Below are 55,803 nucleotides of genomic sequence, written 5' to 3'. Positions count from 1 at the left end.
CGCGAGGCGAAGCTGCCCATGCAGTGCGGGCCGGTGTCGCTGTCGGCGGTGTCGACATAGACATCCTCCACCGGCACCCCGAGGGTCTCCGCCGCGATCTGCCGGGTGACCGACTTCATGCCCTGCCCGAGATCGATCGAGGACAGGCTCACCATGAACTTGCCGTCCGGGTTGGAATGCACCAGCGCCTGGCTCGGATCGCCGCCGAGATTCATGCCGATGGGATAGTTGATGGCGGCAAAGCCGCGCCCCTTGTGCCGGGCCATCTCAGCGCCTCCGCGTGCCGGAAAGGGAGGAGAACCGGTGCGCGCCCGGCTTCTTCACGCCGCGGGTGAAGGGCTCCTGCGGCTGGTAGGGCTTCTGCGCCGGCCGTTCCTGCGGGCGCTCGGCCGGAGCCGCCGCCGGGGCGGGGGCCGAGACAGGAGGCGCGACAGGGGGCGCGGCGGGCGGCGTGGCCGGAGGCGCCGCCGGGCGCGTCGCAGGTGCCGCGGGCCGCGCCGACGTGCTTGCCGTTGCGGGAGCCGGCGCAGGCGCAGGCGCCGCCGGCCGGGGCGCCGGGCGCGCCGCCGGGGTGCCGTCGACCCGGCCCTCCTCGTCGGTCACGGTTTCCGGGATCGCGGCACGGTCGCCGCCGCCGCCGGTCAGGCTCGACATCGCGGCGAATTCCGGCCGGATCGGCCAGCCCGCCTTCTCCGCCGCCACCTGGCAGCACTCGATCAGCGCGGTGTTCTTGGCGAGCCGGCGATGCGCCTTCATGTCGCCGTCGCGATAGGCGTTTAGGATGCGCAGCTCGATGGGATCGAGCCCGACCCGCTCGGCCACCTTGTCCATGTGGCACTCGATGGCGAAATCGACGCCGGTGATGCCGAAACCGCGCATCGCGGTGGCCGGCGTGCGGTTGGTGAACACGCAGTAGACGTCCGAGGAGACGTTCTCGATGGTGTAGGGGCCCGGCAGGTGCCCGGTCGCCTTCTGCACGGCATAGGAGGAGAGCCGGGTATAGGCGCCGCAGTCGAAATAGCCGCGGAAACGCCGCGCCACGATGCGCCCGTCGCGGGTGACGGCATCCTTGAGATACCAGCGTTCCGCCCCGCGCGGCGCGCCGACCTGCATCTCCTCGGCCCGGTCCCAGATGTATTTCACCGGCGCGCCGGTCAGGATCGCGCCGAGCACCGCGAGCGGCTCGTGCAGGCTGTCGACCTTGCCGCCGAAACCGCCGCCCACCGTGCCGCCGATGAAGTGCAGCCGGCTCGAGGGCATGTCGAGCAGCTTCGCCGTGGTGCCGAGGGAGAAGAACAGCGCCTGGGTCGAGGTGTGGCAGACATAGCGGCCGTTGGTCTCCGGCGCCGCGATGGCGCCGCAGGTCTCGGTCGGCGCCTGCTCGATCGGCGACATCTGGTAGCGGCCCTCGACGATCTCGACATCCGGGCGCGCGAAGGCCCGCTCGACATCGCCGAAGCGCAGCTTCTGGTGGGTGTACTTGTCGTGATACTCGAAGACGTTGCGCGGCCAGGTCTCGTTGACGATCGGGGCGCCGGGGGCCAGCGCCTCCTCCGGGTCGAGCACGTGCGGCAGCACCTCCCAGTCGACCCGCACGGCGGCCACCGCGTCGCGCGCCTGGCGCTCGGTCTCGGCGATCACCGCGGCCACCGCCTCGCCGACATAGGAAACCTTCCCGGTCGCCAGCAGCGGCTCGTCGTCCCGCCCGAAATCGATCAGCGAGAGCAGCGTGTTGAGGTTGTGCGGCACGTCGCGGCCGAGGATGATCCGCCGCACGCCGGGCATCCGCTCCGCCGCGGCGATGTCGATGCGCCGGATCCTCGCGTGGTGATGCGGGCTGCGCACGCAGCGCATGTGCAGCAGGCCGTCGAACTGGTGATCGTCGAAGAACGGCGAGCGCCCGGTGACATGGCCGAGGATGTCCTGCCGCGCGGTGGGCCGGCCGATCTCGTTGAGGTTGTCGTCGCGCTCGTCGGCGAAGAGGTCCTTGCGCAGCTCCACGCGGGTCTGGCTCGACATCGGATGCCTTCCTTCAGCTAGCGCGGCGCCGGCGCCGCTGGGCGGCGTCGAGGATCGCGGCGATGATCGGCTCGTAGCCGGTGCAGCGGCAGATATTGCCGGAGATCGCCTCCACGACCTCCTCGCGGCTCGGATCGGGCCGGCGCTCGAGCAGCGCCGCCGCGGCCATCAGCATGCCCGGGGTGCAGTAGCCGCACTGCGCCGCGAAGTTCTCCATGAAGGCGTCCTGCAGCGGGTGGAGTTCGGCGCCGTCGGGCAGGCCCGCCACGGTGCGCACCTCGCGGCCCGCCACCGTCTCGGCGAGGGTCAGGCAGGCGAGCTGCGGCCGCCCGTCCACCAGCACCGTGCAGGTGCCGCAGGTGCCCTGGCCGCAGCCGTATTTCGGGGTCATGTCGCCGAGGCCGCGGCGCAGCACGTCGAGCAGGTTGGCCCCGCCCTCGACGAAGACCGCCTTCTCGGCGCCGTTCAGGCGAAACTCGACAGGTGTGCGGGCCATCAGCCGTCCTCCTCCAAGAGCAGCCGGCGCAGATGCACCGGTGCGACCGCGCGGCGATACCAGGCCGAGGCGATCGCATCCTCTGGCGGATCGAGCCCCTCCGCCGCCGCGGCGACGGCGGCCTGCACGCCGGCGGCATCGAGCGTGCGGCCCTCCAGCGCCTGCTCGACCCGCGGCACGCGGCGCGGCGTCGGGCCCATCGCGCCATAGGCCACCCGGGCGCCGGCGATGCGCCCGCCGGAGCGCGGCAGCCAGGCCGCGATCGACATCACCGAGACACCCTTTGGCTTCACCCGGCTTACCTTTCGGAAGCGGAAGGCGCCGCGCTCCGGGCGCGCGATGGTCACCGCCGTCACCAGCGGCTGCTGGCCGCGGCCGCGCGCCGCGAAGAGCTCGTCGAGCGCCTGCTCGCGCCCGTCCGCCAGCACCGCCCGGCCATCGAGCGCCAGCAGCGCCGCCGCGAGGTCGCCATAGGGATGCGCCGCGAAGAGATTGCCGCCGACGGTCGCCATGCTGCGGATCGCCGGCCCGCCCACCGCCCGAGCGGCGGGGGCGAGAAACCCGAGCTCGCGGCTCTCGGTGATCTCCGCCATGGTCACGCCGGCGCCGACCGAGATCCGCCCGCCCTGCGCGGCGATGCGGCCGAGCGCCGGGTCGGTGGCGCGCAGGATCCGGCGGAACGACTGGTCGCCGTAGTTCACCGCCCGCATCACCAGCGTGCCGCCGCCGAGATAGCGGGCGTCCTGCGCAGCGGCGAGCGCCCGGGCCGCCTCCGCCGCGCTCGCATAGGTCTCGACCGTCAGGCCCATCGCCCGCCCCTCCTCATGCCTCAAGCCCCATATGCGCGCGGATCGCGGCGAAACCGGCCTCGTAGATGCCGGTGCCGACCAGCGCCGACATCGCGCCCTCCTCGCCCTTGCGGGTATCGAACCGGCTCTCCCACTGCCAGAAGGTGCGGTCGCCGTCGGTCACCGGGATCAGCCGCACATGGGCGACGTAGTTGAACAGCGGTACCGGGGTGTCGAGCAGGCAGTAGGAAAAGCTCTGCTCGAGATCGGAGAGGGTCAGCAGCCGCTCGCGCAGCTCCTCCCCGGTCTCCAGCCGGAAGCGCCGCACCGCGCCGATCCGGTCCGCGCTCTCGCCGCGCTCGATCTCGCTGGTGGCCACCGCCGGGTGCCAGCGGTCGTGCCCGTTGAAATCGCGCAGCACCTCCCAGACCGCATCCGCGGGAGCGTCGAGGATCGTGCTGCGGAGGACCTTCACCATCGCCGATCAGCCCGCGAACTGCCGCTTGAGCGCGTCGAAGCCGGCCTGGAAGACGTTCTGCCCGATGCCGCTCACCAGATCCTCCTCGTTCTCCGGGGCGCAGTCGAACTCCGCCGACCACTCGATGAAGGTCCGCCCGCCATCGGTGACCGGGGTGAGCCTGAGCGTCGCCACGTAGCCGGTCAGCGGCATCGGGCTCTCGAGGATCGAATAGGTGCAGAACATGTCGTAGTCCGACAGCCCGAGCAGCTGCTCGCGCAGCCCGTCGCCGTTCTGCAGGTGGAAGTTGCGCACGCAGCCCACGCGGTCGGCGGGCTCGGCGTTCTCGATCCGGCTGTCGCGGATCCGCGGATGCCAGTTGGGCAGCCCGTTGAAGTCGCGCAGCTTGGCCCAGACCTTGTCGGCCGGCGCGTCGAGAACGCTCGAGACATAGACCCGCGCCATGGTTCAGCCTTTCTCCGGGGCGCTGTCGCCCTTGCCGCCCTTGCCCTCGCCAGGGCCGCCCGAGCCGCCCGAGCCGCCTCCGGAGGAACCGCCATCGCCCTCGCCCTTGGGCGGGCGCGGGGCGTTCTCGCGGGCGATCCGGGTCATGTCGCTGGCCTCGCGGATCAGCCCGCCCTGCCTGGCGATGTTGGCGCCGTCGATGCCGATATCCTTGAGCAGGCTGTCGATCATCGGTGCCTGCACGCGGTAGCGCAGCGCGCTGTCGATCACTTCCTCGGTGGGATTGCGGTGGCCGTCGCCGCCATCGCCGCCGAAGCCGCCGCCGAGCTGCATGATGCGGATGTCGGAGATCTGCTCCATCGGCTTGACCGAGGCCGCCACGATGCCCTCGACATGGTCGAGCAGCTTGATGCGGAAGCGCGAATGCCGGGCCTCGTCGGTCAGCACGTTCTCGGCCTCGTTGATCAGGCGCTGCGCCTCGGCCTCCACGGCCGAGCGGATCTTCTCCGCATCCGCGGCGATGCGGGCCTCGGCGGCGGCCTTCTCGGCCAGCACCACGTCGACGGTCTGGCGCCGCCTGGCCTCCTCGGTCTCGCGCGCGGTCTTGACCTGTTCCTCGGCCTCCGCCGCACGGGCGCGGGCGATCTGCGCCTCGGCCTGGGCCGCGCTCTCCTCCAGCGACTGGCGGTAGAGCTCGATCGCCTTGGCCATCTGCGCCAGCTCGACCTCGCGCTCGCGGTCGACCTCGAGCTTGCGCCGGTCGCGCTCGCGGGCGATGCGGGCCTCGTCGAGCCCGCGTTCCATGGCCAGCTCGGTGCGCTCGATCTGCTCCTTCGCGGCGATCTCGGCCTCGCGCAGCGCCTGCATCCGGGCGACCTCGAGCTCCTCGGTGGCCTTGCGCCGGGCCAGCCGGGCCGCGTCGATCGCCTGCTCGCGGGCGATGTCCTCGGTCTCGGTGACCTTGCGCGCCGAGATCCGGGCGGCCTCGACGGCCTTCTCCGACTCGGCCTCGCGCAGGCTGACCTCCTCGCGCCGGGCGATGCGCTCGGCATCGAGCCGGGCCTGCTGGCCGATCTTCGCAGTCTCGACGATCTCGCGGGCGGTGACCTCCGCCTCGTCGACCGCGCGGGCCCGGGCGATCTCGCGCTCGCGCACGTCCTGCTCGTAGGCGACCCGCTCGGCGGCGAGCTTCTTGTCCCGGGCGATCCGTGCCGCCTCGGTGGCCTCGGCGGAGGCGATCTGCGCCGCCTCGATGGCTTCGGCCTTGGCGATCTCGCGGGCGGCGGTGGCCTCCTCGCGGTCCAGCCGCTCGACATCGAGCTTGCGCTCGCGCGCGATGCGGGCCAGTTCCACCGCCTCACGGGCCGCGACCTCGGCCTCGTCGAGCGCCCGGTTGCGGGCGATCTCGCGGGCGCGCACGGCCTCCTCGTAGCCGATGCGCTCGGCGGCGATCTTCTGCTCCTGCGCGATCCGGGCGGCCTCGGTCGCCTCCTTGGCGGCGATGCTGGCGGCCTCGACGACGCGGCTGCGGGCGATCTTGCGCTCCTCGGTCTCCTCCGAGCTCGCGATGCGCTCGACCTCGATCTTGGTCTCCTGCGCGATGCGGGCGGCCTCCACCGCCTCGCGGGCGGCGATCTCCGCCTCGTCGATGGCGCGGTTGCGGGCGATCTCGCGGGCGCGGATGCGCTCCTCCTGCTCGATGCGGGTGGCCTCGGTCTCCTCGGTGGCGCGCAGCCGGTCGGTCTCGATCGCCCTCTGCCGCTCGATCTCGAGGATGCGGGTCTCCTGCTCGGAGAGGATGCGCTCGGCCGCCAGCGTCTTCTCGCGGGCGATGCTGGCCTTCTCCACCGCCTCGCGCGCGGCGATCTCGGCTGCCTCGAGGGCACGACTGCGCTCGATCTCCAGCTCGCGGGTCTGGCGATCGGAGGCGATGCGCTCGGCATTGACCTCGCGCTCCTGGGCGATGCGCATCTTCTCGGTGGTCTCGCGCCCGGTGATCTCGGCCTCGTCGATGGCGATGTTGCGCGCGATCTCGCGGCGGCGGGTCTCCTCCTCCTGGGCGATCCGCGCCTCGGTGACGGCACGCTCCTGCGCGATCCGGGCGGTCTCGGTGGCCTCCTGCGCCGCGATCTGGGCGGCGTCGAGGCTCTTCTGGCGGGCGATCTCGCGGGCCTGCAGGGCCTCCTCCTTGGCGATCCGCGCCTCTTCCACGGCGCGCTCCTGGGCGATCCGGGCCTGCTCGATCTGCTCGCGGGTGGAGATCTCCGCCGCATCGGTCTCGGCCTGGTCGCGGATGCGTTGCTCGGACACCGCGCGCTCCTGCGCGATGCGGGCCCGCTCCACCGCCTCGCGGGTGGCGATCTCCGCCTCCTCGACGATGCGCTGGCGCTCGAGCTCGCGGGCGCGGACCTCGCGCTCGCTCTCGATGCGGGCCTCGGAGACGAGGCGGTCATTGGCGATGCGCGCGGTCTCGATGCGCTCGCGGGCCTCGATCTGGGCGCGCTCGGCCTCGGTCTCGCGCTCGGCCCGCTCGCGGGCTACCTCGGCACGCTGCTGGGCGCGGCGGAACTCGATCTCGCGCTCCTGCGCCAGCCGGGCCTCCTCGCTCTCGCGGTCGATCTCGAGGGCTTCCTTCTCGGCCTCGAGATTGCGCGCGCGGATCCGGATCATCGAGCTCTGCTCGATGTCGTTGCGCAGCTTGCGCCGCTCCTCGATCTCGCTGATGACCGTGGTCAGGCCCTGCGCATCGAAGCGGTTGGAGGGGTTGAAGAACTCGATATCGGTCTGGTCGAGATCCTCGATCGCCACGCCCTCGAGCTCGAGCCCGTTCTTGTCGAGCCCGCTCTGCGCCAGCGCCCGCACCCGCTCGACATAGTCGTGCCGGTTCTCGTGCAGCTCCTCGATGGTCATCTCCGACGCGACGGAGCGCAGCGCCGAGACGAACTTGCCGACCAGCAGCGCGTGCAGCCGCTCGGGCTCCAGGGTGCGCCGGCCGAGCGTCGAGGCGGCCAGCGAGACCGCCTCGCGCGTCGGCGCGACACGGACATAGAACTCCGCCTCGACGTCGATGCGCATCCGGTCCTTGGTGATCAGCGCGTTCTCGCGGTTGCGCACGACCTCCAGCGCCAGCGTGTTCATGTTGACCGGCGTGATGTCGTGGATGATCGGCCAGACGAAGGCGCCGCCGTCGATCACCACGTTCTCGCCGAGGAAGCCGGTCCGGACGAAGGCCACCTCCTTGGTCGAGCGCCGGTAGAGCCAGTGCATCACCCAGTAGAGAATGAAGATGACGATGACGGCGACGATGAGCCAAAGGATCAGCTCGCCGATCAGTTGCCCGGTCATGGTCCAGTCCTCCCCTTGCCCAGCACGTCAGGGCCGGCCGATCTGCTTGAATTTCCGCGTCTGCTCGGTGAGCGCCACCTCGGTCGGCAGCCGCTCCATCGACGACGCGCCGTAGAACCCGTGGCAGTGCTCGGTATTGGCCAGCACGAAGGCGGCGTCCTCGGGCTGCGCCACCGGCCCGCCATGCACCAGCACGAGGATCTCCGGGTTCACCGCCAGCGCCGCCGCCGCCCAGCTGTCGGTCAGCTTCGGCACATCCGCCAGCGAGACCGCGGTCTCCGCCCCGATGCTGCCGCCGGTGGTGAGCCCGAGATGCACCACCACGATATCCGCCCCGGCCTTCGCCATCGCCGCCGCATCCGCTTCGCAGAAGACATAGGGCGTGGTCAGCAGGTCCTTCGCCCGCGCCAGCCGGATCATCTCCACCTCATGGGCATAGCCCATGCCGGTCTCCTCGAGATTGGCGCGGAAGCTGCCATCGATGAGACCGACGGTGGGGAAGTTCTGCACCCCGGCGAACCCGGCCGCCTTCACCTCGTCGAGGAAGCGGTCCATGATCCGGAACGGGTCGGTGGCGCAGACCCCGGCCAGCACCGGCGTGTGCTTCACCACGGGCAGCACCTCGGCGGCCATCTCCATCACCACCGCATTGGCGTCGCCATAGGGCATCAGCCCGGCCAGCGAGCCGCGCCCGGCCATCCGGTAGCGCCCGGAATTGTAGATCACGATCAGGTCGATCCCGCCGGCCTCCTCGCATTTCGCGCTGAGGCCGGTGCCGGCGCCGCCGCCGACGATCGGCTCGCCCCGGCGGATCTGGTCGCGCAGGCGGGAAAGGATCTCTTCGCGGCTCATCGGAACCTCCTCGAACCTATCGGGGTGACGCGCGCGGCGGGCCGCGCGGGGGATGCGTGCCGGGCGCTCATCCGGTGCGCCTCCGGCTCTGGGCGCCGCCATGCAGGCTGCGGAAGGTGGTCACCAGCGCCTCGGCGAAGGCCGGGTCGTTGACGTTGTGCGGCAGGCGCACCAGCTGGCGGCCCGCGGTCTGGCGCACGGTGCCCTCGAGCGCCTTGAAGAGCGCCGCGTTCGCCGCCGGGTCGTGGAAGGCCATGCCCGGCGCATCCAGCGCCGAGACCCCGCCCTCGGGCAGGAAGAAGCGCACCGGGCCGGACATCGCGTTCAGCCGCTCGCCGATCCAGCGGCCCATGCGGTCGTTCTCCTCGACCGTGGTGCGCATCAGCGTGATCTGCGGGTTGTGCTCGTAGAACAGCCGGTCGCGATAGCGCTCGGGCACCGTCTCGGGGGCGTTGAAGTTCACCATGTCGAGCGCCCCGCAGGCGCCGATATAGGGCATCCCCGCCCGGATCATCGCGCCGAAGCGGTCCTCGGTGGCCGGGAACACCCCGCCCGCGACCATGTCGCAGATCTCGGTGGTGGTGATGTCGATCACGCCGGCGAGCTTGCCGGAATCCACCAGCGCCTCCATCGCCCGCCCGCCGGTGCCGGTGGCGTGGAACACGAGGCAGTCGTAATCCTTCTCCAGCATCTTCACGACCTGCTGCACGCAGGGCGTGGTGACACCGAACATGGTGAGCCCGATCGCCGGCTTCTCGGCCGCCGGCGGGCCGCTGCGGCGGGCCTCCGCGCGGGTCCTCACCATCCCCGCCATGGCGCCGGCGGCATTGGCCAGCACCTCGCGGGTGATCGAGTTCAGCCCCTGCACGTCGGCGACCGAATGCATCATCGTGATGTCCGACGGTCCGACATACTGCCCGACATTGCCCGAGGCGATGGTCGAGACGATCAGCTTCGGGATGCCCACCGGCAGCCGCCGCATCGCCGGCGACACCAGCGCGGTGCCGCCCGAGCCGCCTGCCGAGAGCACCCCGGCCACCCCGGTCTGGCGCGTCATCCAGCGCTCGAAGGCCTCCGACATCGCCGCAACCGAGCGCCCCCGGTCGCCGGTGAACACCCCTGCCGCGCCGCGCGGGTGATGCGCCGCAACCTCGTGCGGCGGCACCTCGGCGCCCGAGGGTTTGCCGGAGGTCGAGAGGTCCACCAGCTTCACCCGCAGCCCCGCCGCCTTGACGATGTCGCGCATGTAGCGCAGCTCCGGCCCCTTGGTGTCGAGCGTGCCGGCGACCAGCACCACGGTCTCGGCGCTCGTCGCCATCGGACGCAGCGCCGCGGCCGCCGCCGAGCGGCCCGGCGCCACCGGCGTCGCGGTGCGCGCCGCGCCCTCGATCACATGCACCGGCACCGGGCGCGACCAGCGCGTCGGCGGCACCGGGTTGGAGACATAGATCCGCACCGGGCGCAGATCGCCGGCGGGGCGTGCCTCGGCCGGCCCCGCGTCCGCACCTTCGGCGTTGTCGGTCTCGTCGTGGCCGTGGCGCCCGACGCCGAGCAGGCGCTGCTGCAGTTCCCGGTCGGCGGCCAGGGTGCCGCTGTCCATCAGCCGGTTGACCCGGCCGTTGACCATGATCGCGACCTGTTCGGCGACGCTGGTGGCGACGCCGATGTTCTGCTCGATCAGCAGCACGTCGATCTCGCCGTCGCGGCCGAGGCCGATCAGCATCTCCGCCACCTGATCGACGATCACCGGCGCCAGCCCCTCGGTCGGCTCGTCCATCACCAGCAGCCGCGGGTTGAGCAGCAGCGCCCGGCTGATCGCCAGCATCTGCTGCTCGCCGCCGGAGAGCTGCGCCGCGCCGTTGCCCTTGCGTTCGGCCAGCCGCGGGAAGGTCGCGTAGATCCGCTCCACCGACCAGGCCCCGCCGCGCCGCGCCACCATGCGCAGATGCTCGTCCACCGTCAGCGAGGGCCAGAGCCGGCGTCCCTGCGGCACATAGCCGATGCCGAGCCGCGCGATCTCCGAGGCGCCGCGGCCCACCAGCCCCTCGCCGCGGAAGGCGATCGAGCCCGCCGCCGCCGGCTGCAGCCCCATGATCGCCTTGCAGAGCGTGGTCTTGCCCATGCCGTTGCGCCCGACCACCGAGAGCACGCCATGCCCGAGGGTCAGATCGACCCCCTGCAGCGCGTGGCTGTGGCCGTAATAGACGTGCAGGCCCCGGATCTCGAGGCTGGGCAGGCGCCGCTCAGCCATGGCCGCCTCCGAGATAGAGCGCCTGAACCTCGGCATCGCTCTCGATCTCCGCCGGCTTGCCTTCCTTGAAGATCCGGCCGTTGTGCATCATCGTCACGCTCTCGGCGACGCGCAGGGCCACGTCCATGTCGTGCTCGATGATGATGAAGCCCATATGGCTCGGCAGGTTGGTGAGGATCTCCACCAGCTCGCGCCGCTCGGTCGGGCTGAGGCCCGCCGCCGGCTCGTCGAACAGCACGAAGCGCGGCGCCCCGGCCAGCGCCAGCGCGACCTCGAGCTGGCGCTGCTGGCCATAGGAGAGATCGCCCACCAGCGTCTCCCGCGCATCGGAGAGGTGCACCGCCTCGATCAGCCCCTCGGCAGAGGCCATCAGCGCATCGTCGCGGCGCGGGCGCAGCAGCGAGAAGCGGTAGCGCGAGACCCCGCGGCAGGCGAGGTAGACATTGTCCCGCACCGAGAGCCCGGCGAAGAGCAGCGAGATCTGGTAGGTCCGCCGCAGGCCGCGCCGGATCCGCTCATGCGGCGGGAAATGGGTGACGTCCTCGCCGAACAGGCGGATGGTGCCGGCGGTGGGCGGGAAATCCCCGGTGATGCAGTTGAACAGCGTGGTCTTGCCGGCACCGTTGGAGCCCAGCACCGCGCGGCGCTCGCCCGGGCGGACGGTGAGGTTGATGTCGGTCAGCGCCGCCAATGCTCCGAACATCCGGGTCAGGCCGCGCAGCTCGAGCGCATTGGCGGTGCCGGTGGCGGAGATGCGGCTGGCGACGGTGGAGGCCCGGGCGGTCATGCGCCGCCCTCCCGGTTCCCGCCGCGGTCTTCCCCACGGTCCTCGCCGGTGAGCGGATCGCGCCGCCCGCTGGCCCGCCATTTCTCCCAGAGCCCGAGCACCCCGTCCGGCGAGAAGAACACGATCACCAGGAAGCCGAGCCCGATCAGCAGGCGGAAGCGCTCGCCGGCGAGCCCGAGCCCGGTGAGGATGTCGATCGCGAAGGTCGAGAGCACGACATAGATCAGCGCGCCGATGAACGGCCCGATCGGGTGGCGCAGCCCCCCGACCACGGCGATGATCAGGATGTCGATCACCGGGCCGACGCCCGCGGTGCCCGGCGAGATCTGCGCGCTCTGCCAGGTCAGCAGGATGCCGGCGATGGCGGCGATCACCGCGGCCAGGCTGTAGGCCGCGATCCGGTGCGCGGTGACGTTGAAGCCGAGCGCCCGCATCCGGCGGGGATTGTCGCGCACCCCCTGCAGCGCCAGGCCGAAGGGCGCGCGCCGGACATAGAGCACCGCGAGATAGGACAGCACCGCCCAGAACAGCGTGAGATAGTAGAACGGCACCGCCTGGCGCCAGTCCACCCCGAAGAGCTGCGGCGGCAGCACCCCGTTGAAACCCGAGAAGCCGTTGAAGATCACGTAGTTCTGCCGGGTGAAGTAGAAGAAGGCGGAGGCGATCGCCAGCGTGATCATGATCGTGTAGATGCCCTCGGTGCGCACCGCCAGCGCCCCGGCCACGGTGCCGAAGGCCACGGCGATGAGGATCGCCACGGGCACCGACAGATACCAGGGCCAGCCGAGCGAGATCGTCTCGATCGCCGAGCTGCCGAAGATCGCGACCATGTAGCCCGCCATCCCCGCCACCGACATCTGCACCAGGCTGACCATGCCGCCATAGCCGGCGAGGAACATCAGGCTGAGCCCGATCATGCCGAGAATGAAGGTCCACCCGAAGATCTGGTAGAGCACGAAGTCGTTCGCCAGCGCCGGCATCAGCAGCAGCACCGCGCCGAGCGCCCAGACCGCCGGGGGAATGCTCTCGATCCAGGTGCCGTGCGCGGGTGCTCGCCGGCCCTCCGCCCCCTGGCCCGTGCCGTGATCGGTCACCGCCATCTCACGCGCGCCCCAGGATGCCCTGCGGCCGGAAGGCCAGCACCAGCACCATGATCAGGAAGGTGAGCACCACCGCATAGGTCGGCATGTAGACCGAGCCGAACTGCTCCGCGAGGCCGATCAGCAGCGCCCCCAGCGCCGCGCCGGGGATCGAGCCCATGCCGCCGACGATCACCACCACGAGCGAGGCGAGCAGGAAGCGCGTGTCCTCGCCCGGCGCGATCGACTGGAAGGTGCCGCCGACCACGCCCGCCATCCCCGCGAGCCCCGCGCCGAAGGCGAAGACCGCGACGAAGACCAGCTGGATGTTCACCCCGGTCGCCGTCAGCATCTCGCGGTCATCGACCCCGGCGCGCACCAGCATGCCGATCCGCGTGCGGTTGAGCAGCAGCCACATGCCGACGCCGATCACGATGGCCGCGGCGAGGATCACCAGCCGCACCATCGGGTATTTCAGGAAGATCGGGTCCCCGGAGGAGCGCTTGACCCCGGTCACCAGGAAGGTCTCCACCGGGCCGGAGAGCCATTCCGGCGTCAGGATCTGGAAGAAGTCCCCGCCCCAGATCCAGAGCATGAGATCGGCCAGCACGATGGAGATGCCGATGGTCACCAGGGTCTGGCGCAGGTCCTGCCCCTGCATCCGGCGGAACACCGCGAGCTGCAGCGCCACGCCCAGCACCGCCACCACCAGGAAGGTCACCGGGAAGGCGAGCAGCCAGCTCCCCGACCAGTCGGCGATCTCGTAGCCGATATAGCCGCCGAAGAGGTAGAGCGAGCCATGCGCCAGGTTGACGTTGCGCATCAGCCCGAAGATCAGCGTGAAGCCGCTCGCCACGAGGAAATAGAGCGCGCCCAGCGTGATGCCGTTGAACAGCGCGTTGAGGAAGATCTTCTTGCGCCCGATGGCATCGACCAGCCAGTCCGGCCAGACCGCGAAGATCGACCAGACCAGCACCGCGACCGCGACGAGGATCACGATCGACCAGAACGGGTTGCGCTCGACGAAGCGCCTCATCGCCGCCCCTTCGCGACGACGCACGGCATGGTCCACAGGTACGGGCCTGCAAGCATGGTTCCTCCCCTGGCCGGCGAACGTCGTTCTTTGCTCGTGTCGCGCCGCCTGGCCGTTTCCCGACTCTAGGGCGGGCCGCCCCCGAGGAGCATACCCTCAAGTCTCGCGGCGTCGCCCAGCATCGCTAAATCGATTCAGTGTAGCGCGCGCAGCGCAACCCGGCGGTAGTCGCTGGGCGGGATCCCAACGTTGTATGTGAAGAACCGGGTGAAGCTCGACTGCGAGGCGAAGCCCAGCGCATGGCCGATATCGGTCACCGAGAGAGGGCTGCGCAGCAGGTCCTCGATCGCCGCCTCGGTGCGCAGCGTGTTCATGTAGAGATTCGGCGTGATGCCCATCTGCTTCTTGAACAGCTTGAAGAAATGCGGGCGCGAGAGCCCGGATTTCCGCGCGATCTGGTCCATGTCCACGGCGCCGCGGAAATCGTCGCGCATGATCGACTGCGCCTTGCGCACGCGGTAGTCGAGATAGCCGCCGAGGGCGAGGCGCATCGGGCTGGCCTCCGGCGCCCATTGCCAGGACTGGTCGAAGCAGTCCCGTGTCAGCTCGTAGAGATAGCCGTCGAACAGCTCGGTCGGGTCGCCCGCCATCAGCAGCGAGGAGAGCCGCACCACCCAGCTCTGGATGTAGCGCGTGACCTCCACCGCCGGCCGCCCGAAATTCAGCGCGAAGGAGGCGCTGCGGCTCGCCTCGAGGAACCAGACCGGCTTGAGATAGAGCACGAGGAAGAGCGCGCCCCGCCCGGCCTCGCCGGTGAGGAACTCGTGCGGCTCCCAGGGGCTCACCGCCGCCGCCGAGCCCGGCGCCACCGGCACGACGGCGTCATTGACCCGGACGGTGGCCGAGGGGCCCTCCACGAGAAAGATCAGATGGCCCTCGCGATGCGCATGAAGCGTGATCGGGCGGTCCAGATTATAGAGCGCCGCACGGCCGAACGACCCGTGCAGCACGGCGAGCGCATGGCTCATCCTCCCCTCCCGCCTTTGTGCGGTTGATCTTTTATAGCACCATCTGAGCGCGAAGCCGCCCCCTGTGCAAGCATTGCACCCGTCACGGCGGAAGCTGCCTACCGCTTGAGCAGACGCAAAGATATGATGCGATACTCTCCGTCATGCTCCGGGTTCCGCGTCAGGGGCGCAGATAGGCGGTCTTGACCTGGGTGTAGAACTCCCGCGCATAGGCGCCCTGCTCGCGCGGGCCGTGGCTCGAGCCCTTGCGCCCGCCGAAGGGCACATGCGGGTCCACGCCCGCGGTCGGCAGGTTGACCATCACCATCCCGGCCTCGGCATTGCGGCGGAAGTGATGCGCGTGTTTCAGGCTCTGCGTGCAGATCCCGGCGGACAGGCCGAAAGGCGTGTCGTTGGCCACCGCCAGTGCCTCCTCGTAGTCCCGCACCCGGATCACCGAGGCGACCGGGCCGAACACCTCCTCGCGGTTGATCCGCATCGCCGGCAGCGTGTCGGTGAACAGCGCCGGCGCGAGGTAGTGCCCGGGCGTCTCGCGGCGCAGCACCTCGCCGCCCCAGCGCAGGTTGCCGCCCTCGCGCCGGGCGATCTCGATATAGTCGAGATCCTGCGCGAGCTGGCGCTCGTCCACCACCGGGCCGATATCGGTGCCGTCCTTCAGCGCATGGCCCACGGTGAGGCCGCGCAGCCGCTCCGCCACCGCCTCGACGAAGCGGCCATGGATGCCCTCGGTCACGATCAGCCGCGAGGAGGCGGTGCAGCGCTGGCCGGTCGAGAAGAAGGCGCCCTGCACCGCGCAGTCCACCGCGATCCCGAGATCGGCGTCGTCGAGCACCACCAGCGGGTTCTTGCCGCCCATCTCGAGCTGGCAGCGTCGCATGTGCCGGGCGCAGGCCTCGGCGATGCGCGCACCGGTCGCCACCGAGCCGGTGAAGCTGATCGCATCCACCGCAGGATTCTCGAGCAGCGCCTGGCCGACCACGCGGCCCGGCCCCATCACCAGATTGAGCACGCCGCGCGGCAGCCCGGCGCGGTGCAGGATGTCGACCAGCGCCCAGGCGCAGCCCGGCACCAGCTCCGCCGGCTTCAGCACCACCGTGTTGCCATGGGCGAGCGCCGGCGCGAGCTTCCAGGCCGGGATCGCCGCGGGGAAGTTCCAGGGCGTGATCAGCCCGACCACGCCGACCGGCTCGCGGCTGATCTCGACCTCGACGCCGGGCCGCACCGAGGGCAGCGCCTCGCCCGCCAGCCGCAGCGTCTCGCCGGCGAAGAAGGCGAAGATCTGACCGGCGCGCACCGTCTCGGCGATGCCCTCGGCCCGGGTCTTGCCCTCCTCGCGGCTCAGCAGCTCGCCGAGTTCCGCGCGCCGGGCGAGGATCTCGTCCGCCGCGCTGCGCAATATGTCGTGGCGCTGCTGGATGCCGGAGCGCGCCCAGCCATGCGCCGCCGCGGCCGCCGCCGCCACCGCGCGCTCGGCCTCCGCCCGCCCCGCCTGGGCATAGCGGCCGACCACGTCGCGCGTGTCGGAGGGGTTGATGTTCTCCAGGGCGGTGGCGGTCTCGATCCAGTCGCCGTCGATCAGCAGCGGTTTCATCGGCATCCCCGTTCGGCCGGCTCAGAGCGCGGCATGCATCAGCTCGGCATAATCCCGCCCGCTGGCCCGGCGCGGGTTGGTCCCGTTGTGACGGTCGCGCTCGGCAAGCGGCGCGGCGGCCTCGACATGCGCCGCGGTCAGTCCCATCTCGCCGAGCCGGCCCGGCATCGCCACCTCCGCCGCGAGCCCGACCAGCGCCTCCGACACCACGGCATCCGGCGGCAGGCCGAGCGCGGCGCGGATCGCCCCCAGCCGGTCGCCGATCGCCGGCGCGTTGAAGGCCAGCACATGTGGCAGCATCACCGCGTTGACCGCGCCATGGGCCACCGCCACCCCCGGCAGCGCGCCCAGCGCATGGGCGATGGCATGGGCGGCACCGAGCCCCTTCTGCAGCGCCAGCGCACCGTTGAGCGCCGCCGCCATCATCTCGCGCCGCGCGGCGAGATCGTCGCCATGGGCGCAGGCCCGGCGCAGGTTGCCCGCCGCCCGCGCCAGCCCGTCGAGCGCGATGCCGTCGGCCGGCGGGTTGTAGCCCCGCGCGAGATAGGTCTCGATGCAGCGGCTGAGCGCATCCATCCCGGTCTCGGCGGTCTCGCGCGGCGCCATGGCGAGCGTCAGGGTAGGGTCGCAGATCGCGGCGGAGGGCACCAGATGACGGCTCGACAGCGTGAGCGCCCGCCCGTCCTGGCCGAGCACCGTGGCATCCGGCGCCACTTCCGAGCCCGAGCCGGCGGTGGTCGGCACCGCGATCATCGGCGCGAGCCCGCCGCAGCGGATGCGCCCGCCGCCGCCTTCGGAGACCGCATAGGCCGCGAGCCGCCCGCCCTGCCCGGCCAGCACCCGCAGCGCCTTGGCCAGATCCAGCGCCGGGCCGGTGCCGAAGCCGAGGATCCCGTCGCAGCCGCCGGCGCGGTAGCGCTCGAGCGCCGCCATCGCCGCCGCCTCGTCGGGCCGCGCCGGCAGCTCGGCCAGCGCCGGCGCCGTGTCCTCCGGCAGCGCCGCCAGCATCCGGGCGCGCAGCGCATCGCCGGGCGCCCGGTCGGTCACCACCAGCGGCCGCGCGATGCCGAGCGCCTCGAGCTCGGCCTTGAGCGCATCCTCGAGCACGCCGTCGGCGAAGTGGATCCGCGTGAGATAGGTGATCAGCGTCATCGCTCGCGCCCCGCGACGGCCCGGCATCCGCGCGCGCCACCCGCGCGGGCGCAACCAAGGCGGCGACGCCCCCCGCGCCGCCGCCCTGCCCGGCTCAAACGGCCGGGATCACTCGTAGGAGCTCTTGCACTCGGGGATCTCGCGCGAGGGCAGCCCGATCTGGGCGAAGGCGTCGGGGTCGATCCCGAGGGTCTGGTTGACGCCCTCCTTCATCGACACCAGCTGGGTCAGCAGGTCGCCATTCTCGGCCTCGACCACCTCGATCACGAAATTGGTGCCGATCGCCTGACGGTTGTGATCCAGCGTGATCTTGCCGTTCGGCGCATCGAGCTCGAGATTGCTCAGGCAGTCGCGGAAGGCCGACTGGCCCTCGCCGAGATCGCCGCCAAGCTGGTCGATGCAGATCATCGCGGCATCGGTCGAGTTGTAGTAGCCGGTGGCCAGCAGCGAGGGCGAGGGGAAGCGCTGGTCGGGCGGGAACGCCTCCTTGTAGGCGGTCACATAGGCCTGCCAGGCCTCGTTGTCCCAGGTGTCGGCCTGCGGCCCGGCGGAGGGCACGCCGATCAGCGCGTCCTTCGCCTTGCCCTTGGAGGAGAGCACCGTGCCGTCGACCATGATCGAGCCGCCGATCAGGTTGGCCTCGCCGCCGGCCTGCTGGTACTGGTTGAGGAAGTTCACCGCATCGCCGCCGCCGAGGCCGAGATAGATCGCGTCGACGTCATCCGGCAGCGCGGCGATGATCGAGGCGAAGTCCTTGGTGCCCAGCGGCACCCAGAAGCGGTCGGTGATCTCGCCGCCTGCGGCGCAGTATTCCAGCGCGAAGCCGAACACCTGCGTGTAGATGAAGGAATAGTCCTCGCCGATGGTGGCCACGGTCTCGTAGCCCTTCTCGTTGAAGACATAGTCGCCGAGCCCGGCCGACCACTGCGCGCCGTCCATGTTGAAGCGGAAGAAGTTCTCCGACGGCGTGACATAGGTGGTCTCCTGCGCGCCGGAGGAGCCGTTGATGAAGGTCACCTGCGGCTGCGTCTTGGAGTAGTCGCGGATCGCGATGCCCTCGGAGCCGGAGAGCGGACCGATCACGATGTCGACGCCGTCCTGCTCGACCAGCTTGCGTGCGGCGCGCACCGCGCTGTCCGGGCTCGCATCGGTGGAGGCGATGGTGATGTCGATCGGGCGCCCGCCGACGGTGTCGCCATGCTTGAGCATCGCCACCTTGAAGCCGCGGATGCCGTCCTCGCCGAGCACCGTATAGGTGCCCTCGAGGGTCGCCATCACGCCGATCTTGAGCGGTTCGGCCGCCAGCGCCGGCCCGCCGGCCAGCAGCGCGGCAACCGCGGTCGCGCCGAGAAGTGCCTTGGGCAACGTCCTGGACATGGTCTTCCTCCCGATATTATTTTCATGTGTGCCGCGTCTCGCGCGGTGGTCCGCCCCGGACCGGTCGTTGCCGGCCCTGCGCCTGCCGAGTGTAGCCCCGCCCGGGGGTGACCGGATCACGCTCAGTCAACGCGTCATAACGCACAGTCTGATTTTCGGCGCCGGCAGGCATAGCGCGGCACCGGCCGGGCGCTCAGGCGCCGTGTGCCGCCCGGCTGTCGGGCGGCGCCCCGGCGCGGCCGTGCAGGCCATAGTCGCGCAGCACAGCGGCGACGCGCAGGCGATAGTCGGCGAAGATCCCGGCCCGTCCGGCCTGCTGCGCCGCGCGGTGTTCGGCGATGCCGCGCCAGGCTTCCACCGCCGCTTCCGTCTCGAAGAAGGAGAGCGAGAGGATCCGCTCCGGGTCGGCGAGGCTCTGGAACCGCTCCACCGAGACGAAGCCGTCGATTTCCTCGAGCAGCGGGCGCAGCGCCGCCGCGATCGCGAGATAGTCGTCGCGCCGGCCCGGCGCCGGCACCACCTCGAAGATCACCGCGATCATACTTCGCCCCCATGCGGCGCCGAGGCGAGCTTCAGCCAGGTCCGGTCCTCGGCGAGGAGAAAGCGCTCGCGCTGCGCGAACTCGTAGTTCTCCCGGCCGAGCGGATCGGCGGCCAGCCGCGCGCGATAGGCTTCGTAGGCGGCCAGGCTCTCGATGTTGTAGATCCCGTAGGCCAGCGTCGAGGACCCTTCGTGCGGCGCGTAGTAGCCCACGAGATCGGCGCCGCAGCGCGGGATCGCCTGGCCCCAGTTGCGGGCATAGCGCTCGAATTCGGCCTTCTTCGCCGGGTCGATGCGGTAGCGGATGATGCAGGTCAGCATGGGCTGTCTCCCTCCCGTGGAATGCGGTTGCGGAAGGCACCCTAGCGGATTGCCCGGCGCGCGTGCTTCGGCTACGGTCAAAGCATGAAGGCAGGCCCCGACATCGCCCGCATCGCCGCGCTGATCGGCGACCCGGCCCGCGCCAACATGCTGACCGCGCTGATGAGCGGCAAGGCGCTGACCGCGAGCGAGCTGGCGGCAGAGGCCGGGGTCAGCCCGCCCACCGCCAGCGGCCATCTCGCCAAGCTCGAGGCCGGCGGGCTGATCGGCCAGCGCCGGCAGGGCCGGCATCGGTATTTCTCGCTGACCGGGACAGAGGTTGCCGCGGTGCTCGAGAGCCTGATGGGCCTGGCCTCAGGTGCCGGCCATCTGCGCACCCGCCCCGGTCCGAGGGACGAGGCGCTGCGCCGCGCGCGGGTCTGCTACAACCACCTTGCCGGCGAGATGGCCACCGCGATGTATGGCGCATTGCTGCGCACCGGCCGCCTCGCGACCACCGGGGACGGCCCGCGGCTGACCGAGAGCGGCGCGGCCTTCTTCTCCGGTTTCGGCATCGCGCTCGAGCCACTGATCCGCGCCCGGGCGCCGCTCTGCCGCGAGTGCCTCGACTGGAGCGAGCGCCGCTCGCATCTCGCCGGCAGCCTCGGCCGCGCGGTGCTGGCGCGGATCGAGGCTGAGGGCTGGGCCAGCCGCGAGCCGGGCTCCCGCGCGGTGCGCTTCACGCCGCGCGGCGAGGCCGCCTTCGGCGCCTGGCTGGGGCTCGGCTGAGCCGCCGCGCCGGCCCGATACCCGACCGATACAATCGAGACCGGACCGGTACGCGGCCGCGCCTTGCGGCGCTCCGGCGTGGCCAGCATATCCACTGGAAGGCTCCGCGCCGGGGCCTCCGGCCGCCACCCGCGCCGGGGCCGCGCCGCGGAGCGGACACCGCCGCCCCCGTCCACGCATCCCGGGAGACCCCGATGATCCCCGCGCCGATGATCCCCGTCCTGCTCGCCCTGCCCTGGCAGAAGCATCTCGAGGCCGCCTGCAAGGAGGCCGCCGCCGACCTGAAGAAGCGCGCCAAGTCGATGCCCGCCAAGAAGATCACCAAGGCGCTGGTCGAGGACCTGCTCTGCAAGCAGGCAGCCAAGGCCGACAAGACGCTGACCAAGTTCGGCACCGACCAGCTCAAGGGCGCGCTGAAGCGCGAGGAGAAGAAGGTCGAGAAGGAGCTGGAGAAGGCCGGCGATCCCTCGAAGCCGGGCCCGCTCAAGCTGCTCGGCCTGCGCGGCGAGCTCGAGGACTACCGCGTGAAGGGCCAGATCGTCGAGCCGGACAAGCCGGCCAAGCTCGCCAAGCCCCAGGGCAGCGCCTATCACGTGCCGATCAAGGTCAAGGTGCTGAGCAAGGACAAGGTCGAGCTCGAGATCGGCGGCTTCCTCGGCATCGACAAGAAGATCAAGGAAGGCAAGCTGAAGGTGATCTATGGCGGGGTGATGCTCGGCGGCAGGTTCTGAGCCGCAGGCATCGCCCGGAGATCGGCGACGGCGCGGCGGATCGCAGACCGCTCGCCATGCCGAACGCATGGCGGACCGTTCCGGACCGGGCCGGGCATCCGGGGGGCTGCGCGCGCCTCCGGCGGGTCACTCCGCGGCGAGACGCCCGGCCTTGACCAGCATCGGCCGCAGGTGCTGCCCGGTGTGGCTCTCGGCGATCTCGGCAACCGCCTCGGGCGTGCCGGTGGCGACCAGCCGGCCGCCGCCATCGCCGCCTTCCGGCCCGAGATCAACCACCCAGTCGGCACATTTGATGACGTCGAGATTGTGCTCGATCACCACCACGGTGTTGCCGCTCTCGACCAGTTCCTGCAGCACTTCCAGGAGCTTGCGGACATCCTCGAAATGCAGCCCGGTGGTCGGCTCGTCGAGGATGTAGAGCGTGCGCCCGGTCGCCTTCTTGGAGAGCTCCTTGGAGAGCTTCACCCGCTGCGCCTCGCCGCCGGAAAGCGTCGTCGCCTGCTGGCCGATCTTGATGTAGCCGAGACCGACCCGCTCCAGCGTCTCGAGCTTGTCGCGGATCATCGGGATCGCCTCGAAGAACGGCACCCCGTCCTCCACGGTCATGTCGAGCACATCGGCGATCGACTTGCCCTTGTAGAGCACCTCCAGCGTCTCGCGGTTGTAGCGCTTGCCCTGGCAGGTCTCGCAGGTGACATAGACGTCCGGCAGGAAATGCATTTCGATCTTGATGACGCCGTCGCCCTGGCAGGCCTCGCAGCGCCCGCCCTTCACGTTGAAGGAGAACCGGCCCGGCTTGTAGCCGCGGGCCTTGGACTCCGGCAGCCCGGCGAACCAGTCGCGAATCGGGGTGAAGGCGCCGGTATAGGTCGCGGGGTTCGACCGCGGGGTGCGGCCGATCGGCGACTGGTCGATGTCGATCACCTTGTCGAGCCGGTCGAGCCCGCGGATCGCCTTGCAGGGCGCCGGGTGGTGGCGCGCGCCGTTCAGCCGGTTGGCCGCGGTCTTGTAGAGCGTCTCGATGGTCAGGGTCGACTTGCCGCCCCCCGAGACCCCGGTGATGCAGGTGAAGGTGCCGAGCGGGATCTCCGCCGTCACCTCCTTGAGGTTGTTGCCGGTGGCGCCTTCCACGGTGAGCCAGTTGCCGTTGCCGCGGCGGCGCTCGTCGGGAATGGCGATCTCGCGGCTGCCGACGAGATACTGCCCGGTGATCGAGCCGGGGTTGGCGGCGATCGCGTCGGGCCGGCCCTCGGCGATGATCCGCCCGCCATGCACGCCGGCGCCGAGGCCGATATCGATCACGTGGTCGGCGGTGCGGATCGCCTCCTCGTCATGCTCGACCACGATCACGGTGTTGCCCTGGTCGCGCAGGCCGCGCAGGCTCTCCAGCAGGCGCCCGTTGTCGCGCTGGTGCAGGCCGATCGAGGGCTCGTCGAGCACGTAGAGCACGCCGGTGAGGCCGGAGCCGATCTGGGAGGCCAGCCGGATTCGCTGGCTCTCGCCGCCCGAGAGGGTGCCGGCATTGCGGCTGAGGGTCAGGTAGTCGAGCCCGACATTCACGAGGAAGCCGAGGCGCTCGCGGATCTCCTTGAGGATCGGCTCGGCGATCTCGCGCTTCTGCGCGCCGAGCGCCGCCGGAGCCGCGCGCACCCAGTCGAGCGCCTCGCGGATCGAGAGCGAAGTGATCTCGCCGACATGGCGCCCGCCGATCTTCACCGCCAGCGCCTCGGCGCGCAGCCGGTGCCCGTCGCAGGAGGAGCAGGGCCGGTTCGCCTGGTAGCGCTCGAACTCCTCGCGGATCATCGCCGATTCGGTCTCGCGATAGCGCCGCTCCATGTTGGGGATCACCCCCTCGAAGACGCGGCTGACCTGGTAGATCCGTCCGCCATCGTCGAAGCGGAACGAGATCTCCTCGTCGCCCGAACCGTAGAGCATGACCTGGCGCGCATGGGCGGGCAGCTCGTCCCACGGCTTGGTGTGGGAGAAGCCGTAATGCCGGGCGATCGCCTCGATGGTCTGGCGGAAATGCGGGGTCTTCGACTTCGCCCAGGGTGCCAGCGCGCCGTTGATCAGCGAGACCGTGCGGTCCGGCACCACGAGGTTCTCGTCGAAATAGAGCTCGACCCCGAGCCCGCCGCAGGCCGGGCAGGCCCCGAAGGGCGCGTTGAAGGAGAACAGCCGCGGCTCGATCTCGGCGATGGTGAAGCCCGAGACCGGGCAGGCGAAGTTCTCCGAGAAGGTGATCCGCTCTGGCTCGCCCTCGCCCTCCTTCGGCGCGGTCTCGATCACCGCGATGCCGTCGGCAAGGCCGAGCGCGGTGGCGAAGCTGTCGGCGAGGCGGGTCTCGATGCCGTCCTTCACCACGATGCGGTCGACCACCACGTCGATGTCGTGGCGCAGCTTCTTGTCGAGCTTCGGCGGGTCCTCGAGCTCGTGGAAGGCGCCGTCGACCTTGACCCGCTGGTAGCCCTGCTTGCGGAGCTCGAGGAACTCCTTGGTATAGGCGCCCTTGCGGTCGCGGATCACCGGGGCGAGCAGATAGGCCCGCGTGCCCTCGGGCAGCGCCATCACCCGGTCGACCATCTCCGAGACCTGCTGCGCCTCGATCGGCAGCCCGGTGGCCGGCGAATAGGGCGTGCCGGCGCGGGCGAAAAGGAGGCGCAGATAGTCGTAGATCTCCGTCACCGTGCCGACGGTCGATCGCGGGTTGCGGCTGGTGGTCTTCTGCTCGATGGAGATTGCCGGCGAGAGGCCCTCGATATGATCGACATCCGGCTTCTGCATCATCTGCAGGAACTGCCGGGCATAGGCCGAGAGGCTCTCGACATAGCGCCGCTGGCCCTCGGCATAGATCGTGTCGAAGGCGAGCGAGGACTTGCCCGAGCCGGAAAGCCCGGTGATCACCGTCAGCGCGTTGCGCGGAATGTCGACATCGACACCCTTGAGGTTGTGCTCGCGCGCGCCGCGGACGGAGATGTGTTTCAGCTCGGCCATGCGCGTGCCCTCCCGGCGGTCCCTCGATCACCCTCGCGAGATAGCGCCCGGGGGCGCAGATGGCGAGTCCCCCGCGACTGTAAACGAAACGTGAACGAAGGCGAAGCGGGAATGCGCGCGAAGGGCGCCGCGCCCGGAATTCCGGGAGCGGCGGCCGCCGATATCAGTAGATCTTCGGCACGTAGAGCTCGTCCGGCAGCGTCTTGCGCTCGTAGTTCGGGTCGAAGACCCGTTCGGGCAGCTCGACCTTCTCCTGCGGCACCGGCTCGTAGGGGATCTTGGTCAGTATATGCTCGATGCAGTTCAGCCGCTCGCGCTTCTTGTCATTGCCCTCGACGATGTACCAAGGCGCCTCCGGGATGTTGGTGCGCTCGAACATGTCCTCCTTGGCCTTGGTATACTGTTCCCAGCGGATGCGGGACTCGAGGTCCATCGGCGAGAGCTTCCACTGCCTCATCGGGTCGTGGATGCGCACGAGGAAGCGCAGCTGCTGCTCCTGGTCGGTGATCGAGAACCAGTATTTCAGCAGGATGATGCCGTTGCGCACCAGCATGCGCTCGAATTCCGGCACGTCGCGGAAGAACATCTCCACCTGGTCCTCGGTGGCGAAGCCCATCACCCGCTCGACGCCGGCGCGGTTGTACCAGGAGCGGTCGAACAGCACGATCTCGCCGCCGGCCGGCAGGTGCTGCACATAGCGCTGGAAATACCATTGCGACTGCTCGCGCCGGTTCGGCGCCGGCAGCGCCACGACGCGGGCGATTCGCGGATTGAGCCGCTGGGTGATGCGCTTGATCACGCCGCCCTTGCCGGCGCTGTCGCGGCCCTCGAAGAGAATGCAGACCTTCGCGCCGGTGTGCTGCACCCAGTCCTGCACCTTGATCAGCTCGGCCTGGAGCCGCAGCAGATTGGTGAAATAGGTCCGGCGGTCGAGCGAATCGGGGTGCTGCTCGCGGTAGATCCGGCGGACCTCCTGGCTCAGCATCGGCTCGCTGAACTCCATCTCGAAGGTCTCGTCGAGCGTCTCCTCGAGCTCGGCGGCGAGCCAGTCCGGGGTCCTGTCCCCGTCATGCGGCGTGTCCATGCGCGATGTTCTCCCCTCGCTCCGGGCGGCGAACATCCCCTGCCGCCCGATCCGGCCATGAAATCCCAATGGTGCGGGGCCGATAGCACAGGCGCGCGGCGCATCCGAATGACGTTTTCCCGACACCGCATCGGCCTGGCCCGCAGGGCCGGGCGCCGCGGGCCGGAAGGTCACGGGATCCGCAGGCGGGTGCCGGGGGCGAGCAGGTTGGGGTTGGAGATACGGTCGCGATTCGCGACGTAGATCTGGCGATACTCGAAGAAGTCGCCGTAGATCTCCGCAGCCAGCCGGCCGAGCGTGTCGCCGGGCACCACGGTGACATAGCGCGCGCCGCCCTCCACCTCGATGCGCTCGCCGAACGCGTCGGGCTCAGCCGATGCCTCGCCGGCAACCGCGGGCTCGGGCTCCGGCGTGGCGGGCGCCGAGGCGACCTCGATCCGCGCGGTGGCCACGGTGGTGCTCTGCCCCTCGGCCGCGATCGCCGAGAGATAGGGATCCGCCCGCGCCGGCTTGCGCGTCGCGCGCCCGACCGCGGAGGCGGCCTGCTCGACCAGCGCGGCAACGTCGAGGCGCCCGTCCGGCCCGGTCAGCAGCGCCGGCACATCGCGCCCGAAGGCTTTCACCGCGCGGTATTCCAGCCGCCGCTCGACCGAACGCAGGCTTTTCCCGGCGGCCTGCCAGCCGGCAACCAGCTCGGTGAGGCGCGCCATCAGCGCGACCTGGGCCTCGGTATCGGTCTCGCCGGCAGCCTCGGCCGCGACGACTTCGGTGAGCCGCTCCACCACGGCGCTTTCCAGCGCCGCGAGATCCTGCGCCTTCGCCGCGGGCGCGGCCGCCAGCATCGCCGCCAGCAGACCGGCAGCCAGCCGCGCCATCGGGGTCCGCTGCATGCGTGTGCTCATCGCCCCTTCCTCGCTGCGACCGGCCGGATCAGACACCGCTGGGCAGCACGGTCTGGAAGCCCATGGACAGCCAGGCCTGCATGCCGCCGCGGTAGTAGAACAGCTTCTCTGGCGGATAGCCGGCCGCGATCAGCCCCCGGATCGCCCGGGGCGACTGGTCGCACCACGGCCCGTTGCAGAACAGCAGGAGATCCTTGGACGTGCTGAAATCCCAGCTCCGCCCGCGCCGTACCGCACCGAGCTGCGTCATGATCGGTGCGAAGAACGGGTTGTCCGGCGTGGTGAAGATCGGGAAGGGCAGGTTGATCGCGCCGGGGATCGTGCCCTTGTCGTACCAGCTTGCGAGGCGGGCATCGACGAGCACGCCGCGGCCGGTCTCGACGCGCTCGCGCAGGAAGTCGAGCAGCTCCAGCTCCCCCACGGTCTCGACCCCGGGGGCAGCCTTCATCGCATGCACGCAGAACGGCGGGCAGGGCCGCGAGGTCTTGGCGAAGCTGTCGTCGATGGTCGCCGTCTGGTCCTGGTTGCGTTCGATCACATGGTTTTGGCCATCCTGCGAATATTCGAAGACCGGCATGTCCTCGGTGATCCAGACTTCCTGCGCATGGGCGGTCGGCCCGGCAATCAGCGCGCAGACATAGGCAATGGCCCAAAGGCGATTAAACATCGGACACCCTCCAATTTCCCTCGTCCGTGAACAAACTTCCGTGAGGGACGGTTGTATGTCAACCGGGTTTAATCGCATAGCGTGCATTCGGTGCGTGCATTGCACAACAGCTGCCGGCGACTTTCCGGTCCGGGTCGCGCCCCTGCGAAAAGGTTTTGACATCGGCGCGCACCCGCGGCAGGCAGCGCGCCAAACCGCGAAGGAGTCGGAACCATGACCACCCAGTCCGGCGAGGCTGATCTGCCCGCCCCCCAGGACCTCCGCAACGTGCCCGAGGGCCGCGAGATCAAATCCTTCCACCTCGCCCTCGACAAGACCAAGCGATTTGTCAGCTTCAAGACCCTCACCGCCGACGGCCGCAGCGAGGTGCTGCTGCTCTCGGCCAAGATCGCGCTCTATATCCGCGACCAGTTCCGCGAGAAGCTGCGCGCCCGCAAGGGGCTCGAGGCGGTGCCGAACGACGAGAGCTTCTTCTCCAGCATCCCCAGGCACGATCAGGCGGACTGGGACACCGCGAGCCCGCATGTCGGCGTGCCGATCGGCGTGCATGTCGAGACCGGGCGCGGCGGCTGCATCCTCGCCTTCCCGCTCGACAAGGAGGGCAAGACCGTCCCCTACGGCCTGAGCGCGCTGCACGCGGCCTATTTCATGCACGCGATCAACGACGTCGAGGCCAACGAGGACTTCGGCAAGGACCCGGCGCCGACCGCCCAGGGCACCGAAACGCTGCAGTGACCCGTGCCGCCGGCAGGCCCCGCTTCGCGGGGCGTGCCGGCCGTGGGCCCGGGGCTCTGCCTATCTGAGCTCGATCAGCACCGCCTCGGTCGGCGTCGTGCCGATATTCTCTCCGATATGGGTCTGCGGCCCGGAGTAGATCACGTCGCCCGGCGCGAATTTCCGCATGATCACCCGTCCGTCCGGCAGGGTGATGCGCCGCTCGAAGGCGCGCAGCGCCACCAGCACGAAGGCCGGATGGTCGTGCTCCACGGTGCGGTCGCCCGGCATGTCGCGATGGGCGATCACGCGGACCCGGTCGTTCTCGATCAGCACGCTGTAATTGCCGGGATGGGCGACGACCGGATCCACCGCCCGGGCGGCCGAGGGCAGCAGGGTTGCCGCGCAGAGGGCGGCGAGGCAGGCGGCGTGCGTCATGGCACGGGGGCTTTCCTGAAGGAGGGCCGGGCGGCAGCCGCACGGCACGGGCGGAAGACTCGCGCCCACGGCTCCGACTATACGCCCCCGCCCCGACACCGGAAAGCGCCGCCTCCTGCCCTCCCCCCGAAGCGGGCGCAGGGCGCGCGCCTCAGTGGAAATCCCGGCTCTTCGGGATGATCCGCACGTCGCGGGGATGTGCCCTCGGGCTGCGTGCCGGGAGCCGGGTCCGCGGGTCCTCCTCGATCGGGCGGCGCACCTCGTCAGCATGGGCGAGGCCGTTGCCCCCGATCCCCTGCACCGCATCCTCCGAGAGCCGGGCGAGATCGCCGGTGCGGTCGGCGAGATACTCCGCCACGACATGCGTCACCCCTTCGGCGCGCTGCACCCGGCCGCGGATCTCGAGCAGCCGCGCGCCCATCAGCACCGGGCGAAACCGCGCCGCCACCCGCTTCCAGACCACGATGTTGGCGATGCCGGTCTCGTCCTCGACGGTGACGAACACCACCCCCTTGGCCGAGCCCGGCTTCTGGCGCACCAGCACCACGCCGGCAAGCCCGACCCGCGCGCCGTTGGGCGCCGCCACGGCCGCCGCCGCGCTGGCCAGCCGTTCTGCCGCGTAATGCGCGCGCAGGAACTGCATCGGATGCGCCTTAAGCGAGAGCCGCAGCGTCTGGAAATCCTGCACCACATGCTCCGAGAGCGGCATCTCCGGCAGCGCCACGGCCCGCTCGGCGCCCTGCTCAGCCACCCCCGCCGCGGCGAAGAGCGGCAGCGCCGCGCCCTTCGCCTCGCCCCGCACGGCCCAGAGCGCGGCGCGCCGGTCGAGCCCCATCGAGCGGAAGGCATCGGCCGCCGCCAGCCGCTCGAGGCTCGCGCGCATCACCCCGGCGCGGCCGCGGATCTCGGCAACGGCGCCGTAGCCCGCCCCCCGCGCGGCGAGCAGCCTGCCCGCCTCGGCCTCGGCCAGCCCGTCGACCATGCGCAGGCCGAGGCGCAGCGCCAGCCGGCCGCCCTCCCCCGGCTCCAGCGTGCAGTCCCAGCCCGAGCGGTTGAGATCCGGCCCGCGCACCTCGACCCCATGCTCGCGGGCGTCGCGCACGATCTGCGCCGGGGCGTAGAAACCCATCGGCTGGGCATTCAGCAGCGCGCAGGCGAAGACCTCCGGGTGATGACATTTCAGCCATGAGGAGACATAGACCAGCAGCGCGAAGCTCGCCGCATGGCTCTCGGGGAAGCCGTATTCGCCGAAGCCCTTGATCTGCTCGAAGCAGCGGGCGGCGAAGTCCGGGGCGTAGCCGCGGCGGATCATCCCCTGCACCATCTTGTCCTGGTAGTGCTGGATGGTGCCGACGCGCCGGAAGGTTGCCATGGCGCGGCGCAGCCCGTTGGCCTCGTCCGGCGTGAAGCGGGCGGCGTCGATCGCGATCTGCATCGCCTGCTCCTGGAACAGCGGCACGCCGAGGGTGCGCCCGAGGATGCGCTGCAGCTCGTCCGGCGGCCCGTGTTCGGGGGCCGGCGCGGGAAACTGCACCATCTCCCGGCCCTGGCGCCGGCGCAGATAGGGATGCACCATGTCGCCCTGGATCGGGCCGGGGCGCACGATGGCGACCTCGATCACCAGGTCGTAGAAGGTGCGCGGCTTCATCCGCGGCAGCATGTTCATCTGCGCCCGGCTCTCGACCTGGAAGACCCCGAGGCTGTCGGCCCGGCTGAGCATGGCATAGGTCTCCGGGTCCTCGTCCGGCACCGTGGCGAGGGAGAGCCGCAGCCCCTTCTCCGCCTCGAGCAGCCGGAACGCCTTGCGGATACACGTGAGCATGCCGAGCGCCAGCACGTCGACCTTCATGATACCGAGGGCGGAGATGTCGTCCTTGTCCCACTCGATGAAGGTGCGCTCCGCCATCGCGGCATTGCCGATCGGCACGGTCTCGTCGAGCCGCCCGCGGGTCAGCACGAAGCCGCCGACATGCTGCGAGAGATGCCGCGGCATGCCGATCAGCTGGCGGGTCAGGATGATCGCCCGGCGGATCTCGGGGGCCTGCGGGTCGAGCCCGGCGGCGCGCACATGCTCCGGCGAGACCTCCCGCCCCCAGGAGCCCCAGACCGTGCCGGCCAGCGCCGCGGCGATGTCCTCCGAGAGGCCGAGCGCCTTGCACACCTCGCGGATCGCCGAGCGCGGGCGGTAGCAGATCACCGTGGCGGTCAGCGCCGCCCGCTCGCGGCCATAGCGGCGGTAGATGTACTGGATCACCTCCTCGCGGCGCTCATGCTCGAAATCGACGTCGATGTCCGGCGGCTCGCGGCGCTCCTTCGAGATGAAGCGCTCGAACAGCAGGTTCGACTTGCCCGGGTCCACCGAGGTGATGCCGAGGCAGAAGCACACCGCCGAATTGGCCGCCGAGCCGCGCCCCTGGCAGAGGATGCGCTGGCGCCGGGCCCAGGCGACGATGTCGTGCACCGTGAGGAAATACTGCGCATAGTCGAGCTCGCCGATCAGCCGCAGCTCCTTGACCACCGCGGCGCGGACGGTCTCCGGCACGCCCTCCGGGTAGCGCCAGGCCGCGCCCTGCCAGGTCAGCGCCTCGAGATGCGCCTGGGGGCTGGTGTCGGCGGGCACCGGCTCCTCGGGGTATTCATAGGCCAGCTCGTCGAGGCTGAAGCGCGCCCGTGCGAGGATCTCGGCGCTGGCCGCCAGGGCCGCCTCGTGGCCATGGAACAGCCGTGCCATCTCCGCCGGCGGCTTCAGGTGGCGCTCGGCATTGGCCTCGAGACGGAAGCCCGCGGTCTCCACCGTGGTGTGCTCGCGGATGCAGGTGAGCACGTCCTGCAGCGGCCGGCGGTTGGGCACGTGGTAGAGCACGTCGCCGATCGCCACCAGCGGCACGCCGGCCGCCGCCGCCAGCGCCGCGCGGCGGCCGATCTCGGCCCGGTCGCGGCCGGTGAGATGGTGGCTCGCGGCGAGCCAGAGCCGCCCGGGCCAGAGCCGCGCCAGCCGGGCCAGCAGCCGGGGATAGTCGCGCTCCGGCAGCGGCGGCGGCACGGCGATGAAGAGCTGCCCCTCGGAATGCGCGATCACGTCGTCGAGCAGCAGCCGGCATTTCCCCTTCTCCGCGGCGCGCTTGCCGCGCGAGAGCAGCCGCGAGAGCCGGCCATAGGCGGCGCGGTCCTCCGGGTAGCAGATCAGGTCCGGCGCATCCTCCAGCACCAGCCGGCAGCCGACCGCGAGGCGCAGCCCCGCGGCCCGCGCGGCGACATGCGCACGCACCACCCCGGCCAGGGTGTTGCGGTCGGCCACGCCGAGCCCGGCCAACCCCAGCCGCGCCGCGGTCTCGACCAGCTCCTCGGGATGGGAAGCGCCGCGCAGGAAGCAGAAATTCGTCGTCGCGGCGAGTTCGGCATAGATGGTCATGGATGTGGGCACTCAGGTGAACAGGCCAAGGATGCGCCAGCGCGGCAGCGCGCCGCGCCCGTCGTCGTAGAGCCCCTCGCGGCAGAGCCAGTAGCGCCGGCCCTCGCTGTCCTCGACCGCGTAGCAGTCCCGCGCGCGGTCCTCGAAATCCCGCGGTGCAAGGCCGAGGCGCCACCATTCCGGGCCGAGCCGCTCCGGCCCGCGGGCGCGCACCACCCGCCGCGCCACCCGCCGCCAGACGAAGCGGGCCGGCGGGCCGTCGGGCAGTTCGGCGACCACCTCCACAGGCTCCGGCCGGATCAGCAGCCGCAACGGGCGCGGCGCCGAGCCGGGCGGCGGCAGGGCGCCGGGGGCCGACCAGTCCGGCAGTTCCCCGGTGAAGGGGGCAGCGCGCTCGGCGTGCTCGGGCAGATGGCTCGCCCGCGGCCAGGTCACCGTCACCGCCTCCGGCCCGAGGCGCGCGGCGAGCCGGTCGGCCAGCGCCGCGAGCGCCGCCATGTCCGGCGCCGCCCCCGCGAAACCGCGGCCGAGAGGCGCCGGCGCCGTCTCCATCGCCGCGACACCCTCGGCCTCCAGCACCAGCAGGTCGATGCCGTGGCCCGGGTCGATCGCCGCCAGACGCTCGCCGAAGAGCCGCGCCACATGCGCCGGATCGCGCACCGGCCGCGCAGTGCGGATCTCGACTGCCGCAGTGACGCCATCGGCGCGGTAGGCGCGCAGCCGGAAGCGCCGCGCCCCCTGCCCGGCCGCCGCCAGACGCTCCGCCAGCCGCCCGAGCAGCCGGCCGAGCCCGGCCTCGATCCCGGCAAGATCCAGCAGCGGCTCCGGGCAGGGCAGGCGCTCGGCATGCTCCGGCGGCAGGCCGAGCGGCGCCAGCGGCTCCACCAGCCGGCCCAGCGCCTGGTCGAGCCGCAGCAGCACCTGGTCGGCCAGCGCCGCCGCATCGCCCGCGGCCGTCTCGCCGCCGGCGCTGCGGAACCGCCGCGCCAGGCTCGCCCGGGGCAGCCGCGCGACCTGTCCGATCCGCGTCAGCCCGAAGCGATGCAGCAGCCGCAGCGCCTCGGGCGCCAGCCGCAGCCCCGCCGCCGGCAGCGGCGCCAGCCCGGCCTCGAGCGCCTCCGCCCCGCCCTCGATCCTGGTGATCCGCCCCGGCGCCACATGGGCCAGCGCCCAGGCCGCCCCGAGGCTCGCCGCCAGGCCCAGCCGATGCGCGATGCCGGCCCCCGCGAGCCGCGCCGAGACATCCGCCATCAGCGCCGCCTCGCCGCCGCTCAGATGCGCGCAGCCGGTGATGTCGAGCGCCAGCCCGTCGCGCCCGTCGAGCGCCACCACCGGGCTCCAGCGCGTCATCCAGCGCCCGAGCGCCACGAGCGCCGCCGCATCCGCCGCCCGGTCGATCTCCGCCGAACGCAGCCCCGGCCCCCGCGCCCGGGCATCGGCGAGGCTCATGCCCGGGCCGATGCCGAGCGCCGCCGCTGCCCGGTCCGCCGCCACGATGCGCAGCCCCCGCGCGCCCCGCTCGGTGAGCGCGAAGCCCGGTGCCTCAGGCGCGCCGGCGGAGCGCTTCCTCGCTCCCGCCGGCGAGAGCGGGCAGGCCCCGCCCGGCAGGCCCCGCGCGCGCCGCAGCCGGTCGATCGGCCAGTCGGTCAACCACACGCAGAGCATGCGTCGCATCGCCCACCTCCAGCTCGCAGCTGCGCCCCGCCGCCCAGGGCGCCGCCCGCGCCCGCACCACCGTGACGCGCCAACGCGCCGCGCCGGGAGCCAGCCGGTCATGCGGGTCGGGCGCCGAGGGCGCCGCCGCCACCCGCCAACGGCTCGCCGCAGCGCTCGCCCCCGCACGGTCATGCGGCAGCAGCAGCAGCGCCGGCACCCCGGCGGCCGCCACGGCCAGCGAGAGCCGCCGCGTGGCGGTGAAACCGGCCTCCGGCAGCTCCGCCGCCACCGCCGCCACCGCGCCGGAGCGCAGCGCCTCCTCCACCGCCCAGAGCCCGTCGACCGGCCGCGCCACGGCAACCGAGAGCAGCCGGCCGGGATCGCCCCCCGCCGCCGCCAGCCCGCGCGCCGAGAGCCGGCCATGGGCGCGCATCGCCGCCGCCGAGGCAATCCAGACCAGCGGCCCCGCGGCAGCCCGCTCCGCGGTCCCGGCCAGCACCGCCAGCGCGAAGCCCGCCACCGCCCCCATGTCGCCGAAACGCGCCTCGACCAGCTCGTGCAGCCCGCTGCGGCCGAGACCCGCCGCAAGCGCCGGCACGTCGCCCTCCGGCACCGCGGGCCCGGCGAGCGCCAGCCGGGCCGCCCGCGCCGCGCCGCCCGCCAGGGCCGAGACCAGGGCCGGGTCGAGGACAGCGGCCGCGGCTGGCCGCAGAGGGCGTGTCAGGGTGCGGTGCGATTCCATATGTTCATTCTTTGTTCTCACCGCGTGCGAGTCAAGCTCGCCCCCCGGCGCCCGGGAGCCATCCGCAGCCGGAGGCCCCGCCCGCCACAGGTCCCGCCCGGGCAGCCGCGCCGCGGGCGCGAGGGCGGCAACCGGGAAGACGGTTTGCGCGGCGCCCCGCTCGCGCTGCCGCGCTCAGCCCGGGGAAAGGCCCGGCTCAGCCGGCTGCGGCCGCCACCGGCTCGAAGCGCCTGCTGTCCGGGGAATAGGCATGCAACGTGCCCGCGCCGATATCGATCCAGGCGCCGTGCAGGCTGAGCTTGTCCGCCTCCAGCGCCGTCTGCACGAAGGGAAAGCTCATCAGGTTGCGCAGCGAGGTCAGCACCGCCTCCTGCTCGAGCACCGGCCCCCGGCGCTCCGGGTCGGGCTCCGCCGCCACCGCCCGCTCCCAGCCGGGACGGAGAATGTCCATCCAGCGGCCGATGAAGTTCCCGCTCTCGTCGAGCTCCGGCGCCTGGCCCGAGCACATCGCCTCGCAGGCCGCGACGCCGCCGCAGTTGGAATGCCCGACCACCAGGATATGCGCGACCCGGAGCGCCGTGACCGCGTATTCCACCGCCGCCGAGGTGCCGTGATGCTGGTGATCGGGGTTGAAGGGCGGCACCAGGTTGGCGACGTTGCGCACCACGAAGAGATCCCCCGGCTCGGCGCCGAACATCTGCACCGTGTCGACCCGGCTGTCGCAGCAGCTGATGATCATCGCACGCGGGCGCTGGCCGTCCTCCGCGAGGCGGGCATGCCAGATCCGGTTGGGCTTGAAGCGCAGCGCGTGCCAGCTCGCGAAGCGCTCGGCGAGATAGGGCGGCAACGTCCCGGCCGCCACCTCGCCGGCAGCTGCCGGTGCCGCCTTCGGCTCGCCGCCGGCCGCCGCCCCGCTCCGCTTCGACCCGCCCGGTTTCGCATCGCTCATCGCACGCTCCCTCTCCGCCCGTCCATGTCCGTCCTGCCGCCACCGGCGCCCGCGGCGCTTGCATCGCCGCCCGGCGCCTCTTAGCGAGTTCCATGCGCAGCACAGGCTACGCTGCAACGCAAGGTAAATGGGGCAGGCGCGCGCGACTGCAACACCGGCCCCCTGCAAGCCGGGCATCATCCCGGCGCGGCGACAGATGGGAGGACAGGCGCATGACGCAGATGACGGCGATCGAGCATGGCCAGGGCGGCGGCCCCGAGGTGCTGGTGCCGGCGGCGCGCCCGGTGCCGGTGCCGGGCCCCGGCGAGGTGCTGGTGAAGGTGACCGCGGCCGGCGTCAACGGCCCGGACCTGATGCAGCGCCGCGGGCTCTACCCGCCGCCGAAGGGCGCCTCCGACCTGCTCGGCCTCGAGGTCTCGGGCGAGATCGTCGGCCTCGGCGAGGGCGCCACCCGCTGGGAGGTCGGCGACCGTATCTGCGCGCTGACCAATGGCGGCGGCTATGCCGATTGCGTCACGGTGCTCGAGGGCCATTGCCTGCCGCTGCCGCCGGGGGTACCCGAGCGCGACGCCGCGGGGCTGCCGGAGACCTATTTCACCGTCTGGTCCAACTTCTTCCACCACGCTGCGCCGCCCGAGGGCGGGCTGATGCTGGTGCATGGCGGAGCCGGCGGCATCGGCTCCACCGCGATCCAGCTCGGAGCCGCGCTGGGGCTGCGCGTCTTCGCCACCGAGGCGGCTGGCGGGCTCGACTTCTGCCGCGGGCTCGGCGCCGAGCGGGCGATCGACTACGCCTCGGAGGATTTCGTCGAGATCGTCCGCGCCGCCGGCGGGGCGGACCTGATCCTCGACATCGTCGGCGGCCCCACCATCGCGAAGAACATCAAGGCGGCGCGCCACGACGCGCGGATCGTCAACCTCGCCTACAATGCCGGCTCCGAGGTCACGCTCAACATGATGCCGGTGATGCTGAAGCGGCTGGTGCTCACCGGCTCGACCCTGCGCTCGCGGCCCGACGCCTTCAAGGCCGCGGTGGCGCGGGAGCTCGAGGACCGGGTCTGGCCGCTCTTCGGCGCCGGGCGGCTGAAGCCGGTGACCCACACGGTGCTGCCGCTCGCCGAGGCTGCCGAGGCGCACCGGCTGATGGAATCGGCCGGCCATCGCGGCAAGATCCTGCTCACCCCCTGAGCCGGGCCAAATCGCCGCTCAGGGGGTCTGGCGCAGCGGGCGGCTGCCCAGATCCTCGGCCAGCATCAGCAGATAGCCGTCCGGGTCGAGCACCGCGATCTCCCGGCGGCCGCCCTCGCGGTCGCCGATGCGGCGCCAGGCCTCGCGCGGCCCGGCATGGAGCGGCCAGCCCGCCTGCTCCAGCCGCCCGATGATCGGCTCGAGGCCGGCGACGGCGATCTGGAACATCACGCCGCGGCCGAAGGGGCGCGCCAACGCCCCGGTCTCCCAGACCCCGCAGCGCTGGTGCAGCATGATCTGGCCGCCCTCCGGGCGCTCGAGATAGGCGAACCGCTCCGCCGGCCGGTCATAGGCCACCGTGAAGCCGAGCGGGCCCGACCAGAAACCGAGGCTGGCGGCAAGATCCTCGACGAGAAGCTCGGCGACCAGCGGCGCGAAGCCCCCCGCCGGCCGGCGGCCACGGCCCTGCCCGGGATCGGGATCGAGATCGGTGTCGGTCATCGCTGTCGCTCCCCCGGCTGCGGCACCGGCCCAACCTGCCCCCGCCATGCCCGGGCTGGCAACGCCGCAGTCCGCCAGCCGTTCCCTGCACGCGGGGAACCGGGGGTGATTCGCCCCCATCCCGGCAAGGCGCGGCGGCCCCCTCCGGCGCGGCCGGCTGGCGCCCCGGCGGCGATATCGTCTCGGCAGGAAACCCTTCCCGCCACCCCGCCCCACAGCCGCTGCACACCGCGGTTTCCACCATGCGGAAATTTTCTTGCGCGGCGCTTCACGGCCCTCCCGCCGCCAGCGCCGAAAGCGACGCTCTGCCCGAGGGAAAGCGGCATCCGCCTCCGGGCGTGAAGGCCAAGCCCATGCACCGGAAACAAATTTTGAATGGCAGGCCCTGCCCGCCACCCGTATCGCAACAGGCCAGACACGGCGCGCCCCCTGCGCCCGTATCCGCAACATCTCCGGCGCCGACCGGAACGAACATGAAGGAACGCACATGAAGACCGGCTTCAATGCCCTGTTCATTCCGGGCCCGACCAACATGCCCTTCCGTGTCCGCCAGGCGATGGACGTGGCGCTGGAGGACATGCGTGCCCCCGATTTCGGCGACTTCACCAAGCCGATCTTCGAGGACACCAAGAAGGTGTTCAGATCCGAGACCGGCCAGGTCTTCATCTTCCCCGGTTCCGGCACCGGCGGCTGGGAAAGCGCGATCGCCAACACCCTCTCGCCCGGCGACAAGGTGCTGATGAGCCGCTTCGGCCAGTTCTCCCATCTCTGGGTCGACATGTGCCAGCGCTTCGGCCTCGACGTGCAGTGCATCGAGGTGGAATGGGGCAAGGGCGTGCCGCTCGACGCCTACGAGGCGGCGCTTAAGGCCGACACCCGGCACGAGATCAAGGCGGTCTTCGCCTGCCAGAACGAGACCGCGACCGGCGTCACCTCCGACATCGCCGGCGTGCGCCGCGCGCTCGACGCCGCAAGGCACCCGGCGCTGCTGATGGTCGACGGCGTCTCCTCGGTCGGCTCGATCGACATGCGCATGGAGGAATGGGGCGTCGATGTCTGCGTTTCCGGCAGCCAGAAGGGCTTCATGCTGCCCACCGGCCTCGCGATCATCTGCGTCAGCCAGAAGGCGCTGGCGATGCAGTCCAGCGCCCGGCTGCCGCGCACCTTCTTCTCCTGGGAGGACATGTCGAAGCTGAACGCCGACGGCTATTTCCCCTACACCCCGGCCACCACGCTGCTGCGCGGCCTGCGCGCCTCGCTCGACATGATCTTCGAGGAGGGGCTCGACAACGTGATCGCCCGCCACCACCACCTCGCCGAAGGCGTGCGCCGCGGCGTCCTCGACGGCTGGAAGCTTGACCTCTGCGCCCGCGGGCCGGAATGGTATTCCGACACCGTGTCGGCGATCCTGGTGCCCGAGGAGGCCGATGCCCGCCAGGTGATCGCGCGCGCCTACGAGCGCTACAACCTCTCGCTCGGCACCGGGCTGGCCAAGGTTATGGGCCGGGTGTTCCGCATCGGCCATCTCGGCTGGCTCAACGAGGTGATGGTGGCCCAGGCGCTGGCCGGCGCCGAGATGGCGATGCGCGACTGCGGCATCATGGTGGAGCCGGGCTCCGGCGTCGGCGCCGCCACCGAGTACTGGCGTACCGCCACCGGCAACACGATGGCGCAGGCCGCCGAATAGGCCGCCCCTCTTCACCTGGCCCGCGGCGCGCCGCGGGCCACCGGGATGGACCACCGGATCGGCGCACCGGAACCTGCGCGACATGGAGGAGGAGACCGCATGAAAATCTGCATCTTCGGCGCAGGCGCCATCGGCGGCTATCTCGCGGCGGGGCTGGCAAGCGTCGAGGGCACCGAGGTCTCGGTGATCGCGCGCGGCAAGCATCTCGAGGCGATCCGGACCAGCGGGCTCACCCTGATCAAGGACGGCGCCGAGACCACCGTGCAGGTGAAGGCGGCGCTCGACCCCAACGAGATCGGCCCGGTGGACGTGATCTTCAACGCGCTCAAGGCCCACCAGTCCTGGGAATCGGCGGAATACCTGCGCCCGCTGATGCATGACGACACCGCCGTCGTGTGCTGCCAGAACGGTGTGCCCTGGTGGTATTTCCACGGCCTCGGCGGCGCGCATGAGGGCCGGCGGCTCGACGCGGTGGACCGCGGCAACCGGCAGTGGGACATCATCGGCCCGCACCGCGCCATCGGCTGCTCGGTCTATCCTGCCGCCGAGATCTCGGGGCCCGGCGTGATCCGGCATGTCTATGGCGACAAGTTCGCCCTCGGCGAGCCCGACGGCTCCGCCAGCCCGCGCATCCGGATGATCTCCGAGCTGCTGGAGAAGGCCGGCTTCCGCGCGCCGGTGCTCGAGGACATCCGCTCCGAACTCTGGCTGAAGCTCTGGGGCAATCTCTGCTTCAACCCGATCTCGGCGCTGACCCGCGGCACCCTCGACGTGGTGGCCAGCCATCCGACCTCCCGCGCCACCGCCAAGGCGATGATGCTCGAGGCGCAGACGATCGCAGAGAGCCTCGGCGCGAGCTTCCGCGTCGATGTCGAGCGGCGGATCAACGGCGCCGCCAAGGTCGGCAAGCACCGCACCTCGATGCTGCAGGATCTCGAGGCCGGCAAGGCGATGGAGATCGACGCCCTCGTCACCGCGGTGCAGGAAATGGGCCGGATCACCGGGCACCCGACGCCGACGCTCGACGTCGTGCTCGGACTCGTGCAGCAGCTCGGCATGAGCCAGGGTCTCTACCCGACCTATCCCGAGGAGAACGACACCGACACGGCCGGCACCGACGCCGCCGCGGCCTGAGCCCCTTCTTCCCTGTCGAGGGCTCGCCGCCGGGACGCCGCTGCGCGTCCCGGCGGTTTTCGTCTGCGCCCCCTCTCGCGCGCAGCCTCGGGAATGCTAAACACCGCGGATCGCCCGTTGCTCCCCACGACCTGCCGGCAAGGAGACCCGTGAGCCATGGCCAAAGCGTCCGAGCCGACGCCGATGATGGCGCAGTATCTGGAGATCAAGGCGCAGCACCCGGATGCGCTGCTGTTCTACCGGATGGGCGATTTCTACGAGATGTTCTTCGAGGATGCCGGGGCGGCGGCGGCGGCGCTCGACATCGCGCTGACCAAGCGCGGCAGCCACGAGGGCAACGACATCCCGATGTGCGGCGTGCCGGTGCACTCCGCGGAGAACTACCTGCACACGCTGATCGCCAAGGGGTTTCGCGTCGCCATCGCCGAGCAGACCGAGGACCCGGCGGAGTCGAAGAAGCGCGGCGCCAGGTCGGTGGTGCAGCGCGCGGTGGTGCGGCTGGTCACGCCGGGCACGCTGACCGAGGAGAGCCTGCTCGAGGCGCGCGCGCACAACCACCTCGCCGCCTATGCCGAGATCCGCGGCGAGGGGGCGCTGGCCTGGGCCGATGTCTCCACCGGCGATGTCGCGGTCAGCGAGACCGGGCGCGCTGGGCTCGGGCCGCTGCTGGCGCGCCTCGCGCCGCGCGAGCTGCTGCTGCGCGAGGACATGGCGGCGGAGGCCGAGCTGGCCCGGCGCATCGAGGATGCCGGCGCCGTGCTCACCCCCCTCGGCGCGCCGAGCTTCCGCACCCAGAGCGCCGAGGACCGGCTCGCCCGGCTCTATGGCGTGGCGACGCTGGAAGGCTTCGGCAGCTTCTCGCGGGCGGAGATCTCGGCCCTCGGCGCGATCGCGGACTATCTCGAGCTGACCCAGAAGGGCCGCCTGCCCCGGCTGAAGCCGCCGCAGCGCGACCGGGCCGGCAGCGTGATGGCGATCGACGCCGCCACCCGCCGCAACCTCGAGATCACCCGCAGCCTCTCCGGGTCCCGCGAGGGGGCGCTGCTGGCGGCGGTGGACCGCACCGTGACCGGCCCCGGCGCGCGGCTGCTCGAGGCGCGGCTGGCGGCGCCGCTCACCGGCCCCACCGCGATCGCCGAGCGCCACGACGCGGTGGCGGCGCTGCTCGACGCCCCGGCGCTGGCCGACGCGCTGCGCGAGCGGCTCCGCGCGGTGCCGGACATGGAGCGCGCGCTGGCCCGGCTGGCGCTGGAGCGCGCCGGCCCGCGGGACCTCGCGGCGATCCGGGCCGGACTCACGGCCGCGGGCGAAATCGCGGCAGCCCTGGCCGGCGAGGCGCTGCCGGGAGAGCTGGCCCCGGCGGCGGCGGCGCTCGACGGGCACGAGGCGCTGGCCGGGCGGCTCGCCGCGGTGCTGGTGGCCGATCCGCCGCTCCGCCTCGGCGAGGGCGGCGCGGTGGCGCCGGGCGCGGTGGCGGAGCTCGACGAGGCCCGCGCGCTGCGCGACGACGGGCGCAAGGTAATCGGCCAGATGCAGGCCGACTATGCCGCCGAGACCGGCATCGCCTCGCTGAAGATCCGCCACAACAACGTTCTCGGCTATTTCGTCGAGACCACCGCCACCCATGCCGAGCGGATGCTCGCGCCGCCGCTCTCCGAGCGCTTCCGGCACCGCCAGACCATGGCCAACGCCGTGCGCTTCACCACGCCGGAGCTGGCCGAGCTCGAGAGCCGCATCGTCAATGCCGGGGCGCGGGCGCTGGAGATCGAGCGCCGGGTGCTGGCCGAGCTCACCGCGGCGGTGCTGGAGGCGGAACCGGCGGTGCGCGCTGCCGCCTCGGCGCTCGCCGTGATCGACCTCGCGGCGGCGGCGGCGGCACTGGCGCGCGAGGCCGGCTGGGTGCGGCCGAAGGTCGATGCCTCCCGCGCCTTCGCGATCCGCGCCGGACGGCACCCGGTGGTCGAGGCGGCGCTCCGCCGGCAGGGCGCCGGGCCCTTCATCGCCAACGACTGCGACCTCTCGGCGGAGGCCGAGGGGCCGGCGCCGCTCTGGCTCGTCACCGGTCCCAACATGGCCGGCAAGTCGACCTTCCTGCGGCAGAACGCGCTCATCGCGCTGCTGGCGCAGGCCGGGCTCTACGTGCCCGCGGAGGCGGCGCATATCGGCGTGGTGGACCGGCTGTTCTCCCGCGTCGGAGCGGCGGACGACCTGGCCCGCGGGCGCTCGACCTTCATGGTCGAGATGGTCGAGACCGCGGCGATCCTCAACCAGGCCGGGCCCGGGGCGCTGGTGATCCTCGACGAGATCGGCCGCGGCACCGCCACCTATGACGGGCTCTCCATCGCCTGGGCGGTGCTGGAGCACCTGCACGAGGCGAACCGCTGCCGCGGGCTGTTCGCGACGCATTACCACGAGCTGACGGCGCTCGCGGAGAAGCTGCCGGCGCTGGCCATGGTGACCGTCGCGGTGCGCGAATGGCAGGGCGAGGTGATCTTCCTGCACGAGCTGCGCCCCGGTGTGGCCGAAAGCTCCTACGGCGTGCAGGTGGCCAAGCTCGCCGGGCTCCCGGATGCGGTGACGGCGCGGGCGCGGGAGGTGCTGGAGCGCCTCGAGCGCAGCGAGCGCGAGGGCACGACGCCGGAGCTGCTCGACGGGCTGCCGCTGTTCTCGGCGGTCAGGCCGCGGGCACGGGCGCCGGAGCCGGCAAGCAGCGGGGCGGCCTCGGAACTGGGCACACGGCTCGCGGAGATCGATCCGGACGAGCTGAGCCCGAAGGCGGCGCTCGAGCTGGTCTACGAACTGAAGCGCCTCGCCGGGGGGACCGGCGCCGGGTGACGGCGCCGCCGCCCGCAGACCAGCAACCGCCCCCGCCGATCCACCCGCCGGCCGACCGCGACGCCGCGTCTATCAGCCACCGGGGGCGGGGCGATCCGGCCGGGTCAGGATGAACACCGCCACCACGCCGAGCACCGCCGCCTGCACTGCCAGCACCGGCGCCGCGACGCCGAGCGCCAGCGAGATCCCGAAGCTCGCCGCCATGCTGCCGAGCGCCCAGCGCTTGCCCCGCCGCGAGATCGCCCCGTGCACCCGCCAGTCGTCGATTGCCGGGCCGAAGCGGGGATGGGTAGTCAGCCAGGCATGGATCCGCTCGGAGCCGCGGGCAAAGCAGAAGGCCGCCAGCAGCATGAAGGGCACCGTGGGCAGCAGCGGCAGCACGGCGCCGACCAGCCCCGCGCCGAAGGCCGTCCATCCCGCCGCCATCCAGAGCATCCGCGTCATCGTGCCCTCTCCCTCTGCCCGGGATATGGGGCCGGGCCCGGCCTCAGGCCAGCAACTCGGCGAGGATCGCGTTGAGCACCAGCCGGCCATCCGGCGTCGCGGCGATCCTGCCCGCCTCCTCCGCGAGCAGCCCGTCGGCGACCAGCGCCCGGACCCGCGCCTGCGGCAGCGCCGCGCCGGAGAGCCGCGCCGCCCGCGCCGGCTCCGCGCCCTCGGCGAGGCGCATCGCCATCAGCAGATATTCCGTCGCCTGGTCGGCGCCCGAGAGCGCCTCCTCGACCGCGATCCCGTGCCCGGCCCTGCGCACCGCGGTCATCCAGGCCGCCGGGTCGGACAGCGTCTCGGTGGCGACCCGTCCACCGCCCCGCGTCACCCGGCCATGGGCACCCGGGCCGATCCCGGCATAGTCGCCATAGCGCCAGTAGATCAGGTTGTGCCGGCTCTCGGCGCCAGGGCGCGCATGGTTCGAGATCTCGTAGGCCGGCATTCCCGCCGCCTGCGTGATCTCCTGCGTCAGCCGGTAGAGCCCGGCGGCGGCCCCCTGCCCCGGCACCGCCAGCCGGCCGCGGGCATGCAGCTCGGCAAAGCGCGTGCCGGGCTCCACGGTGAGCTGGTAGAGCGAGAGATGGTCCACCGCCAGCGCCAGCGCGCGGGAGAGCTCGGCCTCCCAGGCCGCCTCGGTCTGCCCGACCCGGGCATAGATCAGATCGAAGCTCACCCGCGCGAAGACGCCCCGTGCGGTCTCGAAGGCGGCCACCGCCTCGGCCGCGGTGTGCTGCCGGCCGAGCGCCTTCAGATCCGCATCGTCCAGCGCCTGCACCCCGAGCGAGAGCCGGTTGACCCCGGCCGCCGCATAGCCGCGGAAGTTCTCCGCCTCGGCGCTGGTCGGATTGGCCTCGAGGCTGATCTCGGCGCCCGGCGCGAGGCCCCAGAGCCGGTCCGCCGCCTCGATCAGCCGCGCCACGGTGGCCGGGCGCATCAGGCTCGGCGTGCCGCCCCCGAAGAACAGGGTGTCCGCCCGCCGCGGCCCGGTGAGCGCGCGCATATGCGCCATCTCGGCAAGCAGCGCCTCGGCCCAGCCGTCATGGTCGATCGTGCGGGAGACATGGCTGTTGAAGTCGCAATAGGGGCATTTCGCCTTGCAGAACGGCCAGTGGACATAGATGCCGAAGCCGCCGGAACACCAGTCCGCCCGGGTCTCCGGTGCCAGCGCAAGGCTCACGATCCGCCTCCCCGGCGCAGGCTCCAGAGCACCCAGGCGATGCCGGCGCCGCCGCCGGCCACCGCCGCGAGATTGTCGCGCCAGAGCCCGAAGCCGAGCGCCGCGCCGAAGAGCCCGAGCAGCACCGCCGCGTTGCGCGCCGCATAGGCCCGGCGCGAAGCCCGCCGCGCCGCCCGGTCCGGGCGGCCCCCGGTTCCCCCCGGCTCAGCCATCGCCGTCGCGATAGGCAGTGACCTCGATCTCCACCTTCATCTCCGGCGCCACCAGCCCGGCCACCACCATGGTCGCCGCGGGACGCACCGTGCCGAAGGCCTCGCGCAGCGCCGGGGCGATCTCGGCCTGCAGTTCCGGCGCCGTGATGGTGTATTGCACCCGGACCACCTCCGACATCGCGAAGCCGGCCTCGGCGAGCGCACCCGAGATGGTCGCCAGCGCGTTCCGCGCCTGCTCGTGCGCGCTCTCCGGCATCGCCATCGCGGCGTAGTCGTAGCCCGTGGTGCCGGCGACGAAGCACCAGGGCCCCGCCGCCACCGCGCGGGAATAGCCGAACTCCGCCTCGAAGGGCGATCCCGAGGAAATCAGTCTGCGTGCCATGCCTGCCTCCTGACCCATGCCTGCCATCCTGGCGCTGCCGCGCCCCCGCCGCGACGCCGGGGCCGAGGCGCGGGGTGGGCGGGCGGGCGCGCCCTCGGAGCCGGGTCGTGGCGGGGGCGCGGCTACTGGATACAGGTGGCGAGCAGCTTGCGAAAGGCCCGCGCGCGGTGCGAGATCGCGTGCTTCTCGTCCGGGTTCATCTCGCCGAAGGTCAGGCTGTGCCCCTCGGGCAGGAACATCGGGTCATAGCCGAAGCCCCGGCTGCCCCGCGGCGGCCAGACCAGCTGGCCATCGACCCGGCCCTCGAAGACCGCCGCATCGCCGTCCGGCCAGGCCAGCGCCAGCGCGCAGACGAAGGCGGCGCGGCGCGGCGCCGGCACCTGCTGCCCGTCGAGGCTGGTCCAGACCTTCTCCATCGCATGGCCGAAATCGCGGCCCTCTCCGGTCTCGGCCCAGCGTGCGGAATAGACCCCGGGCGCCCCGCCGAGCGCCTCCACCGCCAGCCCGCTGTCGTCGGCCAGCGCCGGCAGGCCCGAAGGCATCGCCGCGGCGCGCGCCTTCAGCACCGCGTTGCCCTCGAAGGTGGTCTCGGTCTCCTCGGGCTCGGGCAGGCCGAGATCGCCGGCCGAGACCGTCTCCAGCCCGAAGGGCCGGAGCAGGTCGTCGATCTCGCTCAGCTTGCCCGGGTTGTGCGTCGCCACCACAAGCCGGGTGCCGGCGACCAGTCTGCGGCTCATGCCGCCTGTCCCGCGAAGGGCGCGACCGCCGCGCGCTGCGCCGCGACCAGCTCGCCGATGCCCTTGCGCGCGAGGCGCAGCATCTCGGCGAACTCCGCCTCGGTGAAGGTCGCCGCCTCGGCCGAAGCCTGAAGTTCCACCAGCCCGCCGGCGGCGTCCATCACGAAGTTGGCGTCGGTGCCGGCCTCGCTGTCCTCGGCATAGTCGAGATCGAGCACCACCTTGCCGTTGTGCACGCCGCAGGAGATCGCCGCCACCGGCTCGCGGATCGGGTTCTCCATCACTTCGCCGGCCGTCAGCATGTGCTGCCCGGCGAGCCAGAGCGCCACCCAGCCGCCGGTGATCGCCGCGGTGCGGGTGCCGCCATCGGCCTGCAGCACGTCGCAGTCCACCACGATCTGGCGCTCCCCCAGCACCACCCGGTCGAGGCTCGCACGCAGGCTCCGCCCGATCAGCCGCTGGATCTCCTGGCTGCGCCCGGTCTGGCCGTTCTTCGCCTCGCGGCGGTTGCGGCTGGTGGTGGCGCGCGGCAGCATCCCGTATTCGGCGGTGACCCAGCCGAGCCCGGTGTTGCGCAGGAACGGCGGCGGCTTCTGCTCGACGCTCGCGGTGCAGAGCACGTGCGTGTCGCCGAACTTCACCAGCACCGAGCCCTCGGCATGCTTGGTGAAGCCGGTCTCGATGGTGACCTCGCGCAGCTGGTCGGGCGCACGGCCGGATGGGCGCATTGTCTGTCTCCCCTCATTATCGACCGTCTCGATAGCTGCTGCGGGCGCGCCGGTCCAGCGCTCCATGCCCCCTTGCCGGGCGCTGCGCGGCCGCCTGCGCATTGACGTCGGCGACGCCTGCGCTTACCTCGCTGCGGGTGGTTGTAAGCCAAGGGGTGCCTGAGCCATGGCCGAGCAGACACCGTCGCTCGCCGATCTGAACGACCGCAGCCGGACCATCTTCGCGCGCCTCGTCGAGACCTATCTCGAGAGCGGCGCGCCGGTCGGCTCGCGCACGCTGTCGAAGACGCTCGATCTCGGGCTCTCGGCGGCCTCGGTGCGCAACGTGATGCAGGATCTCGAGATGCTCGGGCTGCTCGGCAGCCCGCATACCAGCGCCGGGCGGGTGCCGACGCAGCTCGGCCTGCGGCTCTTCGTCGACGGCGTGCTGGAGTTCGGCGACGTCTCGCCGGAGGAGCGCTCCCAGATCGAGGCCAGCATCGCCCAGAAGGACGCCGACATGACCACGATGCTCGACCAGGCCGGCAGCCTGCTCTCGGGCCTCTCCCACTGCGCCAGCCTCGTCATGGCGCCGACCCGCGAGAGCGCGGTGCGCCATCTCGAGTTCATCCAGCTCGGCGACGGCCAGGGCCTCGCGGTGCTGGTCTTCGACGACGGCACCGTGGAGAATCGCATCTTCGACGTGCCGCCCGGGATCACCCCCTCGGCGATGCGCGAGGCGGCGAACTTCCTCAACGCGCACCTGCGCGGCAGCACCCTCGGCGAGGCGCTGCGGCGGATGGGCGAGCAGATCGCGCTGCGCCGGGCCGAGCTCGACGGGCTCGCCGCCTCGCTGGTCGAGCGGGGCATCGCGCTCTGGGACGACGGCTCCCGCGGCACGCCGGAGCGGCTGGTGGTGCGCGGCCGCGCCAATCTCCTCGAGGAAGGGCAGGACGCCGAGGATCTCGAGCGCATCCGCCAGCTCTTCGACGACCTCGAGCACAAGCGCGATCTTGCGCAGCTGATCGAGATGGTTCAGGAGGGCGAAGGCGTGCGGGTCTTCATCGGCTCGGAGAACAAGCTGTTCTCGCTTTCGGGTTCCGCAGTGGTTATCTCGCCCTACACGGATTCCAACCGCCGGGTGATCGGCGCCATCGGCGTGATCGGGCCGACCCGGCTGAACTACGGCCGAATCGTGCCGATCGTCGACTATACCGCCCGCCTCGTGGGCCGTATGGTCGCCGACGGGGTCGGGCCGACCAAGACAAGGAAAGGCTGAAGATGGGTAACGACGCGGAGAAATCCCCCGACACGGCAGCAGGCATGCGCCCGGAGGACACCGCTTCGGGCGCCGCTGGCGACATCGCCGGCGATGCGGAGGACACGGCGGCGACCCCGGATCGGAAATCCGGGCTGAGCGCCGAGGACCTCGTCCCCGGGCTCGGCGATGCCGTGGCGGCGGAGGAGCTTGCCGCGCTCGAGGCGCGTGTCACCGAACTGGAGGCGGAGCGCGACGAGATGAAGGACCGGCTGATGCGCGCGCTGGCCGAGGCGGAGAATGTCCGCCGCCGGGCCGAGCGCGACCGCCGCGATGCCGAGACCTATGGCGGCACCAAGCTGGCGCGCGATCTGCTGAGCGTGCACGACAACCTCGCCCGCGCGGTCGCCGCGGCGGATGAAGGCCTGCGCGAGAACCATGCCAGCTTCCTCGAAGGGGTCGAGCTGACCCAACGCGAGCTGCTCAACGCCTTCGCCAAGCACAAGATCCAGCCCGTGGAGCCGGCCAAGGGCGACAAGTTCGACCCCAACCGCCACCAGGCGATGTTCGAGGCGCCGGTGCCGGACGCCCAGCCGGGCACCGTGATCGAGGTGATGCAGGCCGGCTTCATCATCGCCGACCGGCTGCTGCGCCCGGCCCTCGTGGGCGTCGCCAAGGCGCAGCCGAAACCCGCGGCTGCCGCGCCGGCCGAGAGCGCGGCGAGCGGCGAGGAACCGCCCGCCGAAGGCTCGACCTGATCCCGCCTCAGCGCTTCGGCGCCGGGCGGAAGACGCCGTCCGGCAGCCGCACCAGCACCGGCGCGGTCTCACCCGGGCCGGAGGGTTCCACCCAGCCCGGCTGCGGCCGATGCGGCATGTCGAGGAAGTCCGCCCGGTGCGCCGCGCAGAGCGTGTCGAGGCTCGGGCACTGCACGGCATCGCGCCCGGTGAGATAGGCAATGCGCAGCGCCAGCGCCCGGAACTCGCCCAGCACCGAGGCGCCGGCCACCGCGCCGGGCGAGCCGGCAAGCACCAGCGGTCCCTGCCCGGGCGCCGCGGCGACGATCTCCGCCGCCAGCGCCCGGCTCGCCGCCTGATAGCGTGCGGCGCCGCCAAGCCGGTCGCGCCAGAAATCGAGCCCCTGCACCGCCGCCAGGCCCAGCGCCACGGTGAAGCCCGCACCGATCGCCCGATGCGGCGGGCACTGCGCCGCCCAGGACAGCACCGCCACCACCAGCAGCCAGACCGCCAGCGCCTCGGAGAAGGCCGGCACCCGGCTGCTGTGCATCGCGCCGATGCTGACCACCAGCAGCACGATCCCGAGCCCGCCGAGCAGCCGGTGCGCCAGCGGCGGCGCCCAGAGGAACAGCACCACGAGGCCGAGCGCCACGAGCCCCGCGCCGAGCAGCGGCTCCGGCCCGAAGAGCCCGAGCGCCATCCGCACCAGCCAGGGCGCGAGCAGGTCGAGCGGATCCTCGGGCGCCGCGCCGGCCGGCTCGCGCAGCACGCCCAGCGCGCCATGCATGGCCCAGTTGAGCACGAAGATCGCCACCACCCCGATCACCAGCCCGGCCAGCACCGCCAGTAGCGAGCGGCCGAGCGCCCCCGGCCGCTCGTCGGGCCAGGCGCCGGCAAGCAGAACCGCCAGCAGCACCAGCGGCACCGCGACATCCGCCATCAGCCCGAGCGGCACCGCCACCAGCGCCGCCCATTGCGCCGCCGCGAGCGGCAGGATCGCCACTGCAAGCGCATAGGCGGCGATCACCGCCACCGCGGGCACCAGCTCCGGAAAGGCCCGCGCAAGCTCGGCCGCCGGCGGCGCGAAGAACAGCGCCGCCGCCGCGATCCAGGCGCGCCATGGGGTGGTGTCCATGCGGAAGATCCCGAGTGCCAGCGCCGCCGCCGCCACCGCCCAGAGACCGAAATACAGCATCTGCTGGCCCGCGAGCGAGATCTCCGAGGCCTCCATCGCCCAGAGCCAGCCAAGCCAGCGGCCCTCGCCCAGCGCCCGCGAGAGCGCCGGACCGGCATCGCCGAGCAGCATCGGATAGACCGGCGCGGCCACGAAGGGGTCGGACACCGCACCGGGCACGGCGAGCGCCATCAGCAGGAGCGGTGCCAGCACCGCCACGAGAACCCTGACCGGCGCGAGAGCACTACCGCAGGCGCGGTTCCACAGCTGGACCCGACGCGCGCGCGCGCCGTCCTCGTCGTCCTCGTCCCACATGGCGACACCCACTCCTCGACGCATCGAACCCGCCCCGGCCAGTTGCCGCCGCGGCCCGGTTCTCCATAGCGATGCGCCAAGGCCACAGTGCCAAGGCGTCTCGCTCCACACACACCCTTATTATCGTTACCAGAAATCGCGCCCCTCGTCCATTGCGTGGCGCTTATCCCTCAGTCGGGCTCTCGCCGCATCGCCGCGGCCGCACCAGCGCGAGACCGGCGAAGACCAGCACCGCCGCCGCCCAGACCCAGGGCGAATGCCGCTCGCCGAGCAGCGCCATGCCCCAGCCGATTCCCGAAGCGGTGACGAGATAGCCGACCTGCGCCGCGAAGACCGGCCCGGCATGGCCGATCAGCCAGACGAAGCCGAAATAGGCCACCACATGCAGCAGCGCGCAGGCCACGAGCGCCGCCTCCGCCATGCCGATCGCGGCGGGCAGCACCGGCCCTTCGGCCATCGCCACCAGCGGCGCGAGCATCAGCGCCGCGGCCCAGGAGAGCCCGCACATCACCTGCACGGGTTTCAGCCCCTCCGGCCGGCTCGCGGCGATGACGGTGTTCTCCCCGGCATAGGACAGCGCGACCAGCATCGGCAGCAGGAGCCACAGCGCCTGCCCGCGCTCCGGCAGGCTGCTGCCGGGCAGCACGATCAGCAGCATCGCCGCGAGGCCGAGCACGATGCCGAGCACCCGCCGCGGATCCCCGCGCTCGGCTCCGGTGACGAGCGCCAGCACGAGGGTGAGCATCGGCACGGTGGAAAGCGTCAGCGCCTGCACGCCCACCGGCAGATGCCGGATCGAGACGAAGCTGACCGTGTGCGGCAGCGCCGTGCCGAGCAGCCCGCAGACGGCATAGAACAGCAGGTGCCGCCGGCCGAGCGGCAGCGCCATCCCCCGGACCCGGAGAATCGCGGTGAACACCGTCACGGCGATCAGCGTCTGCCAGAAGGCCAGCTGCACCGCGCCATGGCTCCCGCCGGCAGCGATCTTGGCGAGGAGGCCCGTCGCCCCCCAGGCGAGGCCGATGCCGGGAAGGGCCGCCCAGGCCAGCGGAGCGCCGGCAAATCGGGGCGCGCGGGATGCGAGGGATGTGCTGGGCGAAAGCGGCATCGGGCGGTCTCCATGCATCGGCGGCGCGGAGGCATCTCCGCATCGCATGGCCCTGAACCCTGTGCCCGAGGTGGAGCGGGGGATAGCAGCCCCCGCCAGCAGGTCAACCCCGCTCAGGCCGGCATCGCGGTCTCCACCAGCCGCGCCCAGTAGGAGCAGCCATAGGGAATCGCCTCGTCGTTGAAGTCGTATTCCGGGTGGTGCACGCCGGCGGTATCGCCGTTGCCCACCCAGATCAGCGCGCCGGGGCGGGCGTTGAGCATGAAGGAGAAATCCTCCCCCCCCATCACCGGCGCCACATCGCGGTCGACCCGGCCCTGTCCCGCCACCTGCTCGGCCACGTCGCCGGCGAAGCCGGCCTCGGCGGCGCCGTTGATCGTGACCGGGTAGTCGCGGACATAGGTGTATTCCGCCACCGCGCCGAAGGCCCGCGCGGTGTGGCGCGCGATCAGGCCGATGCGGTCCTCCACCAGGTCGCGCACCGGCTCGGCGAGCGCCCGTGCGGTGCCGGTGAGTTCGACATGCTGCGGGATCACGTTGTGCGACCAGGGCCCGGTATCCACCGAGGTGACGCTGACCACGGCGTTCTCGATCGGGTCGACATTGCGCGCCACCACCGATTGCAGCGCGGTCAGGATCTGCGCCGCCACCAGCGTCGTGTCGATGCAGGCATGCGGCCGCGCGGCGTGCCCTCCGACCCCCTCGACGCGGATGGTGAAGAGATCCGCCGCCGCCATGATCGGCCCCGGACGGATCGCGAACTGGCCCACCGGCAGGCCCGGATAGTTGTGCATGCCGAAGACCTTCTGGATGCCGAAGCGTTCCATCAGCCCGTCGTTCACCATCTCGCGGCCACCGCCGCCGCCCTCCTCCGCCGGCTGGAAGATCACCACCGCGGTGCCGTCGAAATTGCGCGTCTCGGCGAGATAGCGCGCGGCACCGAGCAGCATGGCGGTGTGCCCGTCATGGCCGCAGGCATGCATGTGGCCGGGGCTGGTCGACTTGTAGGGCAGGTCCCGCACCTCCTGGATCGGCAGCGCGTCCATGTCGGCGCGCAGCCCGATCACATGCCCCGAGCCGGTGCGCTGGCCGCGGATCACGCCCACCACTCCGGTGCGCCCGATGCCCTCGAAGACCTCGTCGCAGCCGAAGCTGCGGAGCTTCTCGGCCACCACGCCCGCGGTCCGGTGCACCTCGAAGCCGAGCTCGGGATGGGCGTGGATGTCGTGGCGCCAGGCGGCGATCTCGTCGGCCATGTCGGCGATGCGGTTGATGACGGGCATTGTCGTGTCCTCGTGGGAGCTCGTGAATGGCTTGAAATGTTCGGGCGTGTGCCCTGGGCGTCAGGCGGCGGCCAGCCGGTCGATGACCCGCGAGACGAAACGCGCGCCCTCGGCGAACTGGGCCTTGGAAATGAACTCGTCCGCTTGGTGCGCCTGCTCGATCGAGCCCGGCCCGCAGATGATCGCGGAATAGCCGGCATCCTGGAACTGCCCGGCCTCGGTGCCATAGGCCACCACGTGCTCGCCGTTGTCGCCGGTGAGCGCGCGGGCAAGATGCTCCGCCGCGGCGGTCTCCTCGGGCTCCTTGCGGCAGCCGGGCGCCTGGCTGCGGATGCTGACCTCGATGCCGGCCTCCGGACGCACGGCGCGGATCTCCGCCGCGATCTCCTCGCAATGGGCGCGGTAGCGGGCGATCCACGCCTCCTGGCTCTCGCCGGGCATCGAGCGGATGTCCATCGAGAAGCGGCAGTCCTTGGCGGTGATGTTGTGCGCGGTACCGCCCTCGATGCGCCCGACATGGAGCGTGGTATAGGGCGGCTCGAAGAGCTGGCCCACCGGGTCGGAGCCGGTCTCGGCCGCGGCCTTGTTCTCGGCCATGCGCTCGGCCGCCCAGGAGATCAGCCGCGCCGCAGTCATCACCGCCGAGACGCCCTGGTGGCAGAGCGAGGAATGCACCTCGTAGCCGAGCACATGGGTCTGCAGCCCGGTGACGCCCTTGTGCCGGCTGACCACGCGCATCTCGGTCGGCTCGCCGACCACCACGGCGGAGGCCGGCGGCAGGGTCTCGCGCATCTCGGCGATCATCGAGGGCGCGCCAAGGCAGCCCACCTCCTCGTCATAGGAGAGCGCGATCTGCACCGGGCGCTTCAGCGGCGCGGCGAGCATCTCCGGCACCGCGGCGAGCACCAGCGCGTCGAAGCCCTTCATGTCGCAGGAGCCGCGGCCATAGAGCCGGTCGTCGCGCTCGACGAGGCGGAAGGGGTCGGTGCTCCAGGGCTGGCCATCCACCGGCACCACGTCGGTATGGCCCGAGAGGATGATGCCGCCGGGCTCCGCGGGGCCGATCTGGGCATAGAGATTGGCCTTGGTGCCCTCCTCGTTGTGCACGAGGCGGCTCTCGACGCCATGGCCCGCGAGATAGTCGCGGACGAAGTCGATCAGCGCGAGATTGCTGTCGCGCGAGACGGTCGGGAAGGCGACCAGCCGGGCGAGCATCTCCTGCGGCGTGTAGGTGTCGGGCATGGCGGGGACTTCCTTTCGCTTGCGCGCACATGCTGTACGCCACGGGCGAAAGGTCAAGGGGCCGGGCGCCCGTCGGGGCGATCTGCCGAGGCGCGGGCAGCCGGCGCTGTTCCACGGGGAACGCCGCCGCAGGCGCCGGGAAGCGGGCAGGCACCGCCTGCCGGAACGAGAAAGGCCCGGCCGCGCTTGGGGGCGCGGCCGGGCCGGGATCGTGCCACCCGGGCGAGCGGTGCTACTCGGCCGGTTGCCCGGCCGGGCCCTGCGGCCCCGGATCGCCCTTCGGACCCTGCGGACCGGCATCACCCTTCGGACCCTGCGGCCCCGGCTCGCCCTGTGGCCCTTGCGGGCCCCGATCGCCCTTGGGCCCCTGCGGACCGGCATCACCCTTCGGACCTTGCGGTCCGGCGGGGCCGGTGTCGCCCTTCGGACCCTGCGGGCCGACGTCACCCTTCGCGCCCTGCGGGCCGGCGGGGCCGGTATCGCCCTTCGGACCCTGCGGCCCGGGCTCGCCCTGCGGCCCGGCTGGACCGGCATCGCCCTTCGGCCCCGGCGGACCGGCAGGCCCCGGATCGCCCTTGGCACCCTGTGCCCCGGCGGGACCGGTCTCGCCCCTGGCACCCGATGCCCCCGGTTCGCCCATCGGGCCGGCGGGACCGGCTTCGCCCTGCAGACCTTGCGGACCCTGCGGACCGGCGTCGCCCTTCGGCCCCTGCGGACCGGCCGGGCCCGGATCGCCCTTCGGCCCCTGGGCACCCTGCGCGCCGGGATCGCCCTTGGGCCCCTGCGGCCCCACGGGTCCCGGTGCGCCCTGCGGGCCGGCCGGGCCGGTCTCGCCGCGCTCGCCCTTCGGACCCTGCGCCCCGGTATCGCCCTTCGGCCCTGCCGCGCCGACCGGACCCTGCGGACCGGCCGCGCCGGCATCGCCTTTCGGCCCCTGCAGGCCGACCGGCCCCTGCGGCCCGGCCGGACCGGTATCGCCCTTCGGCCCCTGCGCTCCGGCAGGACCGACCGGCCCCTGCGGACCCGCAGGCCCCTGCGGCCCCGCCGGACCCTGCGGGCCAACCGCACCGGCCGCGCCCTGCGGTCCCGGCTCGCCTTGCGGGCCGGGTTCGCCCTGCGGGCCCGGATCGCCCTTCTCCGGTGCCGGCCGTGCCGCCAGATCCGCCTTCAGCGCGGCGAGCTCGCCCTGCATCGCGGTCACCTGCGATGCCGGCACGCCGCCGAACAGTTTCAGCACCATGTCGTCGGTTGCCGCGTTCAGCACCAGAAGCACCAGCCCCAGCGCCGCAGCACCTGCCGCGCCATAGCCGAGCCCGGTGCTCGCATCGATTTGCGATGTCGTCTTTTCGGTCATGATCCCCCCGCAGTTCGACTGCTTGTTTGCGACTTCCACTTAGCAGAAAGACCGTCACGATGCACCGCTCTTCTCGGCGCGCGCGAGAGCCCGGAGGGCCTCACCCGGCGGCCCGCGTCCCCGGCGCCTTGCGACGCGCCGGTGTTTCCGGCTCCGGCCGCGGTGCCGCCCGCCGACCGCGCAGCACCGCCCAGCTCTCGGCAAAGGGGCGCAGCATGGCCGATCGCAGGTCGGGATGCGGCTGCGGGATCGGCCGGCCCGCGCGGTCGGCGAGGCCGAAGCGCAGGGTCTCGGGCCGCTCCGGCACGTAGAGCGTGCCGAACATCCAGTCCCAGACCGCGAAGACATTGCCATAGTTGCGGTCGTGGTGCTCCACGGCGCAGGAATGGTGGATCTGGTGCTGTGCCGGCGACATGAACACGTGGTTGAGCCGCCGGCCATAGCTCACCCAGATATGGCTGTGGTTGAAGTTGGCGATCGCCGCGGTATAGAGCACCGCCGCCGCATTCGCGCCGCCGATCGTCAGCATGTCGATCTGCCCCACCAGCAGGAACAGCATCGCCCCCTGCGCCGTGCCGACGAAGAGGCTCGCCGCCAGCGTCATCAGCAGATCATAGACCGGGTGCTTGCGGTAGAAGGTGACCGGCGTCATCACCTCCGCCGAGTGGTGCAGCGCATGGAACGGCCAGAGCACCGCCGTCTCGTGGTGCAGCCGGTGCACCCAGTAGCCGCAGAAGTCGATCACCGCGACCATCAGCACCGTGACCAGCGCCATCCGCCAGGGGCTCACCGGCGGCGGGTCGTATGTGCCGCCCGTCGCGGAAACGAGCAGCGCCAGGGTCAGCAGCGTCGCGCCGGCGGTGAAGGTGATCCTGGCGAAGAGCCCGGTGGCCGCCACCAGCCGGCCGAGCAGGAAGACCTGGATGTCGACCATGTGCGAGCGGTGCAGGTAGATCTGCCGCGGCAGCAGCCAGCCGAGGAAGCGCCCGGGCCGACCGCGCAGGCGCCAGAGCAGCCAGGCGATGGCGGCGAAGCTCGCGAGATAATAGGGCGCGAGGCGCAGATGCGCGCCGAAGGCCTCGCCGATGCGCGCCGCGATCTCGCCGAGCAGGTCCATGGGGTCGTCCTTCCGCATCGGCGGGGGCTTTCCCGCCGCGAGGCCGCATCAGCCTGTTCCGACGGGATTATCGCGGAGAATGTGGCGCAAACTTGACGGCGCTGCGGTTTGCCGGGCGGGGTGCCCTCCCGGCCCTGCGAACCCCGTGCAGGAAACCGGGCCGCCGGACAGCGCTTCTCCTGCCGCCGACGCTTCTGCCGCGGCCCGGCTGGCATTGCGGCCGGGGCCCTGCTGACACAACGCTGTCAGCAGCCCTGCCATAGACAGGCGGCGAAACGGAGGACCCGATGATCCGGTACATCTATCCCGACGGCACCCATTGCTACCGTGCCCTGCACACGACCCACGCCGTCTATCGCAGCGATGACGGCAGGCTCCTGGCCCGTGCCGACAAGGCGGACGGGTCCGGGCCCTACGAGTTCGAGATCCGCGGGTTCGAGCTCCTGCAGCCCGGCGTGATCTACGACTGAGCCCGGCGGCTGCCTGCCGCCGGCCAGCCCATCCGGGAGCACGCCCCCCGTTTGGCTGG

Annotated in this window: 50 protein-coding genes (1 of these 50 only partly in view); 10 read left to right on the top strand and 40 right to left on the bottom strand. The window is 71.9% G+C overall.

The annotated features are described in order from the left end of the window. The 18 genes from QSJ97_RS09860 to QSJ97_RS09775 all read right to left on the bottom strand — a co-directional run. Positions 1-266: the start of a xanthine dehydrogenase family protein molybdopterin-binding subunit gene (locus tag QSJ97_RS09860; protein ID WP_285671580.1), read on the bottom strand. 757 nt of this gene lie to the left of the window's left edge; 266 of the gene's 1,023 nt are visible here — the first part of the coding sequence; it begins with the start codon at positions 264-266; the stop codon falls past the left edge of the window. A gap of 1 nt (position 267) precedes the next feature. Continuing rightward, complete coding sequence (locus QSJ97_RS09855) at positions 268-2,019, bottom strand: xanthine dehydrogenase family protein molybdopterin-binding subunit (RefSeq protein WP_285671579.1); 1,752 nt, start codon at positions 2,017-2,019, stop codon at positions 268-270. Between the two features lie 13 nt (positions 2,020-2,032). Beyond that, complete coding sequence (locus QSJ97_RS09850) at positions 2,033-2,515, bottom strand: (2Fe-2S)-binding protein (RefSeq protein WP_285671578.1); 483 nt, start codon at positions 2,513-2,515, stop codon at positions 2,033-2,035. Continuing rightward, the gene (locus tag QSJ97_RS09845; protein WP_285671577.1) at positions 2,515-3,324 is read right to left on the bottom strand and encodes an FAD binding domain-containing protein; all 810 of its coding nucleotides are present in this window, start codon (positions 3,322-3,324) and stop codon (positions 2,515-2,517) included. The genes QSJ97_RS09850 and QSJ97_RS09845 overlap by 1 nt, the downstream gene beginning before the upstream one ends. Before the next feature lie 13 nt (positions 3,325-3,337). Continuing rightward, complete coding sequence (locus QSJ97_RS09840; RefSeq protein ID WP_285671576.1) at positions 3,338-3,781, bottom strand: SRPBCC family protein; 444 nt, start codon at positions 3,779-3,781, stop codon at positions 3,338-3,340. 6 nt (positions 3,782-3,787) lie between these two features. Then, positions 3,788-4,225, bottom strand: a complete 438-nt coding sequence (locus tag QSJ97_RS09835; RefSeq protein ID WP_285671575.1) for an SRPBCC family protein — start codon at positions 4,223-4,225, stop codon at positions 3,788-3,790. Between the two features lie 3 nt (positions 4,226-4,228). Next, the gene (locus tag QSJ97_RS09830; RefSeq protein ID WP_285671574.1) at positions 4,229-7,570 is read right to left on the bottom strand and encodes a flotillin family protein; all 3,342 of its coding nucleotides are present in this window, start codon (positions 7,568-7,570) and stop codon (positions 4,229-4,231) included. A 27-nt stretch (positions 7,571-7,597) separates the two neighbouring features. Next, positions 7,598-8,422, bottom strand: coding sequence for a phosphoenolpyruvate hydrolase family protein (locus QSJ97_RS09825; RefSeq protein WP_285671573.1), 825 nt, complete (start codon positions 8,420-8,422; stop codon positions 7,598-7,600). Positions 8,423-8,489: 67 nt separating this feature from the next. Next, a complete protein-coding gene (locus QSJ97_RS09820; RefSeq protein ID WP_285671572.1) occupies positions 8,490-10,673 on the bottom strand; it encodes an ABC transporter permease in 2,184 nt (727 codons plus the stop codon). Further along, positions 10,666-11,460 carry an ABC transporter ATP-binding protein gene (locus QSJ97_RS09815; protein WP_285671570.1) on the bottom strand — a complete coding sequence of 265 codons (795 nt, stop codon included), beginning with the start codon at positions 11,458-11,460 and terminating at the stop codon, positions 10,666-10,668. Before QSJ97_RS09815 ends, QSJ97_RS09820 begins: the two co-directional genes overlap by 8 nt. Continuing rightward, the gene (locus QSJ97_RS09810) at positions 11,457-12,560 is read right to left on the bottom strand and encodes a branched-chain amino acid ABC transporter permease (RefSeq protein WP_285671569.1); all 1,104 of its coding nucleotides are present in this window, start codon (positions 12,558-12,560) and stop codon (positions 11,457-11,459) included. The genes QSJ97_RS09815 and QSJ97_RS09810 overlap by 4 nt, the downstream gene beginning before the upstream one ends. 1 nt (position 12,561) lies before the next feature. After that, entirely contained in the window at positions 12,562-13,575 is a 1,014-nt protein-coding gene (locus QSJ97_RS09805) for a branched-chain amino acid ABC transporter permease (RefSeq protein ID WP_285671568.1), read from the bottom strand. Between the two features lie 191 nt (positions 13,576-13,766). After that, a complete protein-coding gene (locus tag QSJ97_RS09800; protein WP_285671567.1) occupies positions 13,767-14,600 on the bottom strand; it encodes an AraC family transcriptional regulator in 834 nt (277 codons plus the stop codon). 160 nt (positions 14,601-14,760) lie between these two features. After that, positions 14,761-16,191, bottom strand: coding sequence for an aldehyde dehydrogenase family protein (locus QSJ97_RS09795; RefSeq protein ID WP_434220904.1), 1,431 nt, complete (start codon positions 16,189-16,191; stop codon positions 14,761-14,763). Positions 16,192-16,212: 21 nt separating this feature from the next. After that, positions 16,213-17,343 carry an iron-containing alcohol dehydrogenase gene (locus QSJ97_RS09790; RefSeq protein ID WP_285671565.1) on the bottom strand — a complete coding sequence of 377 codons (1,131 nt, stop codon included), beginning with the start codon at positions 17,341-17,343 and terminating at the stop codon, positions 16,213-16,215. Between the two features lie 108 nt (positions 17,344-17,451). After that, positions 17,452-18,720, bottom strand: a complete 1,269-nt coding sequence (locus QSJ97_RS09785; RefSeq protein WP_285671564.1) for an ABC transporter substrate-binding protein — start codon at positions 18,718-18,720, stop codon at positions 17,452-17,454. A 193-nt stretch (positions 18,721-18,913) separates the two neighbouring features. After that, on the bottom strand, positions 18,914-19,261 hold the full coding sequence (locus QSJ97_RS09780; RefSeq protein WP_285671563.1) for an antibiotic biosynthesis monooxygenase family protein: 348 nt from the start codon (positions 19,259-19,261) through the stop codon (positions 18,914-18,916). Next, positions 19,258-19,581, bottom strand: coding sequence for an NIPSNAP family protein (locus QSJ97_RS09775; RefSeq protein ID WP_285671562.1), 324 nt, complete (start codon positions 19,579-19,581; stop codon positions 19,258-19,260). Before QSJ97_RS09775 ends, QSJ97_RS09780 begins: the two co-directional genes overlap by 4 nt. A gap of 84 nt (positions 19,582-19,665) precedes the next feature. On the opposite strand from QSJ97_RS09775, the gene QSJ97_RS09770 reads away from it, so the two are divergent. After that, positions 19,666-20,349: an ArsR/SmtB family transcription factor gene (locus QSJ97_RS09770; RefSeq protein ID WP_285671561.1), complete on the top strand. Its 684-nt coding sequence runs from the start codon at positions 19,666-19,668 to the stop codon at positions 20,347-20,349. A 194-nt stretch (positions 20,350-20,543) separates the two neighbouring features. Beyond that, entirely contained in the window at positions 20,544-21,080 is a 537-nt protein-coding gene (locus QSJ97_RS09765; protein ID WP_285671560.1) for a hypothetical protein, read from the top strand. Positions 21,081-21,206: 126 nt separating this feature from the next. Here the strand turns inward: QSJ97_RS09765 and uvrA are convergent, their stop codons facing one another. The 4 genes from uvrA to QSJ97_RS09745 form a co-directional block, all read right to left on the bottom strand. Next, positions 21,207-24,074 (bottom strand): excinuclease ABC subunit UvrA, encoded by a 2,868-nt coding sequence (gene uvrA, locus QSJ97_RS09760; protein ID WP_285671559.1) that lies wholly within the window; start codon positions 24,072-24,074, stop codon positions 21,207-21,209. 163 nt (positions 24,075-24,237) lie between these two features. Further along, positions 24,238-25,158: a polyphosphate kinase 2 gene (ppk2, locus tag QSJ97_RS09755; RefSeq protein WP_285671558.1), complete on the bottom strand. Its 921-nt coding sequence runs from the start codon at positions 25,156-25,158 to the stop codon at positions 24,238-24,240. 170 nt (positions 25,159-25,328) lie between these two features. After that, on the bottom strand, positions 25,329-26,060 hold the full coding sequence (locus QSJ97_RS09750) for a LysM peptidoglycan-binding domain-containing protein (protein WP_285671556.1): 732 nt from the start codon (positions 26,058-26,060) through the stop codon (positions 25,329-25,331). 28 nt (positions 26,061-26,088) lie between these two features. Continuing rightward, positions 26,089-26,727 (bottom strand): rhodanese-like domain-containing protein, encoded by a 639-nt coding sequence (locus QSJ97_RS09745; protein ID WP_285671555.1) that lies wholly within the window; start codon positions 26,725-26,727, stop codon positions 26,089-26,091. A 213-nt stretch (positions 26,728-26,940) separates the two neighbouring features. Between QSJ97_RS09745 and QSJ97_RS09740 the strand changes: the two genes are divergently transcribed. Beyond that, on the top strand, positions 26,941-27,462 hold the full coding sequence (locus QSJ97_RS09740) for a hypothetical protein (RefSeq protein ID WP_285671554.1): 522 nt from the start codon (positions 26,941-26,943) through the stop codon (positions 27,460-27,462). Between the two features lie 60 nt (positions 27,463-27,522). On the opposite strand, the gene QSJ97_RS09735 is transcribed toward QSJ97_RS09740, so the two are convergent. The 5 genes from QSJ97_RS09735 to QSJ97_RS09720 all read right to left on the bottom strand — a co-directional run bounded on the left by QSJ97_RS09735 (position 27,523) and on the right by QSJ97_RS09720 (position 34,638). Beyond that, positions 27,523-27,879 (bottom strand): cupin domain-containing protein, encoded by a 357-nt coding sequence (locus tag QSJ97_RS09735; protein ID WP_285671553.1) that lies wholly within the window; start codon positions 27,877-27,879, stop codon positions 27,523-27,525. 151 nt (positions 27,880-28,030) lie between these two features. Next, positions 28,031-31,291 carry an error-prone DNA polymerase gene (locus tag QSJ97_RS09730; protein WP_285671552.1) on the bottom strand — a complete coding sequence of 1,087 codons (3,261 nt, stop codon included), beginning with the start codon at positions 31,289-31,291 and terminating at the stop codon, positions 28,031-28,033. Between the two features lie 12 nt (positions 31,292-31,303). Next, positions 31,304-32,542, bottom strand: coding sequence for a Y-family DNA polymerase (locus QSJ97_RS09725; RefSeq protein ID WP_434220906.1), 1,239 nt, complete (start codon positions 32,540-32,542; stop codon positions 31,304-31,306). Between the two features lie 292 nt (positions 32,543-32,834). Further along, entirely contained in the window at positions 32,835-33,689 is an 855-nt protein-coding gene (locus QSJ97_RS24985) for a hypothetical protein (RefSeq protein WP_352231068.1), read from the bottom strand. A gap of 196 nt (positions 33,690-33,885) precedes the next feature. Then, positions 33,886-34,638: a carbonic anhydrase gene (locus QSJ97_RS09720; protein WP_285671550.1), complete on the bottom strand. Its 753-nt coding sequence runs from the start codon at positions 34,636-34,638 to the stop codon at positions 33,886-33,888. A 221-nt stretch (positions 34,639-34,859) separates the two neighbouring features. Between QSJ97_RS09720 and QSJ97_RS09715 the strand changes: the two genes are divergently transcribed. Then, positions 34,860-35,825, top strand: coding sequence for an NAD(P)H-quinone oxidoreductase (locus QSJ97_RS09715; protein ID WP_434220905.1), 966 nt, complete (start codon positions 34,860-34,862; stop codon positions 35,823-35,825). Between the two features lie 18 nt (positions 35,826-35,843). Here QSJ97_RS09715 and QSJ97_RS09710 read toward each other — a convergent pair whose 3' ends face one another. After that, positions 35,844-36,326 carry a VOC family protein gene (locus QSJ97_RS09710; RefSeq protein ID WP_285671548.1) on the bottom strand — a complete coding sequence of 161 codons (483 nt, stop codon included), beginning with the start codon at positions 36,324-36,326 and terminating at the stop codon, positions 35,844-35,846. 487 nt (positions 36,327-36,813) lie between these two features. On the opposite strand from QSJ97_RS09710, the gene QSJ97_RS09705 reads away from it, so the two are divergent. The 3 genes from QSJ97_RS09705 to mutS all read left to right on the top strand — a co-directional run bounded on the left by QSJ97_RS09705 (position 36,814) and on the right by mutS (position 41,982). Beyond that, positions 36,814-38,013: an aminotransferase class V-fold PLP-dependent enzyme gene (locus tag QSJ97_RS09705; RefSeq protein WP_285671547.1), complete on the top strand. Its 1,200-nt coding sequence runs from the start codon at positions 36,814-36,816 to the stop codon at positions 38,011-38,013. Between the two features lie 99 nt (positions 38,014-38,112). After that, positions 38,113-39,147, top strand: coding sequence for a 2-dehydropantoate 2-reductase (locus tag QSJ97_RS09700; protein WP_285671546.1), 1,035 nt, complete (start codon positions 38,113-38,115; stop codon positions 39,145-39,147). A gap of 156 nt (positions 39,148-39,303) precedes the next feature. After that, on the top strand, positions 39,304-41,982 hold the full coding sequence (gene mutS / locus QSJ97_RS09695) for a DNA mismatch repair protein MutS (RefSeq protein ID WP_285671545.1): 2,679 nt from the start codon (positions 39,304-39,306) through the stop codon (positions 41,980-41,982). A 72-nt stretch (positions 41,983-42,054) separates the two neighbouring features. Here mutS and QSJ97_RS09690 read toward each other — a convergent pair whose 3' ends face one another. The 6 genes from QSJ97_RS09690 to rph all read right to left on the bottom strand — a co-directional run bounded on the left by QSJ97_RS09690 (position 42,055) and on the right by rph (position 45,707). Next, positions 42,055-42,426, bottom strand: a complete 372-nt coding sequence (locus QSJ97_RS09690) for a YbaN family protein (RefSeq protein WP_285671544.1) — start codon at positions 42,424-42,426, stop codon at positions 42,055-42,057. 43 nt (positions 42,427-42,469) lie between these two features. Beyond that, positions 42,470-43,648: a radical SAM family heme chaperone HemW gene (hemW, locus tag QSJ97_RS09685; RefSeq protein ID WP_285671543.1), complete on the bottom strand. Its 1,179-nt coding sequence runs from the start codon at positions 43,646-43,648 to the stop codon at positions 42,470-42,472. After that, on the bottom strand, positions 43,645-43,860 hold the full coding sequence (locus QSJ97_RS09680) for a hypothetical protein (RefSeq protein WP_285671542.1): 216 nt from the start codon (positions 43,858-43,860) through the stop codon (positions 43,645-43,647). Before QSJ97_RS09680 ends, hemW begins: the two co-directional genes overlap by 4 nt. Then, on the bottom strand, positions 43,853-44,242 hold the full coding sequence (locus tag QSJ97_RS09675; protein ID WP_285671541.1) for a RidA family protein: 390 nt from the start codon (positions 44,240-44,242) through the stop codon (positions 43,853-43,855). Before QSJ97_RS09675 ends, QSJ97_RS09680 begins: the two co-directional genes overlap by 8 nt. A 122-nt stretch (positions 44,243-44,364) precedes the next feature. Continuing rightward, a complete protein-coding gene (gene rdgB, locus QSJ97_RS09670) occupies positions 44,365-44,979 on the bottom strand; it encodes an RdgB/HAM1 family non-canonical purine NTP pyrophosphatase (protein WP_285671540.1) in 615 nt (204 codons plus the stop codon). Next, positions 44,976-45,707 carry a ribonuclease PH gene (gene rph / locus QSJ97_RS09665; RefSeq protein WP_285671539.1) on the bottom strand — a complete coding sequence of 244 codons (732 nt, stop codon included), beginning with the start codon at positions 45,705-45,707 and terminating at the stop codon, positions 44,976-44,978. The genes rdgB and rph overlap by 4 nt, the downstream gene beginning before the upstream one ends. A 166-nt stretch (positions 45,708-45,873) precedes the next feature. On the opposite strand from rph, the gene hrcA reads away from it, so the two are divergent. After that, positions 45,874-46,965: a heat-inducible transcriptional repressor HrcA gene (hrcA, locus tag QSJ97_RS09660; RefSeq protein ID WP_285671538.1), complete on the top strand. Its 1,092-nt coding sequence runs from the start codon at positions 45,874-45,876 to the stop codon at positions 46,963-46,965. Positions 46,966-46,967: 2 nt separating this feature from the next. Continuing rightward, positions 46,968-47,702: a nucleotide exchange factor GrpE gene (gene grpE, locus QSJ97_RS09655; RefSeq protein WP_285671537.1), complete on the top strand. Its 735-nt coding sequence runs from the start codon at positions 46,968-46,970 to the stop codon at positions 47,700-47,702. Positions 47,703-47,709: 7 nt separating this feature from the next. On the opposite strand, the gene QSJ97_RS09650 is transcribed toward grpE, so the two are convergent. The 6 genes from QSJ97_RS09650 to QSJ97_RS09625 all read right to left on the bottom strand — a co-directional run bounded on the left by QSJ97_RS09650 (position 47,710) and on the right by QSJ97_RS09625 (position 55,292). Continuing rightward, positions 47,710-49,170, bottom strand: a complete 1,461-nt coding sequence (locus QSJ97_RS09650; protein WP_285671536.1) for a hypothetical protein — start codon at positions 49,168-49,170, stop codon at positions 47,710-47,712. Positions 49,171-49,333: 163 nt separating this feature from the next. Further along, complete coding sequence (locus QSJ97_RS09645) at positions 49,334-50,278, bottom strand: DMT family transporter (RefSeq protein ID WP_285671535.1); 945 nt, start codon at positions 50,276-50,278, stop codon at positions 49,334-49,336. A 113-nt stretch (positions 50,279-50,391) separates the two neighbouring features. Next, a complete protein-coding gene (locus QSJ97_RS09640) occupies positions 50,392-51,561 on the bottom strand; it encodes a M20 aminoacylase family protein (protein ID WP_285671534.1) in 1,170 nt (389 codons plus the stop codon). A gap of 60 nt (positions 51,562-51,621) precedes the next feature. Further along, complete coding sequence (gene argE, locus QSJ97_RS09635; protein ID WP_285671533.1) at positions 51,622-52,803, bottom strand: acetylornithine deacetylase; 1,182 nt, start codon at positions 52,801-52,803, stop codon at positions 51,622-51,624. A gap of 232 nt (positions 52,804-53,035) precedes the next feature. Beyond that, positions 53,036-54,157, bottom strand: a complete 1,122-nt coding sequence (locus QSJ97_RS09630; protein WP_285671532.1) for a hypothetical protein — start codon at positions 54,155-54,157, stop codon at positions 53,036-53,038. 100 nt (positions 54,158-54,257) lie between these two features. Then, a complete protein-coding gene (locus QSJ97_RS09625; protein WP_285671531.1) occupies positions 54,258-55,292 on the bottom strand; it encodes a sterol desaturase family protein in 1,035 nt (344 codons plus the stop codon). A gap of 269 nt (positions 55,293-55,561) precedes the next feature. Here QSJ97_RS09625 and QSJ97_RS09620 point away from each other — a divergent pair, with 269 nt between their 5' ends. Continuing rightward, the gene (locus tag QSJ97_RS09620; protein WP_285671530.1) at positions 55,562-55,744 is read left to right on the top strand and encodes a hypothetical protein; all 183 of its coding nucleotides are present in this window, start codon (positions 55,562-55,564) and stop codon (positions 55,742-55,744) included. Positions 55,745-55,803: the final 59 nt, after the last annotated feature.

The organism is Paralimibaculum aggregatum (genome assembly GCF_030270585.1).
Taxonomy (GTDB): Bacteria; Pseudomonadota; Alphaproteobacteria; order Rhodobacterales; family Rhodobacteraceae; genus Thermohalobaculum; species Thermohalobaculum aggregatum.
This window is presented reverse-complemented; position numbering and strand designations above follow the sequence as displayed.

Excerpts from the sequence above, each read along its gene's own strand:
- QSJ97_RS09780 (WP_285671563.1), bottom strand. The coding sequence starts at position 19,261 with ATGATCGCGGTGATCTTCGAGGTGGTGCCGGCGCCGGGCCGGCGCGAC.
- ppk2 (WP_285671558.1), bottom strand. The coding sequence starts at position 25,158 with ATGGACACGCCGCATGACGGGGACAGGACCCCGGACTGGCTCGCCGCC.
- QSJ97_RS09730 (WP_285671552.1), bottom strand. The coding sequence starts at position 31,291 with ATGACCATCTATGCCGAACTCGCCGCGACGACGAATTTCTGCTTCCTG.
- QSJ97_RS09770 (WP_285671561.1), top strand. The coding sequence starts at position 19,666 with ATGAAGGCAGGCCCCGACATCGCCCGCATCGCCGCGCTGATCGGCGAC.
- QSJ97_RS09750 (WP_285671556.1), bottom strand. The coding sequence starts at position 26,060 with ATGAGCACACGCATGCAGCGGACCCCGATGGCGCGGCTGGCTGCCGGT.
- uvrA (WP_285671559.1), bottom strand. The coding sequence starts at position 24,074 with ATGGCCGAGCTGAAACACATCTCCGTCCGCGGCGCGCGCGAGCACAAC.
- QSJ97_RS09850 (WP_285671578.1), bottom strand. The coding sequence starts at position 2,515 with ATGGCCCGCACACCTGTCGAGTTTCGCCTGAACGGCGCCGAGAAGGCG.
- QSJ97_RS09835 (WP_285671575.1), bottom strand. The coding sequence starts at position 4,225 with ATGGCGCGGGTCTATGTCTCGAGCGTTCTCGACGCGCCGGCCGACAAG.
- QSJ97_RS09775 (WP_285671562.1), bottom strand. The coding sequence starts at position 19,581 with ATGCTGACCTGCATCATCCGCTACCGCATCGACCCGGCGAAGAAGGCC.
- hrcA (WP_285671538.1), top strand. The coding sequence starts at position 45,874 with ATGGCCGAGCAGACACCGTCGCTCGCCGATCTGAACGACCGCAGCCGG.
- QSJ97_RS09795 (WP_434220904.1), bottom strand. The coding sequence starts at position 16,191 with ATGAAACCGCTGCTGATCGACGGCGACTGGATCGAGACCGCCACCGCC.
- QSJ97_RS09675 (WP_285671541.1), bottom strand. The coding sequence starts at position 44,242 with ATGGCACGCAGACTGATTTCCTCGGGATCGCCCTTCGAGGCGGAGTTC.
- QSJ97_RS09815 (WP_285671570.1), bottom strand. The coding sequence starts at position 11,460 with ATGACCGCCCGGGCCTCCACCGTCGCCAGCCGCATCTCCGCCACCGGC.
- QSJ97_RS09810 (WP_285671569.1), bottom strand. The coding sequence starts at position 12,560 with ATGGCGGTGACCGATCACGGCACGGGCCAGGGGGCGGAGGGCCGGCGA.
- QSJ97_RS09745 (WP_285671555.1), bottom strand. The coding sequence starts at position 26,727 with ATGTTTAATCGCCTTTGGGCCATTGCCTATGTCTGCGCGCTGATTGCC.
- QSJ97_RS09715 (WP_434220905.1), top strand. The coding sequence starts at position 34,860 with ATGACGGCGATCGAGCATGGCCAGGGCGGCGGCCCCGAGGTGCTGGTG.
- QSJ97_RS09740 (WP_285671554.1), top strand. The coding sequence starts at position 26,941 with ATGACCACCCAGTCCGGCGAGGCTGATCTGCCCGCCCCCCAGGACCTC.
- QSJ97_RS09765 (WP_285671560.1), top strand. The coding sequence starts at position 20,544 with ATGATCCCCGCGCCGATGATCCCCGTCCTGCTCGCCCTGCCCTGGCAG.
- QSJ97_RS09735 (WP_285671553.1), bottom strand. The coding sequence starts at position 27,879 with ATGACGCACGCCGCCTGCCTCGCCGCCCTCTGCGCGGCAACCCTGCTG.
- QSJ97_RS09845 (WP_285671577.1), bottom strand. The coding sequence starts at position 3,324 with ATGGGCCTGACGGTCGAGACCTATGCGAGCGCGGCGGAGGCGGCCCGG.
- QSJ97_RS09790 (WP_285671565.1), bottom strand. The coding sequence starts at position 17,343 with ATGACGCTGATCACCTATCTCACGCGGATCCACTTCGCCGACGGCGTG.
- QSJ97_RS09645 (WP_285671535.1), bottom strand. The coding sequence starts at position 50,278 with ATGCCGCTTTCGCCCAGCACATCCCTCGCATCCCGCGCGCCCCGATTT.
- QSJ97_RS09800 (WP_285671567.1), bottom strand. The coding sequence starts at position 14,600 with ATGAGCCATGCGCTCGCCGTGCTGCACGGGTCGTTCGGCCGTGCGGCG.
- QSJ97_RS09825 (WP_285671573.1), bottom strand. The coding sequence starts at position 8,422 with ATGAGCCGCGAAGAGATCCTTTCCCGCCTGCGCGACCAGATCCGCCGG.
- QSJ97_RS09830 (WP_285671574.1), bottom strand. The coding sequence starts at position 7,570 with ATGACCGGGCAACTGATCGGCGAGCTGATCCTTTGGCTCATCGTCGCC.
- QSJ97_RS09630 (WP_285671532.1), bottom strand. The coding sequence starts at position 54,157 with ATGACCGAAAAGACGACATCGCAAATCGATGCGAGCACCGGGCTCGGC.
- QSJ97_RS09650 (WP_285671536.1), bottom strand. The coding sequence starts at position 49,170 with ATGTGGGACGAGGACGACGAGGACGGCGCGCGCGCGCGTCGGGTCCAG.
- QSJ97_RS09620 (WP_285671530.1), top strand. The coding sequence starts at position 55,562 with ATGATCCGGTACATCTATCCCGACGGCACCCATTGCTACCGTGCCCTG.
- rdgB (WP_285671540.1), bottom strand. The coding sequence starts at position 44,979 with ATGAGCCGCAGACTGGTCGCCGGCACCCGGCTTGTGGTGGCGACGCAC.
- QSJ97_RS09805 (WP_285671568.1), bottom strand. The coding sequence starts at position 13,575 with ATGAGGCGCTTCGTCGAGCGCAACCCGTTCTGGTCGATCGTGATCCTC.
- QSJ97_RS09690 (WP_285671544.1), bottom strand. The coding sequence starts at position 42,426 with ATGACGCGGATGCTCTGGATGGCGGCGGGATGGACGGCCTTCGGCGCG.
- QSJ97_RS09725 (WP_434220906.1), bottom strand. The coding sequence starts at position 32,542 with ATGGCGGATGTCTCGGCGCGGCTCGCGGGGGCCGGCATCGCGCATCGG.
- argE (WP_285671533.1), bottom strand. The coding sequence starts at position 52,803 with ATGCCCGACACCTACACGCCGCAGGAGATGCTCGCCCGGCTGGTCGCC.
- QSJ97_RS09625 (WP_285671531.1), bottom strand. The coding sequence starts at position 55,292 with ATGCGGAAGGACGACCCCATGGACCTGCTCGGCGAGATCGCGGCGCGC.
- QSJ97_RS09785 (WP_285671564.1), bottom strand. The coding sequence starts at position 18,720 with ATGTCCAGGACGTTGCCCAAGGCACTTCTCGGCGCGACCGCGGTTGCC.
- QSJ97_RS09855 (WP_285671579.1), bottom strand. The coding sequence starts at position 2,019 with ATGTCGAGCCAGACCCGCGTGGAGCTGCGCAAGGACCTCTTCGCCGAC.
- QSJ97_RS09710 (WP_285671548.1), bottom strand. The coding sequence starts at position 36,326 with ATGACCGACACCGATCTCGATCCCGATCCCGGGCAGGGCCGTGGCCGC.
- QSJ97_RS09840 (WP_285671576.1), bottom strand. The coding sequence starts at position 3,781 with ATGGTGAAGGTCCTCCGCAGCACGATCCTCGACGCTCCCGCGGATGCG.
- QSJ97_RS09720 (WP_285671550.1), bottom strand. The coding sequence starts at position 34,638 with ATGAGCGATGCGAAACCGGGCGGGTCGAAGCGGAGCGGGGCGGCGGCC.
- grpE (WP_285671537.1), top strand. The coding sequence starts at position 46,968 with ATGGGTAACGACGCGGAGAAATCCCCCGACACGGCAGCAGGCATGCGC.
- QSJ97_RS24985 (WP_352231068.1), bottom strand. The coding sequence starts at position 33,689 with ATGGAATCGCACCGCACCCTGACACGCCCTCTGCGGCCAGCCGCGGCC.
- QSJ97_RS09680 (WP_285671542.1), bottom strand. The coding sequence starts at position 43,860 with ATGGCTGAGCCGGGGGGAACCGGGGGCCGCCCGGACCGGGCGGCGCGG.
- QSJ97_RS09705 (WP_285671547.1), top strand. The coding sequence starts at position 36,814 with ATGAAGACCGGCTTCAATGCCCTGTTCATTCCGGGCCCGACCAACATG.
- QSJ97_RS09820 (WP_285671572.1), bottom strand. The coding sequence starts at position 10,673 with ATGGCTGAGCGGCGCCTGCCCAGCCTCGAGATCCGGGGCCTGCACGTC.
- QSJ97_RS09640 (WP_285671534.1), bottom strand. The coding sequence starts at position 51,561 with ATGCCCGTCATCAACCGCATCGCCGACATGGCCGACGAGATCGCCGCC.
- QSJ97_RS09700 (WP_285671546.1), top strand. The coding sequence starts at position 38,113 with ATGAAAATCTGCATCTTCGGCGCAGGCGCCATCGGCGGCTATCTCGCG.
- mutS (WP_285671545.1), top strand. The coding sequence starts at position 39,304 with ATGGCCAAAGCGTCCGAGCCGACGCCGATGATGGCGCAGTATCTGGAG.
- rph (WP_285671539.1), bottom strand. The coding sequence starts at position 45,707 with ATGCGCCCATCCGGCCGTGCGCCCGACCAGCTGCGCGAGGTCACCATC.